We start from the raw sequence: 44,765 nt of genomic DNA on the forward strand, positions 1-44,765 counted from the left end.
ATGGGCTTCTTCTTGGCCTTCATGATGTCGGGCAGCTTGGCGTAGCGCGGCTCGTTGAGGCGCAGGTCGGTGGTGACGATAGCCGGCAGGGTCAGCTCGACGGTCTGCAGGCCGCCGTCAATCTCACGGGTCACCTGCAGCTTGTCTCCGTCGACCACGACTTCCGAGGCGAAGGTGGCCTGGGGCAGGCCGGCGAGTGCGGCCAGCATCTGGCCGGTCTGGTTGTTATCGGTGTCGATGGCCTGCTTGCCGAGGATCGTGAGACCCGGCTGCTCCTCCTCGACCACCTTGGCCAGCAGCTTGGCCACGGCCAGCGACTCGACGCGCTCATCGGTTTCGACATGAATGGCACGGTCGGCGCCCAACGCCAGGGCGGTACGCAGCTGCTCCTGGGCGGCCTTGGGGCCGATGGTTACTGCCACGACCTCAGTGGCCACGCCATTTCCCTTCAGCCGCACCGCCTCTTCCACGGCGATCTCGCAGAAGGGGTTCATGGCCATCTTGACGTTGGTGAGGTCAACGTCGGAATGATCCGCCTTGACGCGGATCTTGACGTTGTAGTCGATGACGCGTTTGACCGCGACGAGGATCTTCATGGTTCTCTCCTGGCTGTCACTCACTTTTCGACGAAGGCCCGCTCGATCACGTAATCCCCCGGCTCGCCCTGCTGTGGGCTGGCCTCGAAGCCCAGGTCGTCGAGCATGGCGGTAAGGTCGTCGAGCATGCCGGGGCTGCCGCACAGCATCACCCGGTCGCTCTCGCGGTTGAGCTGGGGCAGGCCGATGTCGGCGCACAGCTTGCCGCTCTCGATCAGCGACGTGATGCGTCCCTGGTGGCGGAACGGCTCGCGGGTCACCGTGGGGTAGTAGATCAGCTTGTCGCGGATCGCCTCGCCGAGAAATTCATGCTCGGGAAGCTCCCGTGTGATGTGGTCGTGATAGGCCAGCTCGCTGGCGTAACGCACGCAATGCACCAGCACGACCTTGTCGAAGCGCTCGTAGACCTCCGGGTCCTTGATGATGCTCATGAAGGGCGCCAGGCCAGTGCCCGTGCTGAGCAGGTAGAGATGCTTGGCCGGGGTCAGGTCATGGACCACCAGGGTACCCACCGGCTTGCGGCTCACCATGATCTGGTCGCCCTCCTTGAGGTGCTGCAGGCGCGAGGTGAGCGGGCCGTCGGGCACCTTGATGCTCAGGAACTCGAGGTAGTCGTCGTGGTTGGCGCTGACGATGCTGTAGGCACGCATCAGCGGCTTGCCCGCAACCTCGAGGCCGATCATCACGAAGTGACCGTTCTCGAAGCGCAGCGCCTGGTCGCGGGTGGTGCGGAAGCTGAACAGGGTGTCGTTCCAGTGGTGGACGCTCAGTACGTCGGCGGTTCCGATAGCAGCAGCCATGGGCTTTCCTCCAGTCGTCATGCATCGAAGCGATGCGGGGGTAAAGGCTTGTCGTTGAATTCAGGCCACCGGCAGCAGCGCCAGTAGACCCACTACCGTCAGTGCCAGCCCGGCGCTCAGGGCACAGAGCAGCGACAGCGGGCGCCAACCCTGGCCCAGCAGGTCGCGCACCGAGGTACGCATGCCCAGCGCCGCCATGGTCACCAGCAGGCACCACTGGGAGGCACTGATCATTAGCTCCCTCAGCCCCGGCGTCAGTAGCCCCAGGCTGTTGGCAGCGAACAACGCCACGAAGCCGAGCAGGAACCAGGGGAATTCGCCGGTGCCGCTCTCGCCGCGCCGCAGCAGCACGCCGAGCAGCAGCACCAGCGGGACGAGCAGAGCCACGCGCAGCAGCTTGGTCAGCGTCGCCACGTCGCCGGCGGCATCCGAGACGAGATAGCCCGCCCCCGCCGCCTGGGCCACGTCGTGAATGGTGGCGCCGAGGAACAGGCCGCTGGCGACATCGCCATAGCCGAGCAGCGCGGTCAGTGGCGGCAGGCCAAGCATGGCGGCGGTGCCCAGCGCCGTGACGCACACCACCACGCCGAGCAGGCGGCGCTCCTCGAGGCGCCCGGCGGGCAGCACGGCAGCCACCGCTACCGCCGCCGATACGCCGCAGATCGCCACCGCTGCGCCGGCCACCAGGCTGTGCAACGTCGGCAACCCTAGCCAGCGGCCCAGCCACAGCGCCGCGCCGATGGTCAGCGGTACGCTGGTAAGCACCACCGCCAGCGGCAGCCAGCCGACTTCCTGCAACTGGGCGAGGCCGATGCGAGCCCCGAGCAGGGCGACACCCAGGCGCAGCACACGCCGCGCGCAGAAGCCGATCCCGGGCTGCAGGCGTGCCTCTCCGGCCTGGCCAGAGAAGCCGAAGCCCAGAAGCAGGGCGAGCAGCAGCGCCGGGGCGCCGTAATGCTCGGCCAGGAAACTCCCGGCCAGCGCCAGCACGCCACACAAGGCCACCCCGGGATAGAGGTGCTTGAGCGCGGCCCAGGACGGCGCCAATGCGAGCGGAACGGGGGCGCTCATTACACCGTCTCGCCCAGTTCGCGCAGGTAGGCCCAGGGAAAGACGCCGCGGCTGTGGCCGTCGGAGAAGAACAGCTGCAGGCCGCTGACACCGAAGGGCTTGGCGTCGACCACGGTGATGTCGGCGTCGTACAGCGCCAGGCGGCCGCTGCGCTTGGCATGCAGGCAGCTGGAGCAGGCACAGGCGGCCCGCAGCGCCAGGCAGGAGAGCCTGTCCGTGCGGCCATCCGGCCAGCGGATCTCCACCTCCCGCGTGCGACGGTTCAGGTGAAGGCCGTCGGGCGGGGCGATGGTGTGACGAGAATCTTCCGGTGAGTTGGCAATGGCAGTCATGGCGACCTCCTGGTGTCAGATCCGTGAGACTTATATCCGTGAAACTTATATTCGTGAAACAAGGGGCAGCCGGTCGCGCAGGCACAGCATCGGCACCTCCGCGAGCGGGGCGGGAACGGTCACGTCGACCATCGGCCGGGCGCTGTCATTGACGCTGGCGCCCAGCACGACGACCAGCAGCGCGAAACGTACGCGGCAACTCGTCATGACAAGTTGGCGCATGCCTCAACGCTCCAGGTACTGCAGCTTCTCCCCCCGATCGACCCAGACGTCGGCCTCCCCCAGCGGCAGGCGGGTCTCACGGATCACCGGCCACACCTGGGCGAGTTCGGCGTTGATCTCGAGGAAGTGCGCCTGATCTGGCGGCAGTTGGTCGTCGGCATAGATCGCATCCGCCGGACACTCCGGCACGCACAGGGAGCAGTCGATGCACTCCACCGGGTCGATGACGAGGAAGTTGGGCCCTTCGTGGAAGCAGTCCACCGGGCATACCTCGACGCAGTCGGTGTATTTGCAGCGGATGCAGTTTTCTGTGACGACGTAAGTCATGGTCTTATCTCCTCAAGCACGCAGCGGGGTCCGGCCAGGCAGCGTGCCACCTGGCCATCATGCGAAGCGTTTCATGCCAATTCCGGGCGAAAGCTGGTTCAGGCAGCGTTGTCGAGCTGCGACTGCGCCCAGCGCGCCAGCTTGCGCACGTCCGGATCCGGATCGTCGAGAGCCAGCTCGATGAACGGGCGGCACTCCGGCTCGGCGATGGCGCCGAGCGCGCCGATGGCCGCCTTGCGCAAATTGCTCATGGGGTCCCGGGCGCACTCACCCAGCGCCGGTACGGCTGCCACTACGCGCAGCTTGCCCATGGCCTCGGCGGCTTTCTCACGCACCTGCCAGGTAGCGTCGCGGCTGGCAACGATCAGCGACTCGAGCCCGGCCTGGTAGTCGAGCTTGCCGATGCCGATGGCAGCCTCGCAGCGCACCTGCCAGTGCGGATCGCCAAGGATCGTCACCAGCGGTGGCCCCACCCGCTCACGCGCCGCATAGACCAGGGAGCCGGCCGCGGCGCGGCGCACCTCGGGGTCGGCATCGCACTTGGCGCGGTCGATCAGTGCCGGCAGGTTTTCCTCGGCCTTGAGCCAGCCGAGCACGCCCACCGCCTCGCGGCGAACGCGGGCATCCTCATCGCTCAGGCGCTGCAGCGCCGGGGTCTGGGCTGCCACAACGCGCAGCGGCTTGAGCGCCCGCAGGATGCCGGCCACCACGAAGGGATCGTCGCTGCGCTCCAGTGCGGCGAGCAGCGGCGGTGCGACGTTGGGGTCCTTGAGGTCGGCCAGGGCGTGGGCGGCGGCGTTGCGCACCACCTCGTCGCCATCGCTCAATGCCGCCAGCAGCGAGTCGGCGATATCTTCGGCATCGAACTCATCGACCACCTTGGCCGCTTCCTGGCGCACCGCGGCGTCATCGTCCTTGAGTGCCTGGATCAACAGCTCGGCGGCCTCGGGCTCGCCCGAATCGACCAGCGCCAGCACCGCGACGCGGCGAATGCCGGGGTCCGGGTCGGTGAGCTTGTCGGCGATGTCCTGCAGCTCGGGATCGTCGTAGCGTTTCATGGCTCACCTCAGCAGATAGGGGATTTCGACCTTGACGGCATCGGTCGGACAGTCGGCCTCGCAGGGCATGCAGTACCAGCATTCGTCGTAGCGCATATGCGCCTTGCCGGTGGCCGGATTGATCCACAGCACGTCGAGCGGGCAGACGTCGATGCACACGGTGCAGCCCTTGTCGGCGATGCACTTGTCCTCGTCGACGATCACCGGGACGCTGGTGCGTTGCGTTGCAGTCGGCATGGTTTCCTCTCCTCGAATTCGGTTGTTCGCGCCTTGGGGTCTCAGGCGTTGGCGGCCTTCTGCACACGCAGCTTCTGGTAGGCGTCCTTCTCCTCGCCGAGCTCGACGATGTAGGGCGCCACCGGGCGCTTGCCGTGGGCCATGTTGCCGTTCTCGTCCTTGTACAGACGGGTATGGCAGAACCAGTCGGCATCGTTCTGCTCCGGGCAGTCGACGCGATAGTGGTAGAGCCCCCAGCGCGACTCGGTGCGATAGAGCGAGGCGCGGGCGGCCATCTCGGCGCAGTCGATGATCGAGTGCACTTCCAGCGCACGCAGCAGCTCGTGGGGGTCGGTGGCCTGCAGGAGGTGCAGGTCATCACGCACGGCGAGAATGCGCTGCAGGCCAATCTCCATCTTCTTGGTCACCTTGGGCGGCTGCAGGTAGTCGTTGACCAGGCGGCGCACCTTGTACTCCATCTGCGACGGAGGGATGCCATCGGCCACCTTGAGCGGCGCCTGGATGCGTTCGAGCTCCGCGGCGATGAAAGCCTCGTCGAGGGCCGGCAGGTCGCGCTCCTTGGCGAAGGCAGCCGCACTCTCACCGCAGATCTGGCCGTAGACGAAGGCGCCGAGCATGTAGGCATGGGCCACCGAGGCCATGTCGCCAGCCCCGAAAAGGCCCGGCACGGTAGTGGCTCCGGTCTCGTCGACCCACACGCCCGAAGCGGAGTGTCCCGAGCAAAAGCCGACCTCGGAGATGTGCATCTCCACCATGTTCTGGCGGTAGTTGGTCTCACGGCCGTCGTGAAAACGACCGCGCGAGGGCCGCTCATTGGTGTGCAGGACGGTCTCGATCTCCTGGATCGTTTCCTCGGCCAGGTGATCGAGCTTGAGGAACACCGGGCCATTGCCACCCTCCAGCTCCTTGAAGAACTCCAGCATCATCTGGCCCGACCAGTAGTCGCACTCGATGAAACGCTCGCCCTGGGAATTGGCGGTGAAACCGCCGAGCGGGCCTGTCACGTAGGCACAGGCCGGGCCGTTGTAGTCCTTGAGCAGCGGATTGATCTGGAAGCACTCGAGGTTCGCCAGGTCCGCTCCGACGTGATAGGCCATGGCGTGGCCATCGCCGTTGTTGGCGGGGTTCTCGTAGGTACCGAACAGGTAGCCCGAGGTCGGCAGGCCGATGCGTCCGGCGGCCCCGGTGGCCATGATCACCGCCTTGGCGCGGATGATGATCGGCTCCGCGGTGCGGGTATTGACGCCGACCATTCCGGCGATGCGGCCATCGGCGTCCTTGAGCAGGCGGGTGGCCTGGTAGCGGTTCTCTATCTGCACCCGGTTGCGACGCAGGCGACGGTAGAGGATCTTCTTGACGTTGTGGCCCTCCGGCATCGGCAGCACGTAGGTGCCGAGGTGGTGGACCTTCTTCATGTCGTAGTCGCCGGTCTCATCCTTCTGGAAGTGCACCCCCCAGGAGTCGAGCTTCTCGATCATCGGGAAGGAGCGCTGGGCATAGGCCATCAGTGCCGGCTGGTGGACGATACCGTCGTTGGCGATAGTGATCTCCTTGACGTACTGCTCAGGCGTCGAATGGCCGGGGACGATGGCGTTGTTGAGCCCGTCCATGCCCATGGAGATGGCGCCGCTGCGCTTGACGTTGGCCTTCTCCAGCAGCATGACCTTGAGGCTCGGGTCCTGCTCCTTGGCGGTGACGGCCGCCATGGGGCCGGCGGTTCCGCCGCCAATGACCAGCACGTCGGTGTCGATGACGGGAATGTTGCTTACGTTCATGATTCCTCCGATTTCCGATCCACTCGGAATTGGTATTTGAAGGCGTCCCCGCGAAAGCAGAGGTACTCGAAGTCGACCGGCCGACCGGCCCGGTCATAGGTCAGCCGCTCGACGCGCAGAACGGGCTCACCCATCCTGAGGTAGAGATGCTGCTGGGTTTCCTCGTCGCAGAGGGTGGAGTCGATGGCGATATCCGCCGCGCCCAAGAGAATGGCAAAACGGTTCTCCAACATCGGGAAGATGTCGCCGGAGAGATCCTGACCGAACAGCCGCCGGCCGATGTCCATGGGGAAGTAGCTGCTCTCCAGCGAGACCGGCTCGCGGTTGAGGTAGCGCACCCGCTTCACCTCCACCACGGCGTCCCCGGAGCGCAGCCCGAGTGCGGCGGCCACCGCCTTGCCCGGCTTGCACTCCTGGATCGACAGCAGCCGAGCGGTGGCTTCATAGCCTTGCGCCGCCATCGCCTCGCCGAAGCCCTGCAGGCGCTGCACGTTCTGCACTGCCTTGGGCTTGCTGACGAAGGTGCCCTTGCCCTGGGCAGAAAACACCAGCCCCTCGTTGTGCAGGTCGCGCAGGGCCTGGCGAATGGTGATGCGGCTCACGCCAAAGCTCTTCATCAGCGCGTTTTCCGACGGCAGCCGCTCATGGGGCGAGTAGCCGCCCTCGAGGATGTTGCGACGCAGGGTGTCGCGGATCTGCACGTAGAGCGGCTGTGGCGAGTCGCCCGGTTGTAGCTTGAGTTCCTGGCTCTTCATGGTCGTTGCCTCTTGTCATGACATGTCATGTCGTGTGAACGACAAGGGCATGCCGAACTCCGGTTTAGCTCGCCTGGTTCTGCTGCTCGAAGGCGCGCAGCGTCTGCTCGCGGATCAATGCCAAACACTCGCGCTTGACCACCATGAACGCTGCCGTGGTCAGCAGTTCCTGAGTACGCGGGCGCGGCAACCGCACGGGTATGTCGGCGATGATTCGCCCCGGGCTCGCGCTCATGACCACGATGCGGTCGGAGAGGAACACCGCTTCGTCGATGTCATGGGTGACGAACAGCACCGTGTTCTTGAACTCGCTCCAGATCTCGAGCAGGTTCTCCTGCATCATGCTGCGGGTCTGGGCATCCAGCGCCCCGAAGGGTTCATCCATCAGCAGAACGCTGGGATAGTTGGCCAGTGCCCGGGCGATCCCCACACGCTGCTGCATGCCACCGGAGAGCGTGGAGGGATAGGCGTTGGCATAGCGCGACAGCCCTACCAGTGAGAGAAAGGTGCTCGCCACGCTGTCGGCCTCCCGCGAACTCACACCCGCCATCAGCGGGCCGAAGGCGACGTTCTGTTTCACCGTCTTCCACGGAAACAGCGAATGCTGCTGAAAGACCATGCCGCGGTCGGGCCCTGGCTTGGCAACCGCCTGACCATCGAGCAACACTTCGCCCCGGGCCGGTTTGACGAAGCCGGCCACGCTGTTCATCAGGGTCGACTTGCCGCAGCCGGAGGGGCCCAGCAGCGAGACGAACTCGCCCGGCTGGATTTCGAGGCTGGCGTCTTCCACCGCGAGGTGGGGGCCATTGGTGGTGGCAAAGACGATATCCATGTCGCGCACGCTGATCCTGCCCTTCCCCCCCACCGTGCGCGGACGGTAGCTGTGAGGGTGCTCGACGACAGCGGCGCGGTTGAGTCGGGTCGTGGTCATCATGACTTGGCCCCCTCGGTCTGCCAGCGCAGCAGCGGCGAACATGCCTTGCGGACCAGCAGGGTGCACAGCGAACCCAGCCCGCCGATGACCAGCATGCCAATGATGATCTTGGGGTATTCGACCAGGGTGTAGGCCGACCAGGTGAAGTAGCCGATGCCGTACTGGCCGCTGATGATCTCGCCAGCCAATAGTGAGAACCATGCCACGCCCATGCCGATGGCGAGCCCCGCGACAATGCTCGGCAGCGCGCCGGGAAGCACCACGTGCCAGAGAATGGCGGCGTTGCTCGCCCCCAGGCTACGGGCTGCGCGGACCAGCATCTTGGGGGTCTGGTCGACACCGTGCACGGTGTTGATCACGATGGGGAACAGCGCGCCGAGAAAGGTGATGAAGACGATGCTCGACTGTTCGCTGGGCATCATCAGGATCGCCAGCGGAATCCAGGCCACCGCCGGGATCGGCCTCAGGATCTCGATGTAGGGCAGGATGACGTCCTCGGCGAAGCGCGAGCGCCCCATCATTACCCCCAGTACCACACCGATCACCACGGCAAGACCGTACGCCATGGCGATACGCTGCATGCTATGGAGAATATGAACGTAGAACTCCTGGCTCGAAGCCTGGGCCAGGAACTCTGCCCCCACTATCAGCGGCCCCGGCACGTTCTCGAAGCGCACGAAGAAGTCGAAGCCGTAGGTCGAGGCGAGATGCCAGCCGAGGGCCGCCACCAACAGCGCGCCGATACGCACCAGGTAGCGATCCCAGTTCGTGGGCAGGTAACTCCGGGATTCACCGAGCTGCGTGCCGGCAGGCGTCGCTGTAACAGGGCTGGCCTCGATCGAGGGTCGCTCGGAAGATTCCAGCGGGCCAGACAATACAGCCTCTGAGAGTGGTGGGTGGGGCTTAGGGTTCAAGCTCATGGGGTCACCTTTCGTCACGGGAGCGTGTCAACGCTACGCTGTGGGTAGTGAATCCGGCTCTTATTCTGTGGCCGTTGCCGGGAGTGAAGCTTGTACTAACAAGTCATGTCATCTACCCAGTAAGTTGCATCAGCCGTGCCAATATCCCCCAAAGCCTTTCCAAGGATTTAATCCAAAAGGAATTTTTACTTTACCGCCATATTGGAAACGAACTCTTGGCGGATTCATCAGCGCGCCCGCATGGTGCATATCGTCATTGAGTGGCGCCAGCTTGAAGCGATCTTCGCCTCATGAAGACGAAGAACTTATAACAAGTAGTACAAGTCGCTCCGAAAAATCGATAGCCGACTTGAAGATCCAAGGCAGGAATCGGAAAATGAAAAAGAAAAAAACGGGGCACGGTAGAAACCGTGCCCCTGGAACTCATAAACCAGATATCTGAAGGTCTTTGAGTCAATTCGTCATGGCAAGAGCTTCCTCACCGGAAGCGGACAAGGCAATCATCCTGCCGCCATTATCGGCCATATATGCTTCAGAATCGGCACGCTTCATGAATGCCACGACTTCGCCATCGGGCGTTTCAGAAAGAAAGGCTGCCTTGCCGAACATCTTGATCCCGCTGTGATGATCATAGACATAGGTGGCATATACTTCCTGGCCTTCGCCACTGGCGTCACGAAAAGCCGTTACCATATCAGCGATGCTGTCATACTCGACGACCCCATCATCGGCGAACCATATCTGTGCAGGCTTGAGCTCGGGATTGCCGGCAACAGGTGTGACCATGCGCTCAAGATCGGCGGCATAATCCAATCCAGACGCCTCATAGGCACGGCGTATGTAACTGTCATCGACCCAGGCGTCGAAGTTGAGGTCGGGAATATCGCGCTCGTCCTGCAGCAAAGCATGGTCGTACTGCAACGCATCGACCCACTCCGACTTGATGGTGGCATCCATGGTGCTGATACCGCCGTCGCTGAGGTAGAGATAGAGCACCTCCTTGGCCACACCGGTCCACTCGCTAAGCTGGACTGCGGCGCGCATCGGATCCTCCTCGATCCACTGCTGTGCCTCCAACGTAGCTTCCAGCACGGCGTCGACCACCTCGGGATAACGGTCGGCGAAGTCCTTGCGCACCACGATGCCATGGAACGTCGGCACGCCCGCCTCGCTACCGTCGAAGATCTTGCGCCCGGTGCCGCGGAACTCCATCACCTCCGACCAGGGCCCGAAGTCGGCATGCGCATCGATGCGGTTGCCGGCAATGTTGGCCACGCCCACCGGCGGACTCTGGTCAACGATGGCGATCTCACCGTCCAACCCCGCGTCGCGCAGTGCCTTGAGCGTCATGCCCCAAGCAGCGCTGCCCACCGGCGTGGAGATGCGCTTGCCGGCCAGCTCCTCCAGTGAGTAGACGTCGGAGGCCACCGGCACCACGATGCCGTTGCCGGTCCCCTGCCGGTTATAGCCGGTCACGGCGATGAAGCGGGTCTCGTTGCGCCCGGTGGCCTGGAAACTGGCCCCGTTGACGATCAGCGGATAGTCGCCCATCACGCCGAACTCCAGGTTGCCGGCCATCATCTGATTGGTGATGGGTGGGCCCGAATCATAGTCGCGAAAGATGCTCTCGTATTCGGCGTCGGCGTAGTCGCCATCCGTTGGTAGATATTTCTCGATAAGGCCAAGCTTCTCCAGCACGATACCGCCCGCCACGGTATTGGTAACCATGCTTTGGTGGCCAATGCCGATGGAAATTCGCTCCGCCAGGGCGTGGCCACTGGCAAGGAGCAGTGAGCCCAATAAACAGCCGCCAACAAGTCGGTTCCAGTTCTTCATGTCCAGGCACCTCCGATCAGGGTGGGTTGTACTTGTACTATCCGGTCATTACCTTCACCCTTTGATCTGCAGAGCGCGTGCCATCCTGCACGGCTTTGCACTTATCTGCATGATTCGAATAAGGGAAACATTGCCCTGCACCAGGTTAAACGCTTATGCAACAACCCCCATGTTGCGCACTATGCGTGCGCAACATGGGAGTTTCGGCATCATCATGGCGCAACCAATTGAGCGCCGAATAAGACAACTAGAACAAATGGATTCAAGGCTAAGAGTTCAGCCTTCATCCATCAATTGCTGCCCGAGAAAGCTGAATGCCAGCGCCTGCATGTGGGCGCGCTGACGGTTGTCCGCCGCACCGCCGTGGCCGCCCTCGATATTCTCGTAATAGAGCACTTGGTGCCCCTGCTCGTGCATGCGCGCCATCATCTTGCGTGCGTGGCCCGGGTGGACGCGGTCGTCGCGGGTGCTGGTCATCAGCAATAGCGGCGGGTAGTCGGCCGCGGGGTCGAGGTTGTGGTAGGGCGAGACATCGCGCAGGAAGGCATCCCAGTCGTCGCCGTCGGGGTCGCCGTACTCCGCCATCCACGAGGCGCCGGCCAGCAGCAAGTGATAGCGGCGCATGTCGAGCAGCGGCACCTGGCATACCACGGCGCCCAGCAGCTGCGGGTAGCGTGTCAGCATGTTACCCACCAGCAGGCCGCCGTTGGAGCCACCCTGGATGCCCATCCGCTGCGGCGAGGTGACGCCGCGCTCGATCAGATCTTCTGCCACGGCAGCGAAATCCTCGAAGGCCTTGTGGCGCTTCTCGCGCAGCGCCGCCTGGTGCCAGCGCGGGCCGTACTCGCCGCCGCCGCGGATGTTGGCCACCACGTAGACGCCGCCCCGGCTGAGCCAGGCGCGCCCCACGCCGGGGCTGTAGCCGGGCAGCAGCGGCACCTCGAAACCGCCGTAGCCGTAGAGCAGGGTCGGATGATCGCCGCTCGGCTCGAGATCACGCCGCGCCACCTGGAAATAGGGCACCGGCGTGCCGTCCTGGCTGGTGACGAAGTGCTGGGTCACCTCGAGGCCCTCGGCATCGAACAGCGCCGGGGCCTGCTTGAGGACTTCCAGTGACTCGCCGACCCGGCCGTGCAGCAGCGTGGTCGGGGTCAGGTAGTCGCTGACGATGAGAAAGACATCGTCGCTCTCCTCGTCGTCTACCGCGCTCACGCTGACGCTACCCAGCGCCGGCGCGCCCGCCAGCGGCTCGGGCTGCCACCGCCCCGCTTCCGGCGTCATGACGTAGAGCCGATGCTTGACGTCGTCGAGCACGTTGAGGATCAGGTGATGACGGGTCCAGGTGGCGTCCGAGAGCGAGGTGCGCTCGGTGGGGGTGAACAGCACGCGAAAGTCGCGCTCGCCTGCCATGAAGGCGTCGAAGTCGGCGATCAGCAGGGCGCCGGCGGGATGGGTGATGTCGTCGAGCGCCCAAGGCTCGCGGAGCTCCACCAGCAGCCACTCCCGATGCACCTGCTTGTGGGCCGAGTTGGGCACCTCGATGCGGCGCAGGGTGTCGTCGGCCTCGCGCAGGTAGAGCTCGTTGTCGTAGAAGGCCCGGGCGCGGCTGACGAAGTCGCGCTCGAAGCCCGGCGTGGAATCGTGGGCGGCACCCACCGCCATGTCGTCGGGCTCGGCCTCGAAGATCGTCTCGGCCTCGGCCAGCGGCGTGCCGCGCCGCCACTGCTTGACGATGCGCGGGTAGCCGGAGCGGGTCATCGAGCCTTCGCCGAAGTCGGTCTGGACGTAGACCGTGTCGCGGTCGATCCAGCCCAGGCTGCCCTTGGCCTCGGGGCGATAAAAGCCATTCTGGACCCAGCATTTTTCCACCAGGTCGAACTCGCGGCTGACATCGGCGTCGGCGCCGCCGCGGGAGAGCGATACCAGGCAGTAGCGCCAGGGTTCGTCGGGCGAGGTGGGGCGCAGACAGTGGGCACCGTGCCACACCCAGTTCTCGCCCTCCTCGGCGTTGAGCGCGTCGAGGTCGATCAGCACCTCCCACTCGGGTCGCGCCTTGCGGTACTCCTCGGGGGTGGTGCGCCGCCACAGCCCGCGGGGGTGGTCGCGGTCCTGCCAGAAGTTGTAGAAGTGCTCGCCACGCTTGACCACGAAGGGGATGCGGTCGTCGGCCTCGAGGATCGCCTGAAGGTCGGCGCGCAGCTCAGCGAAGCCGGGCGAATCGGCGAGCCTTGCCTGGCTATCGGTGTTGCGCTGCTCGACCCAGGCCAGGGGGCGCTCGCCCTCGACTTCCTCGAGCCACAGGTGGGGGTCATGCTCGTCGTGCGGGTCGGCCATGGGAGTCTCCTGGTGGGCGATCATTGCCCACCAAGCTAGCCCGCCACGGCCGCAGGCTCAATGGCTTGCGATCGGGTTCAGCGCTTTACCCTCCCGTCATGTTCATGAAGCGAACCACCTGCACTTCGCCGTCGGTGGTGAAGTGGTGCCGCTCGGGCTTTTTTTGCATGGCGGCGACGATGGCGGCCTTGAGCCGTTCGAGGTCGCCGGGGTGGCGGCGCATCACCGCGCGCAGGTCCACCGAGTGCTCGTTGCCCAGGCACAGCAGCAGGCGGCCCTCGGCGGTGACTCGCACGCGGTTGCAGGCAGCGCAGAAGTTATGGCTGTGAGGTGAGATGAAGCCGATGCGCGAGTCGCTGTCGGCCATGCGGAAGTAGCGCGACGGCCCCAGGGTGTTCTCGGTGGTGGGCACCAGGGCATGGCGCGACTCGATACGCGCACGCACCTCGTCGCTGGAACAGAAGGTCTCGGCACGGTCGTGGCCGATGCTCTGGCCCAGGGGCATCTCCTCGATGAAACTGATATCCACGCCTTCGGCACGGGCAAACGCGACCAGGTCGAGCACTTCGTCGTCGTTGCGCCCCTTGAGGATCACGGCGTTGAGCTTGATGCGTTCGAAACCGGCATCGCGGACGGCACGAATGCCATCGATGACCTTGTCCAGGCTGCCGGTGCGGGTCAGTTCACGGAAGCGGTCGGAATCCAGGGTGTCGAGGCTGATATTGAGACGCTTCAGGCCGCCTTGCCGCAGGGCCGGGGCGTGTTTGACCAGGCCGGCACCGTTGGTGGTCATGGCGAAGTCACGCAGACCCTCGAGGGCACCGATCTCGGCCACCAGCCCTGCCAGGCCGCGACGCACCAGCGGTTCGCCGCCGGTCAGGCGGATCTTCTCCACGCCGAGCTCGACGAAGGCCCTGGACAAGGTGGCCATCTCTTCCAGGGTCAGCACCTGGGCGCGAGGCAGGAAGGTCATGTCCTCGGCCATGCAGTAGACGCAGCGGAAGTCGCAGCGGTCGGTGACCGACAGGCGAACGTAGCGAACGGTGCGACCGAAGCCGTCAGTCAGGCTCATGGGTTTTCCTCGGCTATTGCCCCGGCTCTTGTCTCGGCTCTTGTCTCGGCTCTTGCCTCGACATGGGCCGCGGCATCCATCGGCAGCCGGGCGATCAGCTCGCCGACCTGCTCGGCCACTTCGACGACGGTTTCGTCGTCGAAGCTCTGGCCGCGGCGCTTGCGAAAGCCCTGCTCGTAGAGCTTGACGTGTTGGGTGGCGACTACGCCCGCCCTGTCCAGGCAGTGGGTAACACAGTGCATCTGACAGCCGTCGATGGCGACGATGGGGCGCCCGGAGCGGGCGGTCTTCACCAGGCCGGGCACGCCGCCGCCCACGCCGGCGATGCAGGACATCTCCGCCACCCCGGTGTGGTCGAGCGCCAGGGCGACGTCGTTGGCCAGCTGCGCCACGTCGGAGCAGCCGGAACAGGAGTAGACCAGGGTGCGAGGTTTTCTAGCGGTTCGGGACATGGTTCCCCCCCCTCATTGCAACACGCCGCCCCGCGCCGGCGACGTCAGTCGTCGGCCAGCATGGCGTCGCGCAGCTTCTGCTCGTCGAGCACCACCAGGCGCTGGCGGTCGATGCTGATGACATCGCCATCGCGCAGCTTGGCCAGCAGCCGCGAGAGGGTCTCCGGCGTCATGGCGAGCTGGGCGGCGAGCCAGCGCTTGGGAATGGAGAGACGCACCACCCGCGGCGACCTCGAGCGACCGGCGGGCAGCTGGCGCAGGATATAGCTGACCAGCCGCGACATGGCATCGGCCTGGGTCAACAGGGCCAGGTCCTCGAGGCGCTCGGTGAGTTCCAGGGCCAGACGGCTCATGAATTCGGCGCGGCAGGCGGGCTGGCGATCCATGATGTCGCGACAGCGCTGGGCCGGTATGGCCAGCACATGGGTGCGACGCAGCGCTTCCGCCGAGTAGAGATAGACGCCGGCACTGGAGACCATGCTCAGCTCGCCCAGTGTGCCGCCGCGCTCCACGCAGCGGATGGTAGCCAGGCGGCCGTCGCCGGCGGAACGCGCCAGGCGCACGGCGCCATTGATGACGATATAGAGCCAGTGGGCCGGGGCATCCTGCCGAAACAGCCATTCACGGGTCTTCAACGCGTGGAGCTCAGAGTCCTCCAGCAGCGAGGTCACTTCGTCTTCGTCGAGCTCACCCAGCCAGGGCACACCATTCACCAGCTCGCGAAGCTGCTTGGGCTTGAACAGCAGGTCAGTCGACGAACTGTCCGGCAGGCAGATAGGGGTATTCATGACCTTCCTCCACGTCGGTATCGGCGGCCATCATCAGATAGCCGTGTGCCTGGCTGGCTGCGCGCAGCATGTGCGACCCCTGCCCGCCTGCAAGAAAGGCTACCGGAAGGCCACCTTGCCAGTCGAGCACTACCCGCAGCAGCTCACGCCGGCCCTGGTTGCCGCACCGCGAGAAGCCGGCACGAACATTGAATTGCTGCAATGGCCCGATGGTGCGCCCCTGGCGCCCCTGGACGAAGGGCCTGGCCAGGAGCTGCCACCCCACCAGGGAGGCCACCGGATTTCCCGGCAGCGCGATGAGCGGCACCCCTGCCGGCGACCCATCGTCCAGGAAGCCGAAGGCGAAGGGCTTGCCCGGCTTGATCGCCACGCCGTGGAACAGCAGCCCGCCCAGCGCCTCGAGCACCGGGCGAACATGATCCTCCTCCCCCACCGACACGCCGCCGGTGCAGATCACCAGGTCGGCGCTGTCGCGACTTACCACGAAGGCCTCGTGCAGCGCCTCTGCCGTATCGCCGATGATGCCCAGGTCGAGCACCTCGCAGCCCTGCTGCTCGAGCAACGCTTGAAGCATCACCCGATTGCTGTTGTAGACCTGCCCCGCCAGGCAAGGCTCGCCGGGCTCGATCAGCTCGTCGCCGGTGGAAATCAGCGCCACCGTCAGGCGCGGCAGTACCGGCACCTCGGCTATGCCTTGACTCGCCAGCATGGCCAGGGCCGCTGGGTTCAGGGTTGCGCCCGACGGCAGCAGCGCATCGCCGGCACGGTACTCCTCGCCCCGGCGGCGAATGTTGGCCCCCGGTTTCGCCTCGCCGCTGATATGCATGCGGCCCTCGCCATCCAGCGTGACCCGCTCCTGGGGAATCACGCAGTCTGCACCTTCCGGCACCGGCGCACCGGTAAAGATACGCGCGCAACCCCCTTCGGGCAGGGCCGAGACCGCGGCCCCCGCCGGCACCCGCAGGACGACGGGCAGGCCCCGCTCGCCGAGTTCCGCCAGGCCCCGTTCACCGAGTTCCGCCAGGCACAGGGCATAGCCGTCCATCGCGCTGTTGTCGATGCTCGGCATGTCCAGGCGGGCGGCCAGATCGCGCGACAGCACCCTGCCGACGGCCTGGTCGAGCGCCACGAACGCTTCGCCGCGGATCGGCTCGGCGGCGGCGATCATTCGCGCCCTGGCGACCTCCAGGTCGAGCAGGCCCTTGGCAAGAGTGGCACAGCTCATACACGCGCTCCTTGACCATGGTCAGGCACTTTCGGTAACGCCCGAGAGCCACACGCCTGCTGCTCGGGCATGACCATGGCGACGAAATTGCACGGCCGGGTGCGCGCATCGAGCTGGCTTTCGAGAATGCCGTCCCAGGCGGTGGCACAGGCCTTGGGCGAGCCGGGCATGGCGAAGATCAGCGTGCGGTTGGCCACGCCACCCACCGCCCGCGACTGGACGGTCGAGGTACCGATGCTCTCGAAGGAGAGCTGGCGGAACAGCTCGCCGTAGCCATCCACCGAGCGGTCGAAGAGCGGCGTCAGCGCTTCCGGCGTGGTATCCCGAGTGGTGAATCCCGTGCCCCCGTTGACCAGGATCACCTGGATATCCTCGCGTACCACCCACTTCGAGACGACCGCGCGGATGCGGTAGATATCGTCGGGAACGATGCGCCGCTCCACCAGCGCATGGCCCGCCTCGGACAAGCGCTCGCTGAGCAGGTCGCCGCTGCCGTCGCGGTCGAAGCCACGGGTATCGGAGACGGTCAGCACGGCGATGCCGAGCGGTGCGAAGGGGGTATCGGCGTGAACATGGGCCATGGAATCTCTCCTATTGCATCAGGCTGCCGGCGGCATCATCGTCAAGGGTGATCCCCTCGACGCCCACCTCGGCTTCCAGCGCCAGCAGGTAGTGGCGCAGGGCGCGTCGCGTGGCCTGCTCGCGCAGGTTGTGGCGCACACGGTCGACGACCTGCTCGAAGGGCAGCGGCTGACCCTCGGCACGCTGATCGATCAGGACCACATGCCAGCCATAGCGCGAGGCCAGCGGCCGCTCGTGGAGCCCTTCGGGGAGGTGCTGCAGGGCACGGTCCAGTTCACCAACGGTCTGTCCCGGCGCCAGCCAGCCCAGCTCGCCGCCCTCCTCTTTCGACGGACACGCCGAGTTGCGCATGGCGAACTCGGTGAAGCGCTCGGGAATGGTCTCCAGCTCCGCGATCAGCGACTCGCCCAGGCGGTACTGGGCGTCGCGGGCCGGCGCATCGTCCGGCGCCGCCGCCAGCAGGATGTGGCGAACCGCCAGCCGGGTCGGTTCGCTGAAGCGCTCCGGCGCGGCATCGAAAAAGCGCCGGCAGTCGGCCTCCGACGGTTCCGGCACCTCCAGCTCCTGCTCCAGCAGGCTGGCGATGGCGGCATCGTTGTCACCTTCCTCGGCCTCGTCGGCCGCCACCAGGCCCAGCACGGCGGCGCGCTGGAGCAGCAGCTCGCGTACCACCAGGGCCCGGGCGGCCTGAAGCTGCGCCTCGCCGGCATTGGCCGCGGGGTGGTACTGCATCTCCCGGGCGATGCTCTCCTCGTCGATGGCCTTGCCGCCCACCCTGATGGGCGGCGGTGTGACGCGGCCCGGCAGCTGTTCGATCTCGATCATTTGCATGTCATTCACCTCAATAATCTTGCCGGAGCAGAGCCGGGGACCAGGTTTACGAGGAGGCGCTGTGAATCCTTCCCTGGACGCTACTTTTTCCATCCCTGGAAAAAGACCTCCTCGTCCACCTGTCCCCGGCCCGCTCGGTGGTGCCATTATTCGCGAAGCTGAGCGAGCGATGGTCAGCCCGTTCGGAGCAGTGCTCCTCACCCATGGCGAAGGACCTCCTCTTCGGCCTGCCTCCGGCGCCCCTCACGGGAGACTTCGAGATTGCGAAGCCGAGCGCAGCCAGCTTGTGCTCAACCCCGGCGGCGGACCAGCTGGTAGCGCCGCGTCACATAGCCGAACGGCACGCTCCAGACATGCACCAGTCGCGAGAACGGGAACAGCAGGATGATGGTCAGGCCGACGAAGATGTGCAGCTTGTAGATCCAGGAGACCTCTTCCATGTAGTAGGCAGCGCCGCCGCCGAAGAAGACGATCGCCTGGGCCCAGCTGGCCAGGGTGACCATCATCTCGCCGTCCATGTGGCCCAGGGAGAAGAGGATGGTGACCATTCCCAGCGCCGCCTGGAACACGATCAGGCCGAGGATGGCGGTATCCATGGTGCTCGATGAGGCCCGAACCCGGCCGTTGGTGAGGCGGCGATGCAGCAGCATGGCGCCGCCCACCACGCACATGGCACCGGCGATGCCGCCCACCACGATGGCGAGAAGCTGCTTGGTGCCGGGGTCCAGGAACCGGTCGTACATCCAGTGCGGCGTCAGCATGCCGAACAGGTGGCCGAAGAAGATCACGATGATGCCGACATGGAACAGGTTGCTGGCCAGGCGCATGTTCTTCGACGACAGCATCTGGCTGGAACCGGTCTTCCAGGTGAACTGGCCATGGTCGTAGCGCATCAGGCTGCCGATCAGGAAGACGGTGCCGACGAGGTACGGGTAGTAGCCGTAGATCAGGTGATTGAGATAGGTGGAAATGGCGTCAAACATGACAGTTCTCCTGTTAACGACCGCTCACGCGAGGCGCATCCGCCCCGGGTGACATGATCCGTACCGGCTGGCTCTGGGTCTCGCGCTTGCGCTCGGCCAGACGACGCCCCTCGGCGGACTGCAGCGCGCAGTCCTCATCGGACTTGGCGGAAAAGCGCACCGCCTCCTCTTCCCACACCGCATCCAGCGCCTCGGGGGTGTCATCACGGCTCTCCCCCACCACGGTCTCACGCTGGGCTTCCACCTCCTGCTCGGCGCCGATCATCGCCAGCAGGGCGCGCATCACCAGGGCGTGGTCGGCGCCACGCTCCTCCAGGCGGGCCGCCAGCAGCGCCAGGATATGGCGGATCTCGCCCAGCCAGCGGCCGATCTCGGCCTCGCTGCGGGTGGAGAGGTACTCGAGGAACAGCGGCAGGTAGTCCGGCAGCTCCCGGGCATCCAGCTCGAAGCCGGCTACCTGGTACTCGTTCATCAGGTCGACCATGGCCTGGCCACGGTCGCGGGATTCGCCGTGGACATGCTCGAACAGCAGCAGCGAGTGGGCGCGCCCCTTGTCGAACAGCGCCACGTACTCGGACTGGAGCTCCAGCAGGTCGCCCTCACTGATGCGCTGGCACCAGCTCATCAGGCTGCTGCGAAGCGCCCCACCCAGGCGACGCTCGGCATCGATGACTTCGATCAGCTCCCCCGCGGCGCCCTGGAGCGCCTCGGTGGGATAGTCCAGCAGGCGGGCCAGCACGCGCAGGCTGCGCATGCCAAGCTCGGCCTGGGGTAACTGGAGTGCGGCATCAGCCATGTTGCTTCTCCTTGGCCTTGGCAGGCGTCTTCCCGGCCGTGGCCTTGGGATCGAAGACGTCCACCGGCTTGACCAGCGGGGTGGTCTGGGAACGACCGTTGAACAGGCTCGGCTTGCTCTCGCCGTGGCAGCCGTCGCCGAAGCTGAAGCCGCAGCCGCCGCGCTCGGGGAAGGCTTCGGTGGCCATCTCGCGATGGCTGGTGGGGATCACGAAGCGATCCTCGTAGTTGGCGATGGCGAGGTAGCGATACATCTCCTCCACCTGCGCCTCGGAGAGGCCCACGGCGTCGAGCACCTCGGTGTCGTGCTTGCCTTCCACGTGGCGGTTGCGCATGAAGACGCGCATGGCCATCAGCCGCTTGAGCGCCAGTACCACGGGCTCTTCCTCACCGGCGGTGAGCATGTTGGCGAGATACCGCACCGGGATGCGCAGCGACTCGATCTTGGGCAGCACGCCGTCGTACTCGATCTGGCCGGCCTCGGCGGCGGACTGGATCGGCGACAGGGGCGGCACGTACCAGACCATCGGCAGGGTGCGGTATTCCGGGTGCAGCGGCAGCGCCAGCCCCCAGTCCATGGCCATCTTGTAGACCGGCGACGCCTGGGCGGCCTTGATCACGTTGTCGGTGATGCCGTCCTTTTTTGCCTGGGCGATCACTTCCGGATCGTTGGGGTCCAGGAAGATCTCGCGCTGGCGGTGGTAGAGGTCGCGCTCGTCCGGCGAGCTCGCCACTTCCTCGATGCGGTCGGCGTCATAGAGCAGCACGCCGAGGTAGCGGATGCGGCCCACGCAGGTCTCGGAGCAGATGGTCGGCATGCCCGCCTCGATGCGCGGGTAGCAGAAGATGCACTTCTCGGACTTGCCGGTCTTCCAGTTGTAGTAGATCTTCTTGTACGGGCAGCCGGAGATGCACATCCGCCAGCCGCGGCACTTGTCCTGGTCGATCAGGACGATGCCGTCCTCTTCCCGCTTGTAGATCGCGCCACTGGGGCACGAGGCCACGCAGGTCGGATTGAGGCAGTGCTCGCACAGGCGCGGCAGGTACATCATGAAGGTGTTTTCGAACTGGCCGTAGATGTCGGCCTGGATCTTCTCGAAGTTGGAGTCGAGGCGCCGCTTGGCGAACTCGGTGCCGAGGATCTCCTCCCAGTTGGGACCCCATTCGATCTTCTTCATGCGCTCGCCGGAGACCAGCGAGCGCGGACGCGCTACCGGCTGGTGATCGGCCTGCTTGGCGGTATGCAGGTGCTCGTAGTCGAAGTCGAACGGCTCGTAGTAGTCGTCGAGCTCGGGCAGGTCGGGGTTGGCGAAGATGTTCGCCAGCACCCGCCACTTGCCGCCGATGCGGGGCTCGATCTTGCCATCGGCACGACGCAGCCAGCCACCCTTCCACTTCTTCTGGTTCTCCCACTCCTTCGGATAACCGATGCCGGGCTTGGTCTCGACGTTGTTGAACCAGGCGTATTCCATGCCTTCACGGCTGGTCCAGACGTTCTTGCAGGTGATCGAGCAGGTGTGACAGCCGATGCACTTGTCGAGGTTGAGGACCATGCCTACCTGGGAACGAATCTTCATTTCACGGCCTCCTGAACGCTGTCGTTGCCTTCGCCGTCGAGCCAGTCGATTCTCTTCATCTTGCGTATCAGGACGAATTCATCGCGGTTGGAGCCAACGGTTCCGTAGTAGTTGAAGCTGTAAGAGAGCTGGGCGTAGCCGCCGATCATGTGGGTCGGCTTGGGGCAGACCCGGGTCACGGAATTGTGCATGCCGCCGCGGGTCTTGGTGACCTCGGAGCCCGGCACGTTCACGTTGCGCTCCTGGGCGTGGTACATCATCACCATGCCGGCCTTGACCCGCTGGCTGACGATGGCCCGCGCGGTGATGGCGCCGTTGGCGTTGTAGAGCTCGATCCAGTCGTTGTCCTCGATGCCGATCTCCTGGGCATCGGTCTCCGACATCCACACCACCGGGCCGCCGCGGTTCAGCGTCAGCATCAGCAGGTTGTCGCTGTAGGTGGAGTGGATGCCCCACTTCTGGTGCGGGGTGATCCAGTTCAGCGCCTTGGTCGGATAGCCGTTGTCCTCGGGCAGGTCGAACCCGGTAACCGTCTTGGTGTTGATCGGCGGACGGTAGACCAGCAGGCTCTCGCCGAAGGCGCGCATCCAGGGGTGATCCTGGTAGAACTGCTGGCGGCCGCTGACGGTGCGCCACGGAATCATCTCGTGGACGTTGGTGTAGCCGGCGTTGTAGGAGACGTGCTCGTCCTCCAGGCCGGACCAGGTCGGGCTCGAGATGATCTTGCGCGGCTGGGCGACCACGTCGCGGAAGCGGATCTTCTCTTCCTGCTTGGGCCTCGCCAGGTGGGTGTGGTCGCGGCCGGTGATCTTGGACAGTGCGTCCCAGGCCTTGACCGCCACCTGGCCGTTGGTCTCCGGCGCCAGGGTCAGAATCATCTCGGCGGCATCGATGGCCGTCTCGATCAGCGGGCGTCCCTTGTGCGGTCCGTCCAGCTTGCAGTGGTTGAGCTTGCCGAGCAGCTCGACCTCGCTATCGGTGTTCCAGGCGATACCCTTGCCGCCATTGCCGATGCTCTCCAGCAGCGGCCCCACAGAGGTGAAGCGCTCGTAGGTCTCGGGATAGTTGCGCTTGACCTCGATCAGCGCCGGCATGGTCTTGCCGGGGATCATCTCGCACTCGCCCTTCTTCCAGTCCCTTACCTCGACCTGGGCCAGCTCGGCGGGGGAGTCGTGCTGGTGCGGCAGGGTGACCAGGTCGGTCTCCTCGCCCAGGTGTCCCACGCAGACCTTGGAGAAGGCCTTGGCGATGCCCTTGTAGATGTCCCAGTCGCTGCGCGACTCCCACGCCGGGTCGGTGGCCGCGGTCAGCGGGTGGATGAAGGGGTGCATGTCCGAGGTATTGAGGTCGTCCTTCTCGTACCAGGTGGCCGTGGGCAGCACGATGTCCGAGTAGAGGCAGGTGGAGGACATGCGGAAGTCCAGCGTGACCACCAGGTCGAGCTTGCCTTCCGGCGCCTCGTCGTGCCACTTCACTTCCTGCGGCTTCTGGCCGCCGAAGTCGCCCAGGTCCTTGCCCTGGATGCCGTGGCGGGTGCCCAGCAGGTACTTGAGCATGTACTCGTGGCCCTTGCCCGAGCTGCCCAGCAGGTTGGAGCGCCAGATGAACATGTTGCGCGGGAAGTTCTGGGCGTTGTCCGGATCCTCGGCGGCAAACGCCAGCTCACCGCTCTTGAGCTGCTGTACGGCGTAGTCCTTGGTGGACATGCCGGCGGCTTCCGCGGCCTTGGCCAGGCGCAGCGGGTTGGTACCGAGCTGCGGCGCGGAGGGCAGCCAGCCCATGCGCTCGGAACGCACGTTGAAGTCGATCAGGCTGCCGGGGTAGTCCTCGGCCTTGGCCAGCGGCGACAGGATCTCCTTGATCTCGAGCTTCTCGTAGCGCCACTGGGAAGAGTGGTTGTAGAAGAAGGAGGTGGAGTTCATGTGACGCGGCGGGCGCTGCCAGTCGAGGCCGAAGGCCAGCGGGGTCCAGCCGGTCTGCGGGCGCAGCTTCTCCTGGCCGACGTAGTGGGCCCAGCCGCCGCCGCTCTGGCCGATACAACCGCACATGACCAGCATGTTGATCAGGCCGCGGTAGTTCATGTCCATGTGGTACCAGTGGTTCATCGCCGCACCGACGATGATCATGGAACGACCCTGGGTCTTGTTGGCGTTGTCGGCGAACTCACGGGCGATGCGGGCGACCTGCTCGGCGGGCACGCCGGTGATCTTCTCCTGCCAGGCCGGGGTGTAGGGGCGGACCTGGTCATAGGAAGTGGCGCCGTCGTCCTCGCCCTCTTTTCCGAAGCCGCGGTCGATGCCGTAGTTGGCGCACATCAGGTCGAAGACGGTGACGGCGAGAATTTCAGTGCCGTCGGCCTTCTTCAGGCGCTTGGCGGGCAGGCTGTGGAACAGCAGCTCGTTGCCGGCCACGTGGTCGAAGTGTTCGTGGATGATACCGCCGAAGTAGGGGAAGGCGACCCGGGCCACGTCGTCATGGTGCTCGGCCAGAGTCAGCAGCGGCTTGATCTCGGTGCCTTCGGCATCGAGCGACTCGAGGTTCCACTTGCCCACTTCATCGCCGGTCTCGCCCCAGCGGAAGCCGATGGAACCGCGCGGCACCACCAGCTGGTCGCGGGTCTCGTCCCAGGCCACGGTCTTCCACTCGGGGTTGTTGTCCTGGCCCATGTTGGCGTCGAAGTCGCTCGCGCGCATCTGGCGGCCAGGCGCGTAGCTGCCGTCCTCGCGCGCTTCCAGCTCGACCAGGAAGGGCATGTCGGAGTACTTGCGCACGTACTCGGTGAAGTAGGCGCTGGGGTTGTCGAGGTGGAACTCCTTGAGGATCACGTGGCCCATGGCCATGCCCAGGGCGGCGTCGGTGCCCTGCTTGACCGACAGCCATTCGTCGGTGAGCTTGGAGACCTCGGCGTAGTCCGGGGTGATGGAGACGGTCTTGGTGCCCTTGTAGCGCACTTCGGTGAAGAAGTGGGCGTCCGGGGTACGGGTCTGGGGCACGTTGGAGCCCCAGGCGATGATGTAGCCGGAGTTGTACCAGTCGGCGGACTCGGGCACGTCGGTCTGCTCGCCCCAGGTCTGGGGGCTGGCCGGCGGCAGGTCGCAGTACCAGTCGTAGAAGCTCATGCAGACGCCGCCGATCAGCGACAGGTAGCGGCTGCCCGCGGCGTAGCTGACCATCGACATGGCGGGAATCGGCGAGAAGCCGATGATGCGGTCCGGGCCGTACTGCTTGGCGGTGTAGACGTTGGAGGCGGCGATCAGCTCGTTGAGCTCGTCCCAGTTGGCCCGCACGAAGCCGCCCATGCCGCGGGCACGCTTGTACAGCTTGGTCTTGGCCGGGTCCTCGACGATGGAGGCCCAGGCGTCGACCGGATCCGGCTTCTCCTTGAGGGCGTCGCGCCACAGCTTGAGCAGCGGCTTGCGGACCAGCGGGTACTTGAGGCGGTTGGCGCTGTACATGTACCAGGAGTAGCTGGCGCCACGCGGGCAGCCCCGCGGCTCGTGGTTGGGCAGGTCCGGGCGGGTGCGCGGGTAATCGGTCTGCTGGGTCTCCCAGGTGACCAGGCCGTTCTTGACGTAGATCTTCCAGCTGCAGGAGCCGGTGCAGTTCACGCCATGGGTGCTGCGCACGACCTTGTCATGCTGCCAGCGCTGACGGTAGCCGTCCTCCCAGCCCCGGGACTCGTCGCGGGCCTCGCCATGCTCGTTGGCGAAGGGCTCGCGCGCCTTGCGGAAGAAATTCAGCCGATCTAAGAAGTGACTCATGGTCGTCTCCAGGCTCCTTGAAGTGATACGTGGCCCCCGGGCCACCTCGTCTGCCGTGCCGCGCTGTGTGTGTCACAGACCGCCCGACAGGCAAGTTCATGGAGAGGATTCTGGAGGAACGACAAGCGGATTACTGCCCGGTTACCTCCATATACACCCCAACTACCCACAAGGTGATAGGTGCCCGAAAGAAAGGGGATAAGGCCCGTCAGGAAGGGGCGCCGGCGCGGGAAGCGGGGTCCCAGAGCATGACCAGCATGCACAGCGCCAGCGCGGCGTAGAGGAACATGAAGCCGGCGGTGCGCAGGCCGATCCACTCGTTGCCGAACACGAACATCAGCGGCAGCAGCGCGGCGAAGAGCCCACCCAGGGCCAGCGCCAGGCCACCGGCCCGCGACATGTCATCGCCGTGGTCGCGGTGCAGCAGGCACATCAGGCTGCCCTTGCCGATGCCCATGGCCAACCCCATCACCGCCAGCAGGCCGATGAATCCCCACAGGGGCATGGAGAAGCGCAGGGCCAGGTCGCCGTGCACGCCATGGATCTGCATGGTGAAATCGGGGTAGGAGAGCAGGAACAGGCAGGCCATCACGCAGGCGCTGACCCACCAGCGCAGATCGCGGAAGTCGCGCCGGTCGGCCAGGGCACCTCCCACGATCTGCCCCAGGCCACCCGGCAGGGTGAACAGCAGCGCCCAGAGTGCCGCGCTCTTCAGCGGCAGCTGGTACTGGGCCGCCAGGTAGGCGGGCAGCCATAGCGCCAGCGCCACGAAGGCGCCGTAGAAGAAGCTGTAGTAGAGGGCCAGGCGACAGACGGCCGGCGCGGGCAAGCCATCGCGCCAACGCCCCGCAGTCGGTGGTGGCGCCTCGTCGAGGACATCTGCATCGGGCAGCTCGGCGTGCGTCTCGTCCTCGGCGAACAGCCACAGCAGCCCCGCCACCAGCAGTATCGGCAGCAGGAAGAGCTTGGGCGCCATGGGCCAGCCGTAGGCCTGGCTGATCAGCGGCAACAGGAAATAGGTGAGCCCGGCACCCAGCATGCCGGCGCCGTAGAGCCCCAGCGCCAGGCCGGCGTGACGGCGTGGGCAGAGGGCGGAAACGTAGACCAGGCCCGCCGCCAATGAGCCGGCACCCAAACCGAGCCCGGCCCCCGCCAGCAGGAAGTCGCCGTACTCCCGGGAGTGGGCGATACCCCACAGGAAGGGGCAGATCAGCAGCAGACAGCCGATCATCACCCGTCGGCCGCCGACGCGATCCGCCAGGACCGCCAGGGGCAGGGCCGACAGTGCGCCGGTAAGCATCGGCATGGCCAGCAGCACGGCGAACTGCACCTCGCCGAAATTCAGCGCACTCTTCAACTCGACGCCCAGCACGGCGAAGATGGTCCAGCTGGCGAACACCAGCGCAAAGGCAAGGGGCGACAGCAGCACGACCACCAGCGAACGATAGTCGCCCTGCAGGCCCATCGCGGGGGCTTTTCCGGCAGGCATCATGAACGGTGGGTCCGAGGGAGTGGTCCAACGAATTCTCGGCACCCTGGCCCACAGCGTCAAAAGGGCAAGCGAGGTACCCCTTCAGGGAGAGCCGGCGCTACCTAATAGGGTAAGGTGCAGTGACTACCCTCTGGGTTATAGTGAATGCCCACCCCCCGCAACGCTCCGGAGACCTCATCTGGCGATGAAACTGCTGCAACGCTCCCTGGTGGCCCGCATCGTGGCCTCGCTGCTGGCGATCAGTGCGATGGCGCTGATCAGCATCGTGGTGACCATGGCGGTGGCCGGGGGTAGCCGTGGCGACGCCGCGGCCATCAACGTGGCGGGCTCGCTGCGCATGAATACCTATCAGATCGTCGCCGCCCTGCAGCGCTACGAGCGGATACCCTCGATGGATCATCAGGCTGCGGTGTACGTGCTCAAGCGTCGCTTCGAGGAGCGCCTCGCCAGCGACGAACTGACCGGCGCGATTCCCGTCTCCGAGGCCCATGAGCTGCGCCGCCAGTACCGCCTGGTGCTGTCTCGTTGGCACAACGAGCTGGCCCCCGAGGTGAGCGAAGCCGTAGCCAGCCAGTACGTGCGCATCGACCCGCTCAATCGGGCCCTCGATGGACTGGTGGGCGAGATCGACACCATGGTCAACCAGCTCGAGCAGAATACCGAAGCCAAGATTCGCCTGCTCAGCGCACTGCAGATCCTGTTCCTGGGATTGACCGCCGTGGTGCTGATCATTGCCCTCTACGATATTCGTCACAATCTGGTGGCGCCGCTGCGCCAGCTGATGGTGCTGGCCCGGGAAGCCGCACGGCGCAATTTTTCCCAGCGCACCCGGCTCAGCGGCAGCGACGAACTGGCGATGCTCGGCCGCACCTTCGACAACATGGCGGAGCAACTGGCCTCGAGCTATGCCGAGCTGGAAGAGCGGGTGGCCCACAAGACCCAGGAGCTGGAGCGCAGCAGCCAGGTCATGCAGGTGCTGCACGATGGCAGCCGCTGGCTCTACGGCGGCGGCAACGACCTCTGCACCAGTGCCGCCCCCATGCTGCGCCAGGTCGAGCAGTTGCTGGAGATCGGCCCCATCCGGTTGTCGCTCAACGACCCCCATGACAACCGCCAGATCCCGATCCTCGCCACCCGCTCCGCCCGGCGCCCCGAATATTGCCGCGACCATGACTGCCACGCCTGCCTGATCGACCCTAACCCCATGCGGCTGGGAGATACCGAAGAGGGTGAGTGCCTGCTGCTGCCGGTGAGCGTGGGCGAGGAGATGCTGGGCACCCTGGAGATCTGGCACCCCAAGGGGCAGCGCCTTTCCCATAGCGTACGCCGCCTGCTCAACGCCCTGGCCGACCAGCTGGCCACGGCGGTCTACCTGCAGCGCCGCATCGAGGAGGAGCAGCAGATCTCGCTGATGAACGAGCGCACCATCATCGCCCGCGAGCTGCACGACTCCCTGGCCCAGTCGCTCTCCTACCTCAAGATGCAGGTGGCCCGGCTGGAGCGAATGCAGAGCAAGGACGCCCCCCGGGAAACCCAGGCGGCGGTGTTCGACGAGTTGCGTACCGGCCTCAACAGCGCCTATCGCCAGCTGCGCGAGCTGCTCACCACCTTCCGTCTCAAGCTTGAAGGCCCCGGCCTGCAGTCGGCCCTTCACCAGACCACGGCAGAATTCTCCGACCGCATGGGCGCCTTGGTAGAGCTGCACTACGACGTGCCGCCCCACCTGCTCAATCCCAATGAGGAGATCCATGTCCTGCAGATCGCCAGGGAGGCCTTGAGCAATATCCACAAGCACGCCCAGGCACACTGGGCCTGCGTCACGGTACGCTTCCAGGAAGCCCGCATCGAGCTGCGCATCGAGGACGACGGCGTGGGTCTGGCGAACGATGAGTCGCCGCCCATGCACTATGGGCTCATCATCATGCGCGACCGGGCCAACACCCTGGGCGGCGAACTGACGCTGACCAACCGCGCCGAGGGGGGAACCCGGGTCGAGCTCACCTTCACCCCGCAGACGGCGCGCCTGATCACCCGGCAGCCGTTGCCGACCGCCATCACTCAAGAGAACGGAAACTGAATCGATATGGGCCAGCCAATCAACGAGACCCCCGCCAGTATCCTGATCATCGACGACCACCCACTGTTGCGCCGCGGCGTGGCCCAGCTGCTGGAGCTGGAGGATGACCTGGCGCTGGTCGGCGATACCGGCGAGCCCGAGGAGGGCGTACGCCTGGCCATCGAGCTGGACCCGGACATGGTACTGCTCGACCTCAACATGCCGGGCATGGACGGTATCCAGACGCTCAAGGCGCTACGCGAGGAGGGTTTCACCGGACGGGTGGTGATGTTCACCGTTTCCGACCATGAAGAGGACCTGGTCGCCGCCCTGCGCGGCGGTGCCGATGGCTACCTGCTCAAGGACATGGAGCCCGAGGATATGGTGCGCCAGCTGCGCCAGGTGGCCCTGGGCCGCATGGTGGTGAGCGAAAGCCTCACCGCCCTGCTCGCCGAGGCGCTGCGCAACCAGCGCACCGCGCCGGCCACCCCCGACATTCATAGCCTGACCCAGCGCGAACGCGAGATCCTGCGCGAACTCGCCGCCGGGCTCTCCAACAAGCTGATCGCCCGCAAGCTCGACATCACCGAAGGGACCGTCAAGGTCCACGTCAAGCACCTGCTGAAGAAGCTCAACCTGCGTTCGCGGGTCGAAGCGGCGGTGTGGGCCGTGCAGGAAGGCATAGAACGGTAGGTTCTGTGTGGATACCTCCAAAGACTTCCAGGCGCCGCCAAGGCGCCATCCCCTTCCCTACCGTTTTTTACAAAGGCTTTCATAACAGCTAGTTAGACGCCTACCCCCGCTACCCCTCAAGTGGTATTCCCCTGATTTTCCAGCATTTTCGGCCAGTTTCGCCGCCCTTACGCGCGGCGTATCTTTGCGCCATACGAACCTGAATTGATCCCGGTCAGGCCAGTGGTCGCAAGCCGGGGTCAGCGGAGCCACCTAGGGGGAATCACCATGGCCAAGACAGATGCCGATATCGGGGGGGCCGTCACGACGCCCGGCAAGACGAACGGCGATATCGAACACTGGGATATCGAGAACGACGAATTCTGGCAACGCAGCGGCAAGAAGATCGCCAACCGCAACTTGTGGATCTCCATCCCCAGCCTGCTGATGGGGTTCGCCGTCTGGATGATGTGGGGCATGATCACCACCCAGATGCAGAACCTCGGCTTCCCCTTCACCGTGGGGGAACTGTTCACCCTGACCGCCCTGGCCGGGCTCTCGGGCGCGACCCTGCGCATCCCCGCCTCGTTCATGATCCGCATCGCCGGCGGGCGCAACACCGTCTTCCTGACCACGGCGCTGCTGATGATACCGGCGCTCGGCACCGGCATGGCGCTGATGAACCCCGACACGCCGCTGTGGGTCTTCCAGGCCCTGGCGCTGCTCTCGGGTATCGGCGGCGGTAACTTCGCCGCCTCGATGAGCAATATCTCGACCTTCTACCCCAAGAAGCAGCAGGGCTATGCCCTGGGCATGAATGCGGGCCTTGGCAACTTCGGCGTCACCACCATGCAGATCCTGATCCCGCTGGTGATGACCGTGGGTATCTTCGGCGCCCTCGCCGGCGGCTCCATGGAGCTGCAGAGTTCCAGCGGCACCCTGATCGGGCGCATCGAGGCGGGTACCCAGACCTGGATCCAGAACGCCGGCTTCGTCTGGCTGCTGTTCCTGGTTCCGCTGGCCTTCGCCGGCTGGTTCGGCATGAACAACCTGCGCCCCATCACCCCCAACCCCGGCACGCCGATGCAGGCCTTCGGCAAGATCCTGGGGCTCTACGCCGTCGGCGCGGTGGCCAGCATCATCGGCATGTTCGCCCTCGGCCTGCTCGGCATGTGGCTCGCCCTGCCGCTGACCATCGCGCTGACCCTGGTGCTGCTGCGCCTGATTCCCGGTGAGATCAAGCCCAACATCCAGAAGCAGTTCGCCATCTTCTCCAACAAGCACACCTGGTCGATGACGGTCCTCTATATCCTGACCTTCGGCTCCTTCATCGGCTTCTCCGCCGCCCTGCCGCTCTCGATCAACGTCATCTTCGGCAACATGATGGAAGTGGCCGCCGACGGCAGCGTGACCCGCGTAGCCAACCCCGACGGCCCCAGTGCCCTGACCTGGGCCTGGATCGGTCCCTTCGTCGGCGCCCTGATTCGCCCCATCGGCGGCTGGGTCTCCGACAAGGTGGGCGGCTCCATCGTCACCCAGGTGATCTCGGTGGTCATGGTCGTGGCTTCCGCCGTCACCGGCTACGTGATGATGCTGGCCTACAACTCCACCGACCCGAACAGCTACTTCGCCCTGTTCATGCTGCTGTTCGTGATCCTGTTCGCCGCCAGCGGCATCGGCAACGGCTCCACCTTCCGCACCATCGGCGTGATCTTCGATCAGCACCAGAAGGGACCGGTGCTGGGCTGGACCTCCGCCGTGGCCGCCTACGGCGCCTTCATCGCCCCGCGGGTGATGGGCGAGCAGATCCAGGCCGGCACCCCCGAGCTCGCCATGTACGGCTTCGCGATCTTCTACGCGGTGTGCCTGGTGATCAACTGGTGGTTCTACCTGCGCCCCAACGCCTACGTGAAGAATCCCTGATTCGAGCATCCGTGCTTCGGTGTCACGCCGGAGCACACCCCCTACCTTGCCTTCTCCGGAGGGATGTCATGAAAGTCATGATCGCCTATGACGGCTCGCGAAACGCCAAGCTGGCCCTGGCCCAGACCGTCAGCCTGTTTCGCTGCAACGCCCCCACCCTGGTGCTCATCGGGGTGGCGGAAAATCCCCGCGACGTCACCGACGCCAACGAGGATCTGTTCCAGGAGGAGTACGAGGAGCTGAAGGCCGCGCTCCAGGAGGGCGCCGATTTCGCCACCCGCGAGGAATTCGATGTCGACTGGGTCCTGGCCGAAGGCGACCCGCGCAAGATGATCCTGCGCGCCACCCAGAAGCATCGACCCGACGTGCTGGTCATCGCGCGCCACAGCAACAAGCCCGACGGCGGCATCATCGCCCAGTCGCTGAGCTACTTCGTCGACGAACTCGACTACATGACCTTCGGCAAGGTCAGTTCCTTCCTGGCCCGACGCGTCGAATGTCCGCTGTTGATACTGCCCAGCCCATGAGCCGGGTACTGCCGTCACTCATCACTGCCGTCACTCATCGCTGTCACTTTTCTCTTTCGGGATGATACGACCATGAAAGTATCCGCCGTCTTCAAGGTTCGCAGTCCTGAGATCAGGGCCCTTCACCTGACCTGGATCGCTTTCTTCATCACCTTCTACGTCTGGTTCAACATGGCGCCGCTGGCATCGAGCATGCTGAAGAGCGTCGACTGGCTGACCCGGGACGATATCCGCCTCTTCGCCATCGCCAACGTGGCCCTGACCATACCGGCGCGCATCATCGTCGGCATGGCCCTGGACCGCTTCGGCCCGCGCCGGGTGTTCTCGGTGCTGATGGTCAGCATGTCGATCCCGGCGCTGGTGTTCGCCTTCGGCAACACCATGTCCCAGTTGCTTGTCTCGCGGCTGGTACTCAGCTCCATCGGCGCCAGCTTCGTGGTCGGCATCCACATGACCGCCCTGTGGTTCAAGCCCAAGGACATCGGCTTCGCCGAAGGCTTCTATGCCGGCTGGGGCAACTTCGGTTCCGCCGCCGCCGCCATGACCCTGCCCACCATCGCCATCACCCTGTTCGGCGGTGAAGACGGCTGGCGCTGGGCCATCGCCCAGAGCGCCGTCGTCATGGCCGCCTACGGGATCTACTACTGGTTCGCCATCACCGACGGCCCCGATGCCCGCGCACACCGCAAGCCGCGCAAGGCCATGGCCATGGAAGTCAGCACCTGGGGCGACATGATCAAGCTGATCATCTGGACCATTCCGCTGGTGGGCTGCCTGGGCATCCTGGTGTGGCGCATCCAGAACATGGGCTACATGTCGGTGACCGCCGCCGTGATCTGCTACCTGGCCATCGTCGCCATCATCATCTATCAGGTGGTCCAGATCATCCGAGTCAACGTGCCGATCCTGAAGAAGGGGGTGCCGGAAGACGACAAGTACCCGTTCAGCAGCGTTGCCGCACTCAACAGCACCTACTTCGCCAACTTCGGCGCCGAGCTGGCGGTGGTCTCCATGCTGCCGATGTTCTTCGAGGAGACCTGGGGACTGAATGCCGCCACGGCGGGCATGATCGCCGCCTCCTTCGCCTTCGTGAACCTGGTGGCGCGCCCCATGGGGGGCCTGGTATCGGACCGCATGGGCAACCGCCGCTTCGTGATGCTCAGCTACATGTTCGGCATCGGCATCGGCTTCGTGCTGATGGGTATGCTCAACTCCAGCTGGCCGTTGATCATCGCCATTGCCATCACCATCTTCACCTCCTTCTTCGTCCAGGGGGCAGAGGGCGCCACCTTCGGCATCATCCCCTCGATCAAGCGCCGCATCACCGGCCAGATCTCGGGCATGGCCGGCGCCTACGGCAACGTGGGGGCGGTGGTCTACCTGACGATCTTCACCTTCGTCACTCCCACCCAGTTCTTCTACATCATCGCCGGCGGCGCCTTCCTCAGCTGGCTGATCTGCCTGATCTGGCTGAAGGAGCCGGAGGGCGCGTTCGACGAGGAGTACTACGTCTCCTCGGTGGACCGCATGATCGAGGAGCAGGAGCTGGCCAAGGCTCAGGCCAGGCCGCAGCAGGGCTGACCCGACTGCAGCCGGGCAGTGGCCGCCTTGGCGGCCACTGCCTTTTGGCTTTCCAGCTTCTGGCTGAAGGCAATAACCGAACCGGCCCTTTCACCGGGAGATTCCATGGCTTCGCCGCGTTTCAAGCAGTACTCGGTACTGACCGCCAACACCTTCGCCTTCACCATGTGCTTCATGGTGTGGACCATGTTCGGCGAGATCGGCGTGCCCATTGCCGAGGAGCTGGGACTGAGCGACACCCAGTTCGGCATCCTGGCCGCCGTTCCCATCCTGACCGGCTCGCTGGTGCGGCTACCGCTGGGTGCCATGACCGACCGCATTGGCGGCCGCCCCGTCTTCATGGCGCTGATGCTGGCCACGGTGCCGGCGATCTGGGCGGTGCAGTTCGCTACCCAATACTGGCAACTGCTGATGCTTGGTGCCGTGATCGGCCTGGCCGGTGGCGGTTTCTCGGTGGGCATCACCTACACCGCCAAGTGGTTCGAACGCGACCGCCAGGGCCTGGCCATGGGTATCTTCGGCGCCGGCAACGCCGGTGCCGCCGTGACCAAGTTCGTGGCCCCCACGGTGATCATCGTGCTCGGCTGGCAGGCGGTGCCCAACCTGTACGCGGCGATCATGCTGATCACCGCCCTGGTCTTCTGGTTCTTCACCTTCTCGGACCCGAGCCATCGCAATGCCAACCGCCCCACCCTGAGCGAGCAGGTCGCCGTGCTCAACGACCCGAAGGTGTGGAAGTACTGCCAGTACTACTCGATGGTCTTCGGCGGCTATGTGGGCGTCTCGCTGTGGCTGACCCGCTACTACATGAACGAATACGGCATGGGCATTCAGCTCGCCGCCCTGATCGCCACCATCTTCGTGCTGCCGTCGGGTGTCATCCGCGCCTTCGGCGGCTGGCTCTCCGATCGCTTCGGCGCCCATGCCGTGACCTGGTCCTGCATGTGGGCCAGCCTGGTCGCCCTGTTCATCATGTCCTATCCCCATACCCAGTACGCCGTGCAGCAGGTCGGCGGCTCACGGCTGGAGTTCAGCTTCGGCATTCCCATCTGGCTGTTCACTCTCGCCCTGTTCGTGGTGGGCATCGCCTGGGGTATCGGCAAGGCCTCGGTGTTCAAGTACCTGTCGGACGAGTACGACCGCAACCTGGGCCTCGTTTCCGGCATCGTCGGACTGGCCGGCGGCGTGGGTGGCTTCCTGCTGCCGATCCTGTTCGGCCTGCTGGTGGACTTTACCGGCGTGGCCACCTCGGTGTGGATGCTCTGCTTCGGCGTGACCCTGGTCTCCATCGTCTGGATGTGGTGGACCGAGCGGCGGGCTCCAGTCTTCACCCGCGATGAGCACCACCAGGCCACGGTCATCGGCAAGCCGGCAGCAGAGGCCGATTGACTCACGCGATACCGGCGCAAGGCGGTGGGAGTTTGATCCACGACAAGGACGAAACCGGCGCCAGAGGGCATAGTGGCATTCTGGATACTTGTTCAATACATGACTTAACTGGGAGGTGGCCGATGTCCTCCGCGTCGTTCCCCGATACTCGGACAACCGTCGAACAGGCCCCCGTGGCCGACACGCGTGGCAAGGGCGTGGCGGCCACCGTCTACGTGCTCTTCCTGGGCAGCGTCATGACGGTTTTCACCGCTCCAATCGGTGTGCTGGTAGCGCATCTTCGCCGACGCAATACTGCCGACTGGGTCAATAGCCACCTGCAGTTCCAGATACGCACCTTCTGGCTGGGCGCCCTGGGCGGTGCCTTGGTACTGGCGGCCTGGAACCTGCTGGGCTGGCTCGGTGCGCCCTCCTGGATCTCCTGGACCCTGGGCTACGGCTTCTTTACCGCCTGCCTGGGCTGGACCATGGGCCGCTGTGGGGTCGGAATCAACCGGCTGATGAACAATCGCGCCATCGATGCGCCCCGCAGCCTGCTGTTCGGCGGCGCCACCGTTTCATTGGAAGACTGATTCGTCATGGAGCTGCACATGCACACGGCCACGTATCATTCGCGCTCGGCGCCACCCCGTTCCGCTGCCGTTTCCGGTATCGCCTGGGGCTTCATTGCCTTCTCGGTGCTGATACTGGCCCTGGTGACCCTGCCACTGCTGCCCGGTGATGCCATGGTGGCCTCGCTGGGCGTCGAGGCCGGCAGCGGCGGGTTGACCGGCGGCGTCGCCTGGCTGGTCGAACGCAGCGGTGGGCTGGCCATCTTGATGATGATCGGCTCCCTGGCCACCCTGGCACTGGCCGTCGCGCTGCTTCAGCGGCGGGCCTGGGCCCGCTCCGCCTTCGTCGGCCTGATGGCGGCCGGCTTCGTCGGCGTATTCGGTGCCGCCGCCCTGACACCGATGACCTTCGGCTTTCTGCCCGACGCCGCCACCGCCGATGCGGTGAACCCCGCCAACCCGGTGGCAGGGCTGGTCGGGGCGCTCAGCCTGCTGATCCTGGCGGCCACCGGGCTGGTGGCGCTGTTCGCCTGGGCGGGGTGGAAGCTGACCACCCCGGCCGTGCGTGCCGAGTTCGACCGAACGCCCATCGCCCCGGAGGGCTGAGTGGCACAGCAGCACGAGACTACCCAACAGCGGCCGCTGCCCAACCCGGGCTGGGGGCCGCTTTCGGCCCTGCCCGGCAATCCGCTGATGTGGGTGCTGATCCTGAGCGAGATGGTGGTCTTCGCCGCCTTCTTCGGGCTCTTCGCCTGGCTCAGGATCGGCGAACGGGAGGTATTCGATGCCTCCCAGCAGTTGCTCGACCCGGTGGCCGGCGGCATCAATACCCTGGTACTGCTGACCAGCGGGCTGTTCGCCGCCCTGGCCGTCCAGGCCATCACGCATGGCAAGGTGCGTCGTTGTCGCCTGTGGCTGGGCGCCGCCTTCGCACTGGGCGTGGTGTTCTGCGTGGTCAAGGTGATGGAGTACGCCGACAAGCTCAGCCAGGGGCTCATGCCCGAAACCAACACCTTCTTCACCTTCTACTACCTGCTGACCGGCTTCCACTTCGCCCACGTGCTGTTCGGCCTGGGGCTGATCGCCCTGGTGGCGTGGCGCATCTCCCACGACAACGTGGAGACCGCCGCCGCCTTCTGGCATATGGTCGACCTGATCTGGATCCTGCTCTATCCCATCATCTACCTGCTGAGGTGACCATGCCGACGCGCCTTGCCACCCTGCCCCCCGCTACCCGCAGGCTGCTGATCACCTGGGCGGTATTGATGGGACTGACGCTGGTCACCATGTTCTCGGCCCAGCTCGGCGGTGATGCCCGCCTGCAGGCACTGCCACTGTGGTCGGCGGGCCTGCTGCTGCTCAGCACCGCCTTCAAGGCGCACCAGGTGCTGATGACCTATCTCGGCCTGCGCGATGCCAGTGCCGCCTGGCGGGGCGCCTTTATCGGCCTGGTACTGTTCACGCTGCTGCTGGTGGCATCAGGCTATCTGCTGGCACAGCTGGGCGGCTGAAGCTGGGCAGCCAGTACCCACCGAACCTCTGCCAACACGACGACGCCACGAAGACTCCCGATGAACGCAACGACGCCGACCCCTGAGGGCCGGCGTCGGATGTATGCTGCCGTGAATGACGCTATCACTCATCGTCGGGTGGCGGCGGGAGCGGGTCGACCCACTCCGCCAGCCGACGGCCGGCATGAATCAGGCCATAGATCACGAAGGGCGCCAGCAGCATCAGGAAGATGCCCCAGTCCCGGGTATTGATCAGCCAGATCAGCGGCGTGAGCACGGCGAAGGCCACGATCACCCCGAACAGCGTGGCCATGACGGGACGACTTATTGTCAGTGTCATGTGGAGTCCTCTCTCAGCTACCGATGATCTGACGATAGATGCCCGGCAAGGCCTGGGCCAGATGCTCGGGCCGGTTGACGATGGCATAGCTGCCGCGGCCAAACAGGCGCGAGACATACTGATGAGCCTCGCTGTCGACCGTCACGCCGAACACCCTCACCTCCTGTTGGCGCGCCTCGAGCACCGCCTTGCGGGTGTCCTCGATGCCGTAGCGCCCCTCGTAGTAGTCGGTGTCGTTGGGCTTGCCGTCGGTGATCACCAGCAACAGCCGGTGCCGGTTGGGCCGCTTGGCCAGCTCCTGGGTCACATGGCGGATCGCCGGCCCCATGCGGGTGTAGTGCCCCGGCTTGAGCGCCGAGATTCGCCGCGCCACCCGCTCGCTCATGCTCTCCTCGAAGGTCTTGAGGGTATTGACCCAGACCTTCTGGCGCCGATGCGAGGTGAAGCAGTGGATGGCATAGTCATCGCCGCAGCCGGCCAGGCCGTGGCCCAGCACCAGCAATGCCTCCTTCTCCACGTCGAGCACCCGGCGGTCCTCCAGCCAGGCATCGGTGGAGAGCGAGACGTCGACCAGGATCGAGACCGCCAGGTCGCGGGCCTGCTGCCGGGTCGCCTGGTAGAGGCGGTCGCTGGACTCGCCGGTGGCGGCCAGGTCGCAGCGCGAGCGGATCACCGCATCCATGTCCAGTTCGCTGCCGTCGAGCTGGCCGCGCAGCATCTCGCGCCGCGGGCGCAGTGCCTCGAACTCGCGACGTACCCGACGGATGCGCCGGTGGGTGGCGGCATCGGGCTCCCACTGCTCGCCCTCCTCGCTCGCAAGCTCGGTATGCACTAGGCAGTGGTCGGGAAGGTAAATCTGCTTGCGGTAGTTCCACTCGTCGTAGGCGTGCTTGCCACGCAGCCGCTCGCCCAGCACCTCGTCCGGCGGCAGGTCGAGGTCGACCTTGATGCGCGTCGCCGCCCGCTGCTTGTGCGGGCTCAGGATGATCTCCTCCATCTGCTCGGCGGCGCGCTTGGCTTCCTCGTCCTCGTTGTCCTCGACCAGTCGATTGAGGTTGACCATCTCGGTCCAGGAGAGCATTTTCTCGAAGCGGTTGGCGACCAGCGGGTCGTCGCGCTCGGTCTGGTCCTGGGTCTTGCGTTCGGCCTTGCGCTTGCCGTCGCTCACCGTCTGGGGACTGTTGGTGGTGCCCTCTTCCTGGGGGTCGCTCTCTTCGTCGGCGCGGGCGGCGCCGGTGCCCAGCTCCACCACCTGGCCCCATAGCGGTACCGGCAGCGGCGGCCGATAGCCGCGCGGCGCCTGGAACTCTTTCAGCGAAGCGGTCGGATCGCAGACTGCCCGATGCATGGCGGCGGCCCAGCCTTCCAGCTCGAGCTCTTCACCCAGCAACACGCGCAGGGTCGATTCCAGCGCCTGCTCCATGGGCGGCAACCGGCTGCGCTGCGGCCTCACGATCAGCAGCGCCATGCAGAGGCGACGATAGCGTTCTGCAAGCCCCGGGAAGCGGGCCAGCGCCGCATCGCGGGCACGCACGGACTCCCTCAGCCGGGAAAGATCGTCACGCAGCGGGTCGCGCTTGGCCACCGAGCGCCGGGCCACGGCGAGATAGGCGACCAGCCAGAAGTAGAGATCCCGGTTGAGGGCTGGATCCGGGAAGACGTCCAGCGTGGGGGGCAGCAGCAGGTTCTCTTCGTCGCGACGCGCCTGGTCGATGGCCTCGTCGTCGAAGCCCAGGCGCTGGCGTAGCGACAGTCGGTGCTGGGAGCTGCGCGCGACGATGGCGGCGACCTCGACCCCGGCCTCGCCACCGCTGGCACGGAAGAAGACGCCCAGCACATGGCGCAGGTCTTCCAGGTTCACGGCCGCGTCCGGATAACGCTGATAACTAGCCGCACTGGACGCCCAGCGGTGCCAATGGCGGCCGACGAACTCCTCGACTTCGAGAAAGTGCAGCATGATCGATCTCCTGATCCAGAAAGCGTTGCCTCGTGCCAGCGCCTTTTTTGCTCGGGGCTGATTCGGCGACAGGCCTGAGAGGAGGCGCTGTGAATACCTCCCTGTACGCTACCGACGCCCTGCTTCGCTCTCGCATCCTGCTCCGCTTGCAGGGCCGGTGCTGGCCATCCATGGCCAGCCCGTTCGGAGCAGTGCTCCTCACCCATGGCGTAGGACCTCCTCTTCGGCCTGCCCCCGACGCCTCGCGCTGTAGAATGCTTCAACCAAAAGTGGCTTGAATCGCTTCCATCAACCCTTCCTGCACATCCAGGTCATCCGAGAGCGGCTCGACCAAGGTGGCACGGGTCGCCTCCAGGATCGGCATGCCGGCATTGATCAGGGTGGCGCAGTAGACCAGCAGGCGGGTGGAAACGCCCTCTTCCAGATCCTGACCCTTCAGCTCGCGCAGCCGGGCCGCCAGATTCACCAGGGCGGCGCACCGCTCGTGGGATAAACCGCTCTCGCGGGCAACGATGTCGCACTCCACCCGGGGGGGCGGGAAGTCGAAGGACATCGCCACGAAGCGCTGCCGGGTACTCGGCTTGAGCGACTTGAGAATGTGCTGGTAGCCGGGGTTGTAGGAGACCACCAGCATGAAATCCTTGGGCGCCTCGAGCAGCTCGCCGGTACGCTCCAGGGGCAGCATGCGGCGGTCGTCGGTCAAGGGGTGAAGCACCACGGTGACGTCCTTGCGCGCTTCCACCACCTCGTCGAGATAGCAGATGCCGCCTTCGCGCACGGCCCGGGTCAGGGGGCCGTCGACCCAGCGGGTCTCGCCACCCTGCAGCAGGTAACGGCCGGTGAGGTCAGCGGCGGTGAGATCATCGTGACAGGAAACGGTGAACAGCGGGCGGCCCATCTTCGCCGCCATATGGCTGACGAAGCGGGTCTTGCCACAGCCGGTCGGTCCCTTGAGCAGCAGCGGCAGCCGCTGTTGATACGCCTGCTCGAAAAGCGCGCATTCGTTGCCGACCGGTTCGTAGTAGGGCAGGTCCCGCTCGAGGTCATGAACGGCTGCCGGTGCGGTAGCAGTATGAGACATGGCGTTACTCCAGGGGATGGCTCGGCGGGGCACGAGGCGCACCCCGCCGAGGGTCTATCACTCGTTGGCAGTCAGCGGGCGGCTGGTGGCAGGCACCTGCTCACGGGCCGGTGCGAACACCGCGTAGATGAACATCAGGGCGGCGATACCCACGAAGATACCGGTACCGAAGCGCATGATGTAGAACAGCTCGAGCTGCTCCTGAATCTGCATGAAGTTCATGCCGAGCACCCGCTGCAGGTGAGTCTGGACGACGCCTGCGAAGGTCAGGGTGAAGGTCATGAACCACATGGCCGAGGTCATGATCCAGAACGCCCACATGTTCAGCACCTGGTTGTAGGGCTGCACGCGACGCAGCTGCGGCATGGCGTAGGTGATGACACCCAGCACCAGCATCACGTAGGCGCCGTAGAAGGCCAGGTGACCGTGGGCCGCGGTGACCTGGGTACCGTGGGTGTAGTAGTTGATCCACGACAGGGTGTGCATGAAGCCCCAGACGCCGGCGCCGAAGAAGGCCACGGCAGCGCTGCCCAGGGTCCAGAGCATGGCGGCCTTGTTGGGGTGGTTGCGGCTGCCCTTCCAGAACATGTAGAAGGCGAACACCACCATGGCGAAGAACGGAATCACCTCGAGCGTGGAGAAGATGCTGCCGATCGGCTGCCAGTAGGCGGGGGTGCCGATCCAGTAGTAGTGGTGGCCGGTGCCCAGCAGGCCGGAGAACAGCGCCAGCCCGACGATGACGTAGAGCCACTTCTCGATCACTTCACGGTCGACACCGGTCATCTTGATCAACAGGTAGCCGAGCAGCGAGGCCATGATCAGTTCCCACACGCCTTCCACCCAGATGTGGACGATCCACCACCACCACAGCTTGTCCAGCGCCAGGTTGTCGGGGTTGTAGAAGGCGAACAGCCAGAATACCGCCGCCAGCCACAGGCCGAGCATCAGCACCATATTGATGGCGGTCCTGCGTCCCTTGAGCATGGTCAGGCTGGTATTGAACAGGAACATCAGGAAGGAGACCGTTATCACCAGCTTCGCCCACAGCGGCTGCTCGAGATAGTGGCGACCTTCATGAATGCCGAACTGGTAGCTGATCAGCGCGCCGGCACCGGCGATGGCGAACAGCGCCAGCTGGAAATAGGCCAGGTTGGGGCTGTAGATCTCGTTCTCGGCCTCTTCCGGCATCAGGTAGTAGGTACAACCCATGAAGCCGATCAGCAACCAGACGATCAGCAGGTTGGTATGGCTGGTACGGGTGATGTTGAAGGGCATGGCTTCGGACATGAAGTGCGGCCAGACGTAAGCCGCCGCCGCCGCCAGCCCGAAGACGATCTGGAGCGCAAATAGCGCCATGGCTACCATGAAGAAGGGTAAGGCCACCTTCTGCGTTTCGTATTTCATCGGTTCGACTCTCCTTGGTTCCTGGAATCCGGATCAGCCGGCCGGATGCGGCGGCCAGCCCTGGGTGTCGATGGAATCGGTCCACTCCAGGAAGTCGATCAGGGCCTGCATTTCTTCATCGTTGATGTCGAAGGCGGGCATCTGACGACGGCCGGGCGCGCCGGTGGGCTGGGCGTTCATCCACGCCTCGAGGGCCATGCGCGCCCCTTCGGGGTTGTTGTGGCCACCGAAACGGGTCCAGACGTTGCCCACTTCAGGCGCGAAGTAAGAGCCTTCGCCGAGGATGGTGTGACAGTTGATGCAGTTGTGCTCTTCCCAGACATGCTTCCCCAGCCTGACGGAATCCGACATGGGCTGGGTCGACGTGTTGACGATGTAGAAGTGACTGTGAGCCGTCAGCGCGGCAAACAGCAGGAAGAAGAATAGCGAGCCGCCGTAGAATATATTCCGGGCCGCCGCCTTGGTGAGGCCTTCGGTCATGGGCCTTTCCCCCCTCGCTCGTGTGGCTTTTCAAGGGACCTGCGATCATGATCGATCAGTCCCACCCCTTTTAAACATGCATTTGTGGTGCATCTTTAGAGTACAGCCCCGTATTGGGGCCGGCATTGACCTTCGTCAAATGCGGGGCAAAGAGCCGTGAAAGTGGCGGTATGGCGGGGAAAAAAGAGTTGCGGTCTGATGTCGCATGGCGGGCGTCGACGACGCCCGCTACGGGAGAGCGGGAAGAAATCAGCCCTCGGTGATGTCCTCGATCCAGGTCAACGCCGCCACGCCGGCGGGGAGCCCGATGGTGGGAATGGCCAGCATCGCTACCTGCTTGAGCGCCTCGGCCTCGATGCCCTCAGCCATGGCACGTCGCATATGCGAATGCACGGCACCTTCGGAGCCGCTCCCCACCGCCAGTGCCAGCTTGACCAGGCGCCGCGTGCGGGCATCCAGCGGACCGGATTCGGCACACGCCTTGCCCAGCGAGGCGAAGGCTCGCCACACCTCTGGATACTCATCCGCCACCTTGCCGGCGCCGGAAGGAAGATCTTGATTGGCCATATGGTTTTCCTCGTCTTGTCGTGTGTGTCTCACCAGGCTCTCAGTATAGAAGCCCGGCGTGCTCATCATGGCTACATCATGACAAACCAGAGGGGATCCTTGAATATGGCCGTGCCGAGCATGTATAGAAAGGTGATGACCGCCGCCATGGCCGCCACGCCCCGGGCCAGCGGCGTGCGCCCGCGCTTGATCGCCACGCTGCCGAGCACGATATAGACCAGCAGGGCGAGGATCTTCGCGGCAAGCCAGGGGTGGTGCTGCGGCCACATCGACAGCATCACCATCAGCAGGATGCCGAACGTGAGCAGCAGGGTGTCGTTGACATGGGGCACGACCTTCACCCAGCGCCGCTGCAGGATCGGCGCTTCACGCACCGACCACCAGGCCCGCAGGATGAAGAAGGCGAGACTCAGTCCCGCCGTGGTCATGTGCAGGTGCTTGATCAGGAAATAGTGCTCGATCACGGTCCGGCTCCCTCAGCCATCCTTCCCGTCCACCCTGGCACTCAGCAGCGGCAGGGTGTAATGGATCAGGAAGATCAGATAGGCAATACACCAGAACAGGATACTGAGGTTATAGGTCCAGTGGGTGACCTGCGGAAACATCGCCAGTACCGGCGAGCGCAGCAGGGCGCCGGCGAACATCAGGCCAAGGCCCACGCCGATGCCCGGCAGGGTGCGAATCGTGCGCCCGGTGTGGCCCAGCGATACCCGCGACATCATCGCCAGCATCATGGTGGCGATGCCGCCGATGGCCAGGGCATGCAGTGCCAGCTCGACGCGGAAGGCTCCCATCAGCGCCATCGCCCACATCAACAGCCCGACGGAAACGAAGGCATAGCTGATGTGCAGGCCCCAGAGCAGCGGCTCGTGGAGGGTGCGATACCCCTCCCAACGAGCCAGGCGTACGAGATTGGCCGCCGCCGCCACCAGCATGACCAGCGCCAGCAGCCCTGCCGGTACGGGTACGCCGAAGAGGATCAGCAGCTGCAACAGCACCACGCCGAGCGCGGAGCCCAGGGAGAGCATCTCCAGCCAGGCGATCGGCGCCACCTTGGGCCGGCCCAGCTTGAGCGAGGTGAAGAAGGGGATGACGCGACCACCGAGCAGAACCATCAGCACGGCGATCAGCAGTACGCCCAGGTAGCCACCCTCGCGAATCAGCGGCAGCTTGCCCTGGATGACGCCCAGGTGCATGGCCAGGTTGGCCAGCGCCAGCAGCAGCAAGACCGGCACGAACATCAGGTTGCGCCACAGCCGGGCCGCCACCACCAGCCGCCCCATCACCAGGGCCGCCAGCGGCAGGAAGGCGACGTCGAGCACTATCAGCAGCCAGGCCGGCAGGCCCATCGGATAGGCCAGCAGCACGCGTGCCGCCAGCCAGAGGCCCACCAGCCCCAGCAGCGGCCCCCCCCTCACGCTGGGCCGGCCGGTCCAGTTCTGTACCGCCGTCAGCAGGAAGCCCACCACCACGGCGGCGCCGAAGCCGAAGATCATCTCGTGCTGGTGCCACCACATCAGCCCACCGTGAGGCCGCAGCAGGATATCGCCGTGCCAGAAGGCGAACCAGACGATCATGGCCAGCACGCTGAACAGTGACGCCAGGAGGAAGAAGGGGCGAAAGGCGAGACGCGCCACGGGAAGACGCGTCAGGCCGGATGCAGCTTGCGGTGCAGAAGAAGCAGATTTCATGGTGGCATACCCGACTCAAACGCTTGGATAAAGCCATTGTCTGCGCTTGAACCGGGCAGCACCATGACCGGTATCAAGAACGCTTCTTTTTACCTGATTACTCACCTTGATCAGCCATCGGGCCAATCTTTCAGCCTCCGCCGAGGCGCCTATCGGCGCCAGTCGCGATGGGAACCAGCGCTCCTACAGCGAATCTCTCCACCAACGTTGCCACGCCGCTGTAGGAGGAAGCTTCAGCTCACGACTGGAGGCCGCAGGCCTCCCGGCGGTGTTGCCGGTA

Annotated in this window: 43 protein-coding genes; 10 read left to right on the top strand and 33 right to left on the bottom strand. The window is 65.2% G+C overall.

Translation table 11 applies throughout. The features are described 5' to 3' along the window. From LY622_RS00975 to LY622_RS01095, 25 genes are all read right to left on the bottom strand, one after another. The coding region (locus tag LY622_RS00975; protein ID WP_234289180.1) for an electron transfer flavoprotein subunit beta/FixA family protein at window positions 1–596 on the bottom strand (596 nt) is incomplete at its 3' end. 20 nt (window positions 597–616) lie between these two features. Next, window positions 617–1,396 (bottom strand): ferredoxin--NADP reductase, encoded by a 780-nt coding sequence (locus LY622_RS00980; protein WP_234289181.1) that lies wholly within the window; start codon window positions 1,394–1,396, stop codon window positions 617–619. A gap of 60 nt (window positions 1,397–1,456) precedes the next feature. Then, a complete protein-coding gene (locus tag LY622_RS00985) occupies window positions 1,457–2,467 on the bottom strand; it encodes a YeiH family protein (protein WP_234289182.1) in 1,011 nt (336 codons plus the stop codon). After that, window positions 2,467–2,799: a DUF971 domain-containing protein gene (locus tag LY622_RS00990; protein WP_234289183.1), complete on the bottom strand. Its 333-nt coding sequence runs from the start codon at window positions 2,797–2,799 to the stop codon at window positions 2,467–2,469. The genes LY622_RS00985 and LY622_RS00990 overlap by 1 nt, the downstream gene beginning before the upstream one ends. 45 nt (window positions 2,800–2,844) lie before the next feature. Next, complete coding sequence (locus LY622_RS00995) at window positions 2,845–3,021, bottom strand: hypothetical protein (protein WP_234289184.1); 177 nt, start codon at window positions 3,019–3,021, stop codon at window positions 2,845–2,847. 3 nt (window positions 3,022–3,024) lie between these two features. Next, complete coding sequence (gene fdxA, locus LY622_RS01000; protein WP_234289185.1) at window positions 3,025–3,348, bottom strand: ferredoxin FdxA; 324 nt, start codon at window positions 3,346–3,348, stop codon at window positions 3,025–3,027. 98 nt (window positions 3,349–3,446) lie between these two features. Further along, a complete protein-coding gene (locus tag LY622_RS01005) occupies window positions 3,447–4,406 on the bottom strand; it encodes a HEAT repeat domain-containing protein (protein WP_234289186.1) in 960 nt (319 codons plus the stop codon). Window positions 4,407–4,409: 3 nt separating this feature from the next. Continuing rightward, entirely contained in the window at window positions 4,410–4,643 is a 234-nt protein-coding gene (locus LY622_RS01010) for a 4Fe-4S dicluster domain-containing protein (RefSeq protein ID WP_086509551.1), read from the bottom strand. 41 nt (window positions 4,644–4,684) lie between these two features. After that, on the bottom strand, window positions 4,685–6,418 hold the full coding sequence (locus LY622_RS01015) for a fumarate reductase/succinate dehydrogenase flavoprotein subunit (protein WP_234289187.1): 1,734 nt from the start codon (window positions 6,416–6,418) through the stop codon (window positions 4,685–4,687). Next, window positions 6,415–7,173 (bottom strand): GntR family transcriptional regulator, encoded by a 759-nt coding sequence (locus LY622_RS01020; RefSeq protein ID WP_234289188.1) that lies wholly within the window; start codon window positions 7,171–7,173, stop codon window positions 6,415–6,417. The genes LY622_RS01015 and LY622_RS01020 overlap by 4 nt, the downstream gene beginning before the upstream one ends. A 64-nt stretch (window positions 7,174–7,237) precedes the next feature. Then, the gene (locus LY622_RS01025) at window positions 7,238–8,107 is read right to left on the bottom strand and encodes an ABC transporter ATP-binding protein (protein WP_234289189.1); all 870 of its coding nucleotides are present in this window, start codon (window positions 8,105–8,107) and stop codon (window positions 7,238–7,240) included. Beyond that, window positions 8,104–9,027: an ABC transporter permease gene (locus LY622_RS01030; protein ID WP_234289190.1), complete on the bottom strand. Its 924-nt coding sequence runs from the start codon at window positions 9,025–9,027 to the stop codon at window positions 8,104–8,106. Before LY622_RS01030 ends, LY622_RS01025 begins: the two co-directional genes overlap by 4 nt. Before the next feature lie 453 nt (window positions 9,028–9,480). After that, window positions 9,481–10,863, bottom strand: a complete 1,383-nt coding sequence (locus LY622_RS01035) for an ABC transporter substrate-binding protein (RefSeq protein ID WP_234289191.1) — start codon at window positions 10,861–10,863, stop codon at window positions 9,481–9,483. Window positions 10,864–11,139: 276 nt separating this feature from the next. Further along, window positions 11,140–13,197 (bottom strand): prolyl oligopeptidase family serine peptidase, encoded by a 2,058-nt coding sequence (locus LY622_RS01040; protein ID WP_234289192.1) that lies wholly within the window; start codon window positions 13,195–13,197, stop codon window positions 11,140–11,142. Window positions 13,198–13,282: 85 nt separating this feature from the next. After that, entirely contained in the window at window positions 13,283–14,269 is a 987-nt protein-coding gene (gene moaA, locus LY622_RS01045; protein ID WP_234289193.1) for a GTP 3',8-cyclase MoaA, read from the bottom strand. Further along, entirely contained in the window at window positions 14,266–14,721 is a 456-nt protein-coding gene (locus LY622_RS01050; RefSeq protein WP_234289194.1) for a putative zinc-binding protein, read from the bottom strand. Before LY622_RS01050 ends, moaA begins: the two co-directional genes overlap by 4 nt. Window positions 14,722–14,765: 44 nt before the next feature. Beyond that, window positions 14,766–15,509 (bottom strand): Crp/Fnr family transcriptional regulator, encoded by a 744-nt coding sequence (locus tag LY622_RS01055; RefSeq protein WP_234289195.1) that lies wholly within the window; start codon window positions 15,507–15,509, stop codon window positions 14,766–14,768. Further along, window positions 15,469–16,734, bottom strand: coding sequence for a molybdopterin molybdotransferase MoeA (locus LY622_RS01060; RefSeq protein ID WP_234289196.1), 1,266 nt, complete (start codon window positions 16,732–16,734; stop codon window positions 15,469–15,471). Before LY622_RS01060 ends, LY622_RS01055 begins: the two co-directional genes overlap by 41 nt. Continuing rightward, window positions 16,731–17,315: a molybdenum cofactor biosynthesis protein B gene (moaB, locus tag LY622_RS01065; protein WP_234289197.1), complete on the bottom strand. Its 585-nt coding sequence runs from the start codon at window positions 17,313–17,315 to the stop codon at window positions 16,731–16,733. Before moaB ends, LY622_RS01060 begins: the two co-directional genes overlap by 4 nt. Before the next feature lie 10 nt (window positions 17,316–17,325). Continuing rightward, on the bottom strand, window positions 17,326–18,147 hold the full coding sequence (locus tag LY622_RS01070) for a peptidylprolyl isomerase (RefSeq protein WP_234289198.1): 822 nt from the start codon (window positions 18,145–18,147) through the stop codon (window positions 17,326–17,328). Window positions 18,148–18,437: 290 nt separating this feature from the next. After that, complete coding sequence (gene narI / locus LY622_RS01075; protein ID WP_234289199.1) at window positions 18,438–19,130, bottom strand: respiratory nitrate reductase subunit gamma; 693 nt, start codon at window positions 19,128–19,130, stop codon at window positions 18,438–18,440. 13 nt (window positions 19,131–19,143) lie between these two features. Next, window positions 19,144–19,926, bottom strand: coding sequence for a nitrate reductase molybdenum cofactor assembly chaperone (narJ, locus tag LY622_RS01080; RefSeq protein ID WP_234289200.1), 783 nt, complete (start codon window positions 19,924–19,926; stop codon window positions 19,144–19,146). Continuing rightward, entirely contained in the window at window positions 19,919–21,502 is a 1,584-nt protein-coding gene (gene narH / locus LY622_RS01085) for a nitrate reductase subunit beta (RefSeq protein ID WP_234289201.1), read from the bottom strand. The genes narJ and narH overlap by 8 nt, the downstream gene beginning before the upstream one ends. After that, window positions 21,499–25,263 carry a nitrate reductase subunit alpha gene (locus LY622_RS01090; RefSeq protein WP_234289202.1) on the bottom strand — a complete coding sequence of 1,255 codons (3,765 nt, stop codon included), beginning with the start codon at window positions 25,261–25,263 and terminating at the stop codon, window positions 21,499–21,501. Before LY622_RS01090 ends, narH begins: the two co-directional genes overlap by 4 nt. A 208-nt stretch (window positions 25,264–25,471) precedes the next feature. Continuing rightward, a complete protein-coding gene (locus tag LY622_RS01095; RefSeq protein ID WP_234289203.1) occupies window positions 25,472–26,755 on the bottom strand; it encodes an MFS transporter in 1,284 nt (427 codons plus the stop codon). Between the two features lie 184 nt (window positions 26,756–26,939). Between LY622_RS01095 and LY622_RS01100 the strand changes: the two genes are divergently transcribed. The 10 genes from LY622_RS01100 to LY622_RS01145 all read left to right on the top strand — a co-directional run bounded on the left by LY622_RS01100 (window position 26,940) and on the right by LY622_RS01145 (window position 36,965). Then, the gene (locus tag LY622_RS01100; RefSeq protein ID WP_234289204.1) at window positions 26,940–28,832 is read left to right on the top strand and encodes a histidine kinase; all 1,893 of its coding nucleotides are present in this window, start codon (window positions 26,940–26,942) and stop codon (window positions 28,830–28,832) included. A gap of 6 nt (window positions 28,833–28,838) precedes the next feature. Beyond that, a complete protein-coding gene (gene narL, locus LY622_RS01105; RefSeq protein ID WP_234280411.1) occupies window positions 28,839–29,504 on the top strand; it encodes a two-component system response regulator NarL in 666 nt (221 codons plus the stop codon). A 267-nt stretch (window positions 29,505–29,771) separates the two neighbouring features. Next, window positions 29,772–31,406: an MFS transporter gene (locus tag LY622_RS01110; RefSeq protein WP_234289205.1), complete on the top strand. Its 1,635-nt coding sequence runs from the start codon at window positions 29,772–29,774 to the stop codon at window positions 31,404–31,406. Between the two features lie 68 nt (window positions 31,407–31,474). Continuing rightward, the gene (locus tag LY622_RS01115; protein ID WP_234289206.1) at window positions 31,475–31,933 is read left to right on the top strand and encodes a universal stress protein; all 459 of its coding nucleotides are present in this window, start codon (window positions 31,475–31,477) and stop codon (window positions 31,931–31,933) included. 72 nt (window positions 31,934–32,005) lie between these two features. Continuing rightward, window positions 32,006–33,514 carry an MFS transporter gene (locus LY622_RS01120; protein WP_234289207.1) on the top strand — a complete coding sequence of 503 codons (1,509 nt, stop codon included), beginning with the start codon at window positions 32,006–32,008 and terminating at the stop codon, window positions 33,512–33,514. 105 nt (window positions 33,515–33,619) lie between these two features. Beyond that, window positions 33,620–34,903, top strand: coding sequence for an MFS transporter (locus LY622_RS01125; RefSeq protein ID WP_234289208.1), 1,284 nt, complete (start codon window positions 33,620–33,622; stop codon window positions 34,901–34,903). 122 nt (window positions 34,904–35,025) lie between these two features. Then, window positions 35,026–35,475, top strand: a complete 450-nt coding sequence (locus tag LY622_RS01130) for a DUF4870 family protein (protein ID WP_234289209.1) — start codon at window positions 35,026–35,028, stop codon at window positions 35,473–35,475. A gap of 18 nt (window positions 35,476–35,493) precedes the next feature. Then, window positions 35,494–36,060, top strand: coding sequence for a hypothetical protein (locus LY622_RS01135; protein ID WP_234289210.1), 567 nt, complete (start codon window positions 35,494–35,496; stop codon window positions 36,058–36,060). Continuing rightward, the gene (locus LY622_RS01140; protein WP_234289211.1) at window positions 36,061–36,651 is read left to right on the top strand and encodes a cytochrome c oxidase subunit 3 family protein; all 591 of its coding nucleotides are present in this window, start codon (window positions 36,061–36,063) and stop codon (window positions 36,649–36,651) included. Between the two features lie 2 nt (window positions 36,652–36,653). Further along, window positions 36,654–36,965 (top strand): cytochrome C oxidase subunit IV family protein, encoded by a 312-nt coding sequence (locus LY622_RS01145; RefSeq protein ID WP_114479365.1) that lies wholly within the window; start codon window positions 36,654–36,656, stop codon window positions 36,963–36,965. 124 nt (window positions 36,966–37,089) lie between these two features. Here LY622_RS01145 and LY622_RS01150 read toward each other — a convergent pair whose 3' ends face one another. The 8 genes from LY622_RS01150 to LY622_RS01185 form a co-directional block, all read right to left on the bottom strand. After that, window positions 37,090–37,305, bottom strand: a complete 216-nt coding sequence (locus LY622_RS01150) for a hypothetical protein (protein WP_234289212.1) — start codon at window positions 37,303–37,305, stop codon at window positions 37,090–37,092. 13 nt (window positions 37,306–37,318) lie between these two features. Beyond that, window positions 37,319–39,262, bottom strand: a complete 1,944-nt coding sequence (locus tag LY622_RS01155; protein ID WP_234289213.1) for a nitric oxide reductase activation protein NorD — start codon at window positions 39,260–39,262, stop codon at window positions 37,319–37,321. A gap of 259 nt (window positions 39,263–39,521) precedes the next feature. Then, window positions 39,522–40,343, bottom strand: a complete 822-nt coding sequence (locus LY622_RS01160) for a CbbQ/NirQ/NorQ/GpvN family protein (RefSeq protein WP_114479363.1) — start codon at window positions 40,341–40,343, stop codon at window positions 39,522–39,524. A gap of 57 nt (window positions 40,344–40,400) precedes the next feature. After that, complete coding sequence (locus LY622_RS01165) at window positions 40,401–41,747, bottom strand: cbb3-type cytochrome c oxidase subunit I (protein ID WP_234280399.1); 1,347 nt, start codon at window positions 41,745–41,747, stop codon at window positions 40,401–40,403. A 33-nt stretch (window positions 41,748–41,780) separates the two neighbouring features. Beyond that, window positions 41,781–42,227: a c-type cytochrome gene (locus LY622_RS01170; protein WP_234280398.1), complete on the bottom strand. Its 447-nt coding sequence runs from the start codon at window positions 42,225–42,227 to the stop codon at window positions 41,781–41,783. Between the two features lie 249 nt (window positions 42,228–42,476). After that, window positions 42,477–42,794 (bottom strand): carboxymuconolactone decarboxylase family protein, encoded by a 318-nt coding sequence (locus tag LY622_RS01175; RefSeq protein WP_234289214.1) that lies wholly within the window; start codon window positions 42,792–42,794, stop codon window positions 42,477–42,479. Between the two features lie 71 nt (window positions 42,795–42,865). Further along, window positions 42,866–43,255, bottom strand: a complete 390-nt coding sequence (locus LY622_RS01180) for a SirB2 family protein (protein ID WP_234289216.1) — start codon at window positions 43,253–43,255, stop codon at window positions 42,866–42,868. 15 nt (window positions 43,256–43,270) lie between these two features. Further along, window positions 43,271–44,485 carry an NnrS family protein gene (locus tag LY622_RS01185; RefSeq protein WP_234289215.1) on the bottom strand — a complete coding sequence of 405 codons (1,215 nt, stop codon included), beginning with the start codon at window positions 44,483–44,485 and terminating at the stop codon, window positions 43,271–43,273. Window positions 44,486–44,765: the final 280 nt, after the last annotated feature.

Source organism: Halomonas alkalisoli, assembly GCF_021412585.1.
GTDB lineage: Bacteria > Pseudomonadota > Gammaproteobacteria > Pseudomonadales > Halomonadaceae > Halomonas > Halomonas alkalisoli.

Coding starts and splice junctions, on each gene's coding strand:
- LY622_RS00995 (WP_234289184.1), bottom strand. CDS start 3,021: ATGCGCCAACTTGTCATGACGAGTTGCCGCGTACGTTTCGCGCTGCTG.
- LY622_RS01135 (WP_234289210.1), top strand. CDS start 35,494: ATGCACACGGCCACGTATCATTCGCGCTCGGCGCCACCCCGTTCCGCT.
- LY622_RS01060 (WP_234289196.1), bottom strand. CDS start 16,734: ATGAGCTGTGCCACTCTTGCCAAGGGCCTGCTCGACCTGGAGGTCGCC.
- narJ (WP_234289200.1), bottom strand. CDS start 19,926: ATGGCTGATGCCGCACTCCAGTTACCCCAGGCCGAGCTTGGCATGCGC.
- LY622_RS00980 (WP_234289181.1), bottom strand. CDS start 1,396: ATGGCTGCTGCTATCGGAACCGCCGACGTACTGAGCGTCCACCACTGG.
- LY622_RS01100 (WP_234289204.1), top strand. CDS start 26,940: ATGAAACTGCTGCAACGCTCCCTGGTGGCCCGCATCGTGGCCTCGCTG.
- LY622_RS01010 (WP_086509551.1), bottom strand. CDS start 4,643: ATGCCGACTGCAACGCAACGCACCAGCGTCCCGGTGATCGTCGACGAG.
- LY622_RS01125 (WP_234289208.1), top strand. CDS start 33,620: ATGGCTTCGCCGCGTTTCAAGCAGTACTCGGTACTGACCGCCAACACC.
- LY622_RS01050 (WP_234289194.1), bottom strand. CDS start 14,721: ATGTCCCGAACCGCTAGAAAACCTCGCACCCTGGTCTACTCCTGTTCC.
- LY622_RS01175 (WP_234289214.1), bottom strand. CDS start 42,794: ATGGCCAATCAAGATCTTCCTTCCGGCGCCGGCAAGGTGGCGGATGAG.
- LY622_RS01055 (WP_234289195.1), bottom strand. CDS start 15,509: ATGAATACCCCTATCTGCCTGCCGGACAGTTCGTCGACTGACCTGCTG.
- moaB (WP_234289197.1), bottom strand. CDS start 17,315: ATGGCCCATGTTCACGCCGATACCCCCTTCGCACCGCTCGGCATCGCC.
- LY622_RS01165 (WP_234280399.1), bottom strand. CDS start 41,747: ATGAAATACGAAACGCAGAAGGTGGCCTTACCCTTCTTCATGGTAGCC.
- LY622_RS01170 (WP_234280398.1), bottom strand. CDS start 42,227: ATGACCGAAGGCCTCACCAAGGCGGCGGCCCGGAATATATTCTACGGC.
- LY622_RS01130 (WP_234289209.1), top strand. CDS start 35,026: ATGTCCTCCGCGTCGTTCCCCGATACTCGGACAACCGTCGAACAGGCC.
- LY622_RS01015 (WP_234289187.1), bottom strand. CDS start 6,418: ATGAACGTAAGCAACATTCCCGTCATCGACACCGACGTGCTGGTCATT.
- LY622_RS00990 (WP_234289183.1), bottom strand. CDS start 2,799: ATGACTGCCATTGCCAACTCACCGGAAGATTCTCGTCACACCATCGCC.
- LY622_RS01035 (WP_234289191.1), bottom strand. CDS start 10,863: ATGAAGAACTGGAACCGACTTGTTGGCGGCTGTTTATTGGGCTCACTG.
- LY622_RS01185 (WP_234289215.1), bottom strand. CDS start 44,485: ATGAAATCTGCTTCTTCTGCACCGCAAGCTGCATCCGGCCTGACGCGT.
- LY622_RS01090 (WP_234289202.1), bottom strand. CDS start 25,263: ATGAGTCACTTCTTAGATCGGCTGAATTTCTTCCGCAAGGCGCGCGAG.
- LY622_RS01155 (WP_234289213.1), bottom strand. CDS start 39,262: ATGCTGCACTTTCTCGAAGTCGAGGAGTTCGTCGGCCGCCATTGGCAC.
- LY622_RS01145 (WP_114479365.1), top strand. CDS start 36,654: ATGCCGACGCGCCTTGCCACCCTGCCCCCCGCTACCCGCAGGCTGCTG.
- LY622_RS00985 (WP_234289182.1), bottom strand. CDS start 2,467: ATGAGCGCCCCCGTTCCGCTCGCATTGGCGCCGTCCTGGGCCGCGCTC.
- LY622_RS01040 (WP_234289192.1), bottom strand. CDS start 13,197: ATGGCCGACCCGCACGACGAGCATGACCCCCACCTGTGGCTCGAGGAA.
- LY622_RS01110 (WP_234289205.1), top strand. CDS start 29,772: ATGGCCAAGACAGATGCCGATATCGGGGGGGCCGTCACGACGCCCGGC.
- narI (WP_234289199.1), bottom strand. CDS start 19,130: ATGTTTGACGCCATTTCCACCTATCTCAATCACCTGATCTACGGCTAC.
- LY622_RS01025 (WP_234289189.1), bottom strand. CDS start 8,107: ATGATGACCACGACCCGACTCAACCGCGCCGCTGTCGTCGAGCACCCT.
- LY622_RS01150 (WP_234289212.1), bottom strand. CDS start 37,305: ATGACACTGACAATAAGTCGTCCCGTCATGGCCACGCTGTTCGGGGTG.
- narH (WP_234289201.1), bottom strand. CDS start 21,502: ATGAAGATTCGTTCCCAGGTAGGCATGGTCCTCAACCTCGACAAGTGC.
- moaA (WP_234289193.1), bottom strand. CDS start 14,269: ATGAGCCTGACTGACGGCTTCGGTCGCACCGTTCGCTACGTTCGCCTG.
- LY622_RS01030 (WP_234289190.1), bottom strand. CDS start 9,027: ATGAGCTTGAACCCTAAGCCCCACCCACCACTCTCAGAGGCTGTATTG.
- LY622_RS01020 (WP_234289188.1), bottom strand. CDS start 7,173: ATGAAGAGCCAGGAACTCAAGCTACAACCGGGCGACTCGCCACAGCCG.
- LY622_RS01095 (WP_234289203.1), bottom strand. CDS start 26,755: ATGATGCCTGCCGGAAAAGCCCCCGCGATGGGCCTGCAGGGCGACTAT.
- LY622_RS01070 (WP_234289198.1), bottom strand. CDS start 18,147: ATGCAAATGATCGAGATCGAACAGCTGCCGGGCCGCGTCACACCGCCG.
- LY622_RS01160 (WP_114479363.1), bottom strand. CDS start 40,343: ATGTCTCATACTGCTACCGCACCGGCAGCCGTTCATGACCTCGAGCGG.
- LY622_RS01120 (WP_234289207.1), top strand. CDS start 32,006: ATGAAAGTATCCGCCGTCTTCAAGGTTCGCAGTCCTGAGATCAGGGCC.
- fdxA (WP_234289185.1), bottom strand. CDS start 3,348: ATGACTTACGTCGTCACAGAAAACTGCATCCGCTGCAAATACACCGAC.
- narL (WP_234280411.1), top strand. CDS start 28,839: ATGGGCCAGCCAATCAACGAGACCCCCGCCAGTATCCTGATCATCGAC.
- LY622_RS01005 (WP_234289186.1), bottom strand. CDS start 4,406: ATGAAACGCTACGACGATCCCGAGCTGCAGGACATCGCCGACAAGCTC.
- LY622_RS01115 (WP_234289206.1), top strand. CDS start 31,475: ATGAAAGTCATGATCGCCTATGACGGCTCGCGAAACGCCAAGCTGGCC.